The following is a 54,599-nucleotide window of genomic DNA, read 5'->3' as shown; positions in this document are numbered from 1 at the left end:
AATCGCCTTGCCCGTGGCGAAAAGGCAGACGTGGTGATCATGGTCGGCTACGCCCTCGATGATCTGATCAAGCAAGGCAAGGTCGACCCGGCGTCACGGGTAGAACTGGCAGATTCGCGAATCGGCCTGGTGGTGCGCGAAGGTGCGCCGAAACCGGACATCAGCAACGTCGATGCCCTGAAGAAAACCCTGCTCGATGCAAGATCGGTGGCCTATTCCGACAGCGCCAGCGGCGTGTACATCGAGCAGCAGTTGTTCAAGAAACTGGGCATCGAAGATCAGCTGAAACCGAAGGCGAAGATGATCCCGAAAATCCCGGTGGGCTCGGTGGTCGCCACGGGCGACTATCAATTGGGCTTCCAGCAGGTCAGCGAGTTGCTGCCGGTGCCGGGGGTGAGCTTTGTGGCGAAGATTCCGGAGTCGGTGCAGTCGGTAACGCGTTTTGCGGCGGGCATTCCGGTGGGTGCGCAGCATCCGCAGGAAGCCAGGGCGTTGCTCGCCTACCTCGCGGCACCTGCCGCCCAGGCCGACGTGCAGGCTACCGGGCTGGATTCGGTCAAGCGTTGACGTCAGGCGGCTGGATTTTCATCTCCACCACCAGCCGCTCCAGTTCCAGTGCCGCCGGGGTCAGGGTGCGACCCCGGCGCTTGATGATGCCGACGCTGCGCATCACTTGCGGATCGATCAACGGCACCCTTGTCAGGATCGGATGATCCGCCGCCGGCATCGCCATCAATGGCACCGCCGCTACCCCCAGTCCCGCCTCCACCAGACCGATCATCGTCGTCACGTGCAGGGTTTCGCAGATGCTCGGCCGTTGCGGCACCACTTTCGCCAGCGCCTGATCGAGCAAAAAGCGGTTGCCGGAAGTCTTGTCCAGCGAGATGTAATCCTGTCGGTAGAACTCGTCCCAGGTCACGCTGCTGCGCCCGGCCAGCGGATGATCACGGCGACAGGCGACCACATAGCTTTCCTGCACCAGCGGCTCGAAATCCACGCCCGCATCCTGGGTGCCCATGAAACTCAAGCCGAAATCCGCTTCGCCGTTGACCACCGCCGTCAGCACGTCGTGGGCGCTGGAGTCGAGGACTTTGACCTTGATGCGCGGAAACTGCCGGTGATAGCGCGCCACCACTCGCGGCATGAAGTAGTACGCCGCCGACGGTACACAGGCGACGGTGACGTGGCCCTGACGGTTCGAGGCGACTTCGCTGATGCCGAGCAACGCCACGTCAAGATCGTCCAGCAAACGCTCGACACTGGGCATGAAGCCGCGTCCGGCCTGGGTCAGGCTGACCTTGCGTGTGGTGCGCTCGAACAGCTTCACGCCCAGGGCGTCTTCGAGCTTTTCGATACGCCGGCTCAGGGCCGGTTGCGAGATGCGCACGGTATCGGCGGCCTTGCGGAAACTGCCCTGCTCGACCACGGCGCGAAAGGCTTGCAGGTCGTTGAGGTCGAAGTTGATGGCCATGGCACACTCGCGGGAAATTGATTCGCTGAGGCTATCAATGTAACCAATTGATGCAAATTGTTACAGGCCTCGCTTCTCCCTCGAACCCGACGGCTATCGGTCTTGCACCTGAAATTGCCTTTGAATCGTCGCCAGGGTCCGCCGCCGGATCCAGCCGCTGGCCAGACGGATCACCAGCCAATACGGTGTGAACAACCATCGGGTCCGAGTGTTGGGGCATGACACGAACGTTTCGGTGCGCAGCGTGCGCAAGCCGTCCGGCTGCTCGATGACTTCAAAGCGCAACACCAGTCTGGCGACGCGGGGATCGTCCAGCGCCATGAACGCCGCTGCATCGGCCACATGGCAGGGGTCCAGATCCGGGCGCCAGAAACGCCCCGCCAGCCCGAGGGACACTTCGTTGTCAGTGCGCCGCAGCAAGGTGAACGCGTCAAAACCGAACGGCGCAAGCGCCGGCGTTGGTCGATTGCTGATGATTCTGATGAGCTTCGCCGGCAGTTCGCGCAGGGTCAGCAAGGCATCGGCCACCCGGTCCGCTCGCATGTCCAGGGCGCACACGGCGGCGATGATGGCATCGGGCTGCGCCGCGATCATGCCCGACTGATGCATTTCGTAGAAGTTGAATCGCACAAGAAACGGCGACGGAGAGATCCCGTGTGCAACGCTCTTGTCACCCAGAATCCCGAGTGTTTTCCAGAATGTCCCTGACATACCGTGGCTTTCCTTGTCATTCGATGGCGAGAACCGAATGCCTTCGAGGATACCGGCAGGCATCCCCGAAAGCTTGGCAACGGTCGCCTGTCAGGCTTCCAGACGCTCGTCGGCTTGTGCCACTTGCGCAGCTTTTTCAGGTACGTAGCACGGCGGCACGGCCAGCGTACGCCGCAGGTCGAGCTTCAACGCGCCCCAGGACAGACCGGCGCCAAACCCGCACAGCACGACATGCTCTGCCTGCGCAGTACCGACGGCACTGTGGCGGGACAGGACAATCGGAATCGACGTGGAGCTGGTGTTGCCGACATCGTCGATGTCGACCGGCATCTTCTCCGGCGCCACGCCGATCATGCGGCGCAGGTAGTTGAGCATGAACCCGTTCGCCTGGTGCAGCACCAGCAGATCCAGCGACGCCGGAGTCAGCCCCGTGGCGTCGAGCAAGGCCTTGACGGTCTGCGGTACGCGGTTCAGTGCAAAGTTCATCACCGCCGTCCCGTCCATGTGCAGACGCTGGATCGAGGCACGGGTGTGACTGTCGCCTTCACCGCTGTAGGCAATGTCGGACTCCAGCGCTTCGCGACCGCTGCCGTCGGCGCCGCACAGGAATTCGAACGTGCCCTCGCCCGCCTCCAGCAACGTGGCGGAAGCCGCATCGCCGAACAGCATCTTCACATGCCGGTCGCGCCCGTCCAGCAGCTTGGTGGTCACATCGCCGGTGCACAGCAATACCTTTTTGCAGGCACCGGCCGAGATCAGCGCGCCGGCCTGAACCAGTGCGCTGACGTACCCCGAACACCCGGCGGAGACGTTCAGGATCAGGCAGTGCTGTGGCAGCCCGAGCGCCTGCTGAACCAGAAAACCGACGCCCGGCACCCACGAGTCGGGCGTCTGGGTCACGACGATCAGCCCGTCGATGTCCTGCGCCGCGCAGCCGTCCTGATCCAACAGGTGGCGGCATGCGGCGATCACCAGATCGGAGGTGTTCAGCGATCCGGCTTCCCTGATCGATTCGATGCCGGTGCTTTTGGCGATGCGGGCCACTTCCTTGGCGCCGAACAGCTCGGCGAAGTCATCCAGCACCACACGCCGCTCGGGCATCGCGGACGTGACCGCACGGACGGCCACTCCGGAAAGACTGTGCAGGGTCATGCCGATTCCTTCATTTTCAGGGTGACCAGATCGAAGATGTCCTGCACCGTCACGATTCGGTCCATCTCCTCGCCCGACACGGTCACGCCTGTGGATTCGAACACCAGAGCGACGATGCCGATCCTGGCCATCGAATCCCAGTAGTCGCTGTTCTCCAGCCGGAAATCGCCCTTCAGCTCGTCCAGCGGCAGGGTCAGGATTTCAGCGATGCTTGCGCGCATTGTTTCGAGTACGGCCATGTTGTCATTTCCTTATAACGTGATAAGCAGGTCTTACGACCCGCTGAGGACGCCGGGATGGCGCATTTTCTTGAAGCGGCTGGTGAACAGCGGCGTGTCGCTGACGGAAATCAGCCGAGGCAACTGCTCCGCTGCCAGCACGTCACGGATCGCGGCGTAGAGCCGGGGCTTGAACACCTCCAGTGACTCCGGTTCGACCAAGGTGAAACGCGCGGCCACGATCTGGCCCAGCAGCGGGTTGGGCTGACCGTACACAACCACGTCGGACACATTGTCGATGCCCATCAACACGCTTTCCACATGGGACGGGAAGACCTTTTTGCCACCGACGTTGATCACATCGACCGCCCGGCCGCTGACCCTGAAGTACCCGTCGCGTTCTTCCGCCAGATCCTGGGTGATCAGGTAGCCGTCGTCGGACAGCTCACCCGGGCCGGTCAGATAGCCGAGCATGTTGGTCGCCCCGCGCACCTGCAGAATGCCGTCGACCACTCGCAGGCTGTAGGCCGGATCGTCGACGGTCATCCAGGCGCTGTCGCCGTCCAGCCCGCGACAGGGCAACACACCGATTTCCGACATGCCGTACAACTGGTTCAGGCGCACCTGCGGCAATGTGCGGGCGATGCGTTGAATGGCTTCGGACGAGCTTGGTTCCGAGCCGTAATAGATGCGTTGCAGGCTGCCGGTATCCCAGGTCTGGAACACGCCGGTGATCGTCGCCAGGTTCAACAGCGTCGGCGACACGTGCAGCGTTTGTACCTTGAACGTTTCGATGCAGCGGCCGACCTCCTGAGGCGAGCGCTCGTTGGGCAGCACCAGTGTCCCGTGAGTGGCCAGCGCCTGCAGTACGGTGACCAGCCCGCCAATGTGATCGAACAGCAGGAACGCCAGAATCGCACCGCACTGTTCAGCCTTCAGGTAGCGCTCGAAGAACGGGGCGGCTTCGTGCACCACGCCCTTGGCCGGCCCGGTCGAGCCGGACGAGAACACAATGAAACCGGCCTGCCGGCGCGACACGAGGCCCTCGACGGTCGACGGCAGCCCGGCATTATCGTTCGCCAGCACCGAGAATCCCTGCGGCCCGTTGCCCGTCACGGTGAATCGCGCGCCAGCGGCGTTCGCCAGGTTGGCGAGCTGTTCGGCGCTTTTGGGCACCGACAATGCCACGACGTTGTTGCGCCGCCACAGCGCGAACAGCAGGCAAACGCTGTTGAAGCTGTAGTTGTCGACCAGCAGCACACAGCAATCGCTGACCGATTGCGCCGCGAGCGTCTGGGCATAGACGTCGATCTGCCGACACAGTTCGGCATAGGTAAAGCGACCTTCGTCGCTGACGATTGCCGGTCTGTCCGCGCCGGCCTTCAGATGATCCAGAAACGTTTCGACTTGCATGTCCACCTCTCGAAAAAGATGCCGCCCGACGGCGGCGGCCGTTGAGTCAGATCGCCTGTGCTTCGCCCCCTGCCACCGCAGACGCCAGACGGTCCATGACGTAGGCACACAGGGTGCCGAGTGTCGCGAACGGCGTGGCGGTCGCAGGCAAGTGTGAGGTGTCGGCCAGATGCACTTCAGCGCCGAATCGGTGACGGATCTTTTCTTCGGTGTCGACGATGATCGAGACCAGGGTCATGGAGTCGATGGTGCCTTCGACGCCATACAGCGGGCTGTCTTCGCCACGGGACAGGTCGATGGGTTCGCTCAGCAACAGATCCTGTTGCCGCACGGCGGATTCGACCAGGGTTTTGACTTCGTTGAGCATTCCAACATTCCTTTATTGGGGGTGCGTCCAGGGGTTCGTCAGGTTTGCGGCAGCACTTCGCTCGCTTTCGCCTGACGGGTCAGCACGGTTCTCATGTCCACGAACACGCCGCTTTTCACGCCGTAGTCGGCGGGTGAGCCGATCACCTCGCGGATGTCTTCGGCACGCTGGGCGGCGGAGATCATGTAACCGGGGGCCAGGGCTCGCTGTTGCAGGGCCTGCAGATCCGGAAAGTCAGCGATCCTCTGGCTGAAGCTCACTTGCCGCGACAGCCCGGTGTCGACATTGCACAGGCCCAGCACGGCAAAGAAGATGTCCGGGTTCTCTTCGGCATAAACACCGCCCAGTGCCGCCAGTGCCGCCTTCGACAGGCTGTAGGTCAGCGTGCCTGCCCGAAACCGCACGCCGGCCATCGATGCCGACAGCACGCAGGTCGCCGGACGATGAGTCGACGTCAGGATCAGATCCAGAATGGCCTTGTTCGCCAGCACGTTGACGTTGAGCACGTGCTGCACCTCCGCCAGCGAGAACTCCTCGCCCCGGGCCGGCACGTTGCCGCTGACCCCCGCATTGAGAAACAGCACATCGACGCCTCGGCTCGGAATCTCGGCGAACGGTCCCTTGAACAGCTCACCGATGTCCGCCGTTTTCGACAGATCGAACGGCCGGAACCGGAAGTTCGGGTGCGTCATGAAGCGGTAAGGTTCCCGTCTGGACGTGCCGAACACGGTGTAGCCATGCCGCAGATGCAGTTCGGCCAGCGCTTCGCCGATGCCGCTGCTCACACCGGTGATCAATACCCGTTTGCCCGCCGCAGGAGGCAGGTTGCGTTCTGTGCTGCCCATCAGAATTTCCCGGCCGAGAAGCCACCGTCCACCGGCATCACGGCGCCGGTGACGAACGACGAGGCGTCGCTGAGCAGCCACAGGATCGCCGCCGAGATTTCACTCGGGTCGGCGAACCGTTTCATCACCGTGACCGACAGCTTGTGCCTGGTGGACTCCGGGTTGGCGTCCAGACGCTCCTGCGAGTTCATGCCGCCCATGGTCGGGCCCGGGCACACCGCGTTGACGCGAATCGGATGGCGCTCCGGCAAAGCCGCCTCCGCGCATTCGATGGCGCATACCTGGGTCAGCATGTTCAGCGCTGCCTTGCTGGTGGAATAGGCGCTCTGGCGGGCAACGCCCAGCAGGCCGGCACAGGAGGACACGTTGACGATCGAGCCGCCCGGGTGCTTCGAGATCAGGTTCGTCTGGTGCTTGAGCAACAGCAGCGGCCCCAGCAGATTGATCTCCAGTACGCGTTTCCAGTCGGCGAAATCCATGTCACGGATCGGTGCGTGTTTCGAAGTGACGCCGGCATTGTTCACCGCCAGGTCGAGTCGCCCGTGACGTGCTTCGATGGTCCTGAACAGCTCGGCCACCGACGCTTCGTCCGTGACGTCGCTCTTGATGAACGTGCAGCGTTCGCCAAGTCGGCTTTGCGCGGTCAGACCGTCGTCCTCGTTGCGACCGGTGATGTAGCAGATGCAGCCGGCTTCGATCAGCTTCTGGCTGACGTTGAAACCGATGCCGCGCGTGCCCCCGACGACCAGGGCGATTTTTCCGGTGAAGTTCATTTCAGGCTTTCCTCATAGTGCTGTTGCAGTTTGTCCGGCCGGCGGTAGTCAGGGTTGACGCAGCAGTACACCCGCTCGGCCATGGGATCCTTCTTGTCACGGAAACAGAACGCATCGCCCCGGCAACGGTTGACCCGCTCGGCCCCGCCCGCGAGTTCCTTGGCGATGAAATGGTTGTCGGCCAGCATCGCCCGGCCGAAACCGACGAAATCGGCATCGCCGCAACCGATGATTTCATTGGCTTGCGCCACATCGCTAACCGAACCGGTGAAGCCCACCGGGATCCGTACGAACCCCTTGAGGTAGCGGCAGCCGGCACGGGACAGGGCCAGCGCCTGTTCCTTGTTGCTGAAAAAGAACGGGAAGGTTTCGCTGACGCCCGTGGAACAGGTGATGGCCGCGACCCCGGCGGCCTCCAGCGCGACCATGACTTCACCCAGCAGACTCGCACGCTGCCCCGCCTCGCCCAGCCCGTCGTCGATGCCCAGGCGCACCGTGACCGGCACCCGGTCGCCGGTGGCCTGGCGGATTCCTTCGACTATGGACAGCAGCAATCGCGCCCGTTTGAGCGGACTGCCGCCCCATTCATCCTCGCGGTGGTTGGTGCGCGGCGACAGGAAGCTGCTGACCAGATAACCGTTCGATGCCTGGATCTGGATCAGCGCGGCTCCGGCCTCTTCCGCGAGCCGGGCGGCGCTGGAGAACTGCTCGACGCAGCGCAGGATCTGCGTGTGCGACATCGCCACCGCCCGCGCCTGCGGATAGGCCTTGAGAACCGAGGCGGAGGCGATGCCGCTCGGGGTGAGGATGACGCCCTGCTCCGACGGCATCGACTGCGGGCCGTAGTGCTGCAGTTGCACGCCCAGCGGAAAGTCTCGCTGCCGGGCGGCCTCGAACAGCGGACGCAGCGCCTCGGCGTGAGCCGGCGACGTCAGTTTCAGACCGCGACTGTTGTAGCGTGCGTCGGCGTCCACACTGGCGTTGCCCAGAAAGCCGAAACCGGCGCCGCCCTCCATCAGCGAGCGGTAGACCGCAAAGAACGCCGGACGAGGGAAGCCCTGTTCGTCACACAAGTCCATGCCCAGCGACGAAAAGTACATCCGGTTTTTCGCCACGGCCTGCGGGCCCAGATGCAGCTTGCCGGTGGCCGGCATCGGCTTGTCGCCGCTCATGCCCGCAGCGCCGCCAGGGCCGCTTCATCCAGGTAGACGAAGCCACGCTTGATCATGTCGCTCAAGGTCTGCAGTTCGTCGAACCCCAACGTCTGAAATTCCCACGATGCGTGCCGGCCATGCCCGCTGCGGCGGATCGCACCCGAGAATTCGAATTTGCCCTCATGGCTAAGGTGCAACGTGGCCGAGTCGACAACCTCCAGGTCCGGCAGCGTCGTCACGCAACCGCTCTTGCCCAGGCCCAACAGCTCCACCTCGGCCTTGCGCCCCTGGCCATCACTGATGCTGCACGCCAGCTTCGATGCGTGGATCGGCGCGAACCAGTCGCTGGCCTGAATGAAGATGTTCCGGGTTTTCTCGAACAGTCGGATGTCGATGATCGTGGCCTTGGTGTCGATGGTGGCGAACAGGGTCTGGCGTTGATAGAACGCCACCCGGAAGAAGATTTTCCTGGGCGATGCGCTGTCGGTCGGGGTCATGTTGTCGACCACCAGTTCGATCGGGTACATCAGCTCCGCATAGGCGAAGAAGCTTGCATTCAGCTCATTGACGCTGACGGTCACGTCACCCCGCGCATGGCCGGTATGGTGATAGAGATGGTGATACACCGCCTGGCGCGCCGCTTCGATGAACATGGTGCCGGGCACATGCTCATGGGACTTGCGGTAGAAAAAGTAATTGTCGGCGTTGTTGATGAAGCGGAACGAACTGGCACGGCGGCTGGCCGCAAGCGACTCGCACGCGGCCGCCACGGTCTGCTCCGGGCTGGCCTCGGCGACCGGGTCCTGAAGCAGAACCGGGGTGACGATCTGATAGGGCAGCGCCCTCACCCGACCCCATTCGTCATCGGCTTCGATGCCACCGATGCGGCTCTTTTTCTGCACCTCGGGCGTCAGCTCAAAGGTTCGCCGGGAGCCGCTGCCGCCGCTGTACCGGCGCGCCAGCACATCCTGGTCGGCGGCCTGCAGAACCGCTTCGTCCATTTGCAGCGGCAGCGCGATGCGGGGGGCGCAGATCAGTACGTCGTCGGCCGAGCCTTTGTGCAAAAGATCCGGTGAAATGCTTTCGTTGGTCATGTGTCCACTCATTCTGGTCGTTGGTGTCTTGAAGGCGGATGAATTGGCGTTGGCTACGAGGCTTGCTCGACGTCATGGGCTGCGTCTTTGCGAGCCTGCGGGGCAACGTTCGAATGCGGTTGCCACGTCTCGACGACAGGCGCCGTCGACAGGCTGTGGGTGCCCGCCACGATCTGCACGATCAGGTCCTTTTCCCGTTGCCGGGCTACGGCGATCGACCGCTCTTTGACGTGACCGTAGCCGCGAATCGAGTCCGGCAGATTCGCCCACTCCACGAACAACGGCAGGTTTTCCCCGTTCAGGTTCGGCAGCAGGCGTTGCAGCGTCTGTTCGTAGTCGAGCAGCAGGCGCCGCTCCTCACGCCGTTCGGCGGACCAGCCCAGAGGGTCGAAGCGGGTGTGACGCAACACACGCCCCTTGGCCAGCACCTTCAACAACGGCAACACCCAGCCGGAGATCGCGACTTTCTTCGGCTCGCCGTTGCTGCCCTTGCGGTTGCGCATCAAGGGCAACGCAAAGTGGAACTTGAGCCGAACGCCACTTTCGAAGCGGGCCTTGAGCGATGCCATGAAGCGACTGTCGGTGAGCAGCCGCGCGACTTCGTATTCATCCTTGTAGGCCATCAGCTTGAACAGGTTGCGCGCCACGGCCTCGGTGAGCGGGCTGTGATCGCCGACCGTCGGCATCGACCGCAACTTGTCGATCACATTGCGGTAGCGGGCTGCGTAAGCCGCATTCTGATAGTGGGTCAGGAACTCACTGCGGGTTTCCACCAACCGTTCGATGCGTTCGCGCGGGCCGCTGAAATCGATGATCGACACCGGCGACACGTCATTGCTGGCCGGCTCGAGATACGGCATTACGAAGGCCGGCTCCTGCGCCCACAGCCGACCCCAGGCGAACGCCAGGTGGTTGGCCGCGGCGCTTCCGGCCTGATCGATGGCCTCTTTCAGCGCCTCAAGCGATACCGGCACGGTTCCGCGCTGCCAGGCGAAACCCAGCAACAGCATGTTGGCCTGCATCGGATCGACAAGGCTGTTCGCCAGTTGTGCCGCATCCAGCGCGTGGTAATGCTCGGCGCCTACCCGTTGCTTGAGGAATGCTTGAATGGCTGCGGTTTCGATGCGCAATTCGGGGTTGCGCAGCATGGCCCCGGTCTGGGTCTGGGCGGTGTTGGCAATGACCACCGTTTTGTCCGCGCGCAGCGTCGACAGTGCATCGTCTTCGCTGGCAACAACCAGATCGGCCGCCAGCAACAAGTCGGCACCGCCCAGATCGATGCGGTGCTGATGCAGCACGTCAGCTGAATTGGCCAGCCGCACATGGCTGAGCACCGATCCGCCCTTCTGGGCAAACCCGGTGAAATCGAGCACGCTGACCGCCCGGCCGTCCAGATGGGCAGCCAAAGCGACCGTGCGCGCCACCGTCACGATACCGGTGCCGCCGATACCCGCCAGCAGCATTTCATACGGGCTGTCGAGCGAACGCGAAGACGGCAGTGCGAGCGCCTCGGCACGCGCCAGCACCTGGCGGCTGTCGGCCTGCCGACGGCGTTGTGCGCGTAGCTTTCCGGTCACCGTGACGAAACTCGGGCAGAAGCCCTTGATGCAGGACAGATCGGTGTTGCAGCCGTGGGGGTCGATCCGGCGCTTGGTGCCGAACGGCGTCGCCACCGGCGTCACGGACAGACAATTGGACTTGACCTGGCAGTCCCCGCAGCCTTCACACACCGCTTCGTTGATTACCACTTCCGTTTTCACGGCAGGCACCGGCAACTGCTTCTTGCGCCGACGTCCCTCGATGGCGCAGACCTGATCGAACACCAGCACGCTGACACCACGGGTCTCGCGCAACTGCCGCTGAACCTCTTCCAGGCGCTCACGGTGGAACAGCTCGACGCCCTGCGGCAGGCTGCCGGGGGCTTCGAAACGTTGCGGATCATCCGCCACCACCACGACCCTCTGGGCACCTTCGGCTTTCATCAGTTCAACGGCTTTCTTCACCGTCAGCTTGCCGTCGATGGGCTGCCCGCCGGTCATGGCCACCGCATCGTTGTGCAGCAACTTGTAGGTGATGGTTGCGCCGGCCGCAATGGCCTGACGGATCGCCAGATAACCGGAATGGAAAAACGTCCCGTCGCCGATGTTCTGGAAAATGTGCGGCGTTTCGACGAAAGGTGCCTGGCCCAGCCAGTCGACCCCTTCTCCGCCCATCTGCACGCTGCCGCTGGTGGAGCGTTCAGGCATGCGCGCAGCCATCGCGTGGCAACCGATACCCAGCCGCGCCTCGCTGCCTTCCGGCACACGGGTGGAGGTGTTGTGCGGGCAGCCCGAACACAGGTAAGGCGTACGGCGGACCCAGTCATGAGCCCGAGCGACAGCGGGCAGATACCAGTACTCGGGCACGCTCAAGGTAATGCCCAGGCCTTGCAGTCGTGCCTGAAGCAATGGCGCCAGGCGCGACGGCCGCAGTTCTTCGTGATCCGAAATCAACGGCGCACCACGCTCGTCACGCTTGCCGAGGATGACCGCACGCTGCCCGGCCTCGGCGTTATAAAGCGCCTGCTTGAGCTGCTCTTCGACGATGGCCTGTTTCTCTTCGACGATCAGTACCTGATCGGTCCGTTTCGCCCAGGCTTCCAGTACCGGTGACAACGGGTAAACCAGATTGATCTTCAGCAACGCCACACCGGCGCTTTCCAGTTGTTCGAGCGAAACCCCGCCCTGCTGCAAGGCCTGGCGCACATCGCCATAAGCCTTGCCGACTGCACCGATCACCAGCCTCGGTTGCGCCGGTGCCGTCACGGCAACGTCGATCGGATTGGCCACTGCGAAGGCACGGGCAGCGTCGAACTTGTAGGGCACCCGCCGCTCGATCTGCATGCCCGGCAGGTCGGGCCAGCGCCAGTGCAGGCCGTCCGGCCCCGGATCGATCTCGGGGACGACGAACCGGGGTAACGCAAGCGACTCGACGGAAGTGGTGGCCTCGACCGTCTCGGTGATGGCCTTGAAACCGACCCACAGCCCGGACACCCGTGACAGCGCCCAGCCCCACAGGCCACAGCGCTCGTAGTCGGCGAGACCGGCGGGGTGAATCACCGGCAATCCCCAGGCCATCAGGGTGCGGTCGGACTGATGGGACATCGACGACGACACGCAACCATGGTCGTCGCCGGTGACCACCAGAACGCCCCCTGTGGGCGACGATCCGTAGAAGTTGCCGTGCTTGATCGCGTCCCCCGAACGGTCGACGCCCGGACCTTTGCCGTACCACAGGCCGAAGACACCGTCGTAGCGTTTATTCGGATCGGTCTCGACGCGCTGGGTCCCGATCAGTGCCGTGGCTGCGAGGTCTTCGTTGATGGCGGGCAGGAAGCGGATATCCGCGTTTTCCAGCACGTCCCTGACTTTCATCAACTCCCGGTCCACGCCCCCCAGCGGCGAACCGCGGTAGCCGCTGACGAATCCGGCGGTATGCAGGCCGTTGGCGCGATCCAGCGCGGACTGGGACAGGAGCAGTTTCACGAGCGCCTGCTGTCCGCTCAGGAAAACCCGACCGTTCGATGTCGTGGACGTGTCCTGTGAGTGTTTTTCGGTCTGAAGCCGCAGGCGTTCCGGATCAATGGCATTTGAGTACACAGTTTCAAATCCTTATGAAAACTTCACGTTAAATGTGCTTGCTTATCCACTACAGCGAATGCGAATTCAGAACTTCCAACGATCTTTCATCAGAATCCGAGAACTACACCTTCGCTACCAGCCCCCTCTTTCAGGGCCTGAAATGAGCGATTCCGAACGCTCAAATACTTATCCGTCGACTTCACAAACTTGTCGAAGATCCTTGACGTCATTATTCCGCCGCTCCAAAAAACACAGGCCCGATCTGTATCTGGCGCTCGGGTAAAAACCTTTTGGCCCGACATGAAAATCAATAATTCCCGACTAATGCCGTAGGTTTAAGGAGGTCAAAAAACCTCAACGCAAAGTCTGAAATGGCTGCGTACGCTTCAAATCAAATGCAGTACCGGTCCGCCACCAAGTGCGTGGTTTTAAAGAAGCAGGACCGAAGCTTGAATAGCGAAAGTGCCTGTCACCCCGGCCGCACAGGCGAGCCGAAAGTCAACGAGCCCCCGGCCATCTGCCGGAAAACAGGCACGGTGCGCGCGACCGGCACCGGGAAATCCCGGATGGACATCACGCTGTTGGAATGTTTGAAGACGGGCGACGGAAATGTTGCCGATTGACCGCGCAAGTGCTCGCCAGCCGCGCTGTGGGGCTTGCTGCAAGCGGACTGTATGGATATTGGGCGCAGGAAGAGCTGCCCCTCGAGATACAAGTACAAGGTTTCAAATCCTTATGAAAACTTAACTTCAAGCGGGCTTTCCTGCCCACCCTGTCTTATGAGACCCGACATTTGCAGCGGCACCTTGACAGGTTTTCAGCGCAATCGGGGTACGTGGTCGCAACCACCTCGCCGCAGACTTCTTGTTTGCGATCAAGGGGATTCAATAATCGTTATTTGCAACTTCCCTGCAACGATCATTAACGACCTGCTTTGGCGGCAAAAATAGTAAGTTCGGAAGAATTGCGTTGTCAATAATTGTTAAGAAAGTTTCACAAATAAAATTTCCCGCATGAACTACCTAGTCCACGCACTCACCTCGAACCGCTTTACGAACCGTGAAAAAGTTCACACTTTATCGAATCAGTCCGCGAGTTTATTGAGCGATAACCGTGACTTGAGTCAACTTCCTCACAACATGGCACCCGTCATACAAGTTACATATTCAGGTGAGGCGCTCTCGCAACTCTCTGAATTCGAGCAGTCACTCTATAAAAAAATTCGCAATCGTCTAAGACCAAAGTAGAACTTTACTTGACCGGAACATATCCGGGCGGTTCGAAGTGGAACGCAAGCGCGAACAACATCGCCAGAATGTCTGTAGACGACAGCAGCCTTCCCCGAAACGGATCGCCCGGCACCGGCAGGTGGTGTGCCATGGAACGAGCCTTTATCCTTGCCCTCCCGCCGTACCGTGTTCTGGAGTTGTGCCATGCCCCATGAAGGCAACCTGTTACAAGCCGCTGTCGTGTTTCTGTTCGCAGCCGTACTCACCGTGCCGTTGGCCAAACGCCTGCAATTGGGCGCGGTGCTCGGCTATCTGTTTGCCGGCGTGATCATCGGCCCGTCGGTGCTGGGCCTGATCGGCAATCCGCAAAGCGTCAGCCACATCTCGGAGCTGGGCGTGGTGCTGTTGCTGTTCATCATCGGCCTGGAGCTGTCGCCGCGACGCTTGTGGGTGATGCGCAAATCGGTGTTCGGCGTCGGTCTGGCGCAGGTGTTGTTGACCGGATCGGTGATTGGCGTTCTGGCGCTGTCGGTGTTCGGCCAGCCGCTGAACAGCGCGATTGTGCTCGGCCTCGGGCTCGCCCTGTCGTCCACCGCGTTCGGCCTGCAGAGCCTGGCGGAACGCAAGGAGCTGACCAGCCCCCACGGGCGCCTGGCCTTCGCCATTTTGCTGTTTCAGGACATCGCCGCGATCCCGTTGATTGCTCTGGTACCGATGCTGGCGGGTGTCGAGCACCACACCAGCACGGCCGACGACGTGCGCCACAGCTTGCAAGTCCTGGGCAGTATCGCCGTGGTGGTGATCGGCGGACGTTATCTGCTGCGTCCGGTGTTTCGCATCGTCGCGAAAACCGGTCTGCCGGAAGTCTCCACCGCCACCGCATTGCTGGTGGTGATCGGCACTGCGTGGATGATGGACATGGTCGGCGTGTCGATGGCACTGGGGGCGTTTCTCGCCGGGCTGCTGCTGGCGGACTCGGAATATCGTCATGAACTGGAAGCGCAGATCGAACCGTTCAAGGGTCTGCTGCTCGGACTGTTTTTCATCAGCGTCGGCATGGGCGCCAACCTCGGCCTGCTGCTCAGCGCGCCCGCCACGGTGCTGGCCCTGACGCTGCTGCTGATTGCCTTGAAGCTGCCGTTACTGTTTGTGGTCGGGCGTCTGGCCGGCGGGTTGAACAAGGTCAGCGCGATTCGCCTCGGCATTGTGCTGGCGGCGGGCGGTGAATTTGCCTTCGTGGTGTTCAAGATAGGTCGTGATCAAGGGCTTTTCGAACCACGCCTGTATGACTTGCTGGTGTTGACCATCACGCTGTCGATGGCGGTGACGCCGTTGCTGCTGTTGATCTGCGCACGACTGGTCAGCCCGAAGGTGCAGCCGGTGGAAGTGCCGGAGAAGTTCCGCCAGATCGACACCGAAACCCCACGCGTGGTGATCGCCGGCATGGGCCGGATGGGCCAGATCGTGGCGCGGATCCTGCGGGCGCAGAACATCAAGTTCGTGGCGCTGGACACTTCGGTGGAAACCATCGAACTGTCACGCAGCTTTGGCGGCGTGCCGGTGTTCTACGGCGACCCGATGCGCCCGGAAATCCTCAGCGCGGCCAAGGTCGGCGAAGCGGAATATTTCGTGATTGCCACGGACGATCCGGAGACCAACATCAAGACCGCCGAGATCGTGCGCAAGCTCTACCCGCACATGAAAATCATCGCCCGGGCGCGTAACCGGCAGCACGTTCATCGTCTGGTGGATGTCGGCGCCGATCCGATCCGGGAGACCTATTACTCCAGTCTGGAAATGAGTCGTCGCACCTTGATCGGCCTCGGCCTGACCCAGGCCCAGGCCGATGCGCGGATCAAGCGCTTCAAGCACCACGACGAACAGGTGCTCGAAGCTCAACACGCGGTGTACGACGACGCCGCCAAAGTCCTGCAGACCGCGCAGGAAGCGCGGGCGGAACTGGCCAGATTGTTCGAGTCGGATCAACTGGAAGAACAATCCGGCAAGTCCTGAGTCCACACACTGCGCGCACCCTGATCGTTCCCACGCTCTGCGTGGGAATGCCTCAAGGGACGCTCCGCGTTCCAGCTCGGGAAGGGACGCGGAGCGTCCCGGGCTGCATTCCCACGCGGACGGTTCGACGCCTCGACGTGGGAACGATCACAGCCAGCAGGCTCAGGCCATCTCCAGCGTCCGCTCCTCCTTCGCGGGCGCCACCACAAACCGGTCCGCCAGAAACGGCGTGATGTCCAGTGGCAGCGGTTCATCGTTGACCAGTTTGTCCAGCAACACCCCGGTGATCGCCGATGTCAGCACCCCGGTGCGGAAGTGCCCGCAGGCGTTGAGGTAACCCTCCACTCCGGCCATCGGTCCGAGAATCGGCAACTCATCCGGCGAACCCGGCCGCAGCCCGGCCCAGGTGCGCTTGAGGTTGATGTCCGCCAGCTCCGGCAGGCAACGCACCGCACCCTGCACCAGACCGGCGATTTCCGGCCAGGTGGTGGTGACGTCGAAACCTTTGTCCTCGGTGGTGCTGCCGATCAGGATCTCACCGTTGTCCTTTTGCGCCATGTAGCAATCGCTGGTGGTCAGGCAACCGTTGAGGATTTTCGGCAGGCGCTCGGTAAGCAGGATCTGGCCTTTCACCGGTTTCACCGGAATGCGCACGCCGGTGGCCCACTCACTCAAGTCCGCCGCCCATGCCCCGGCGGCGTTGATCAGGGTCTTGCAGTGGAACACTCCGGCCTCGGTGGTTTGTACACCGGTCACTCGCGAGCCGTGGTGCAGCACGCCGGTGATGTTGGTGTTGACGTACATGTCCACGCCATTTTGCCGGGCGCCTTCGGCGTAGGCGTCGGCGAGGCGGAACGGGCTGACCTGGTGATCGCAGAGGAACTCCAGTGCGCCGCGTGCCTCATGGCTGACGCTTGGCTCCGACTCGCGCAACGCCGCCTGATCGAGCCAGCGCACCTGATCGGCCAGGTGCGGAATGCAGCCGACGATGTGTTCGGCGTACAACCGGTCTTCGTCGTCATAAATGACGAATTTGAGCCCGGTCCTTTCGAACTTGAAGTCCATCCCGTGGTTGTCTTTCAGTTCACGGTGCAGCGCCGGGTAGAGCGCGTTGGACTGCAAGGCGAAATCGAAGAACGACGGCGGCAGGATGTGCGGCGTGCTGGAATCCACCGCCACCGCCGCGCCCTGGGTCTGACGCTTGCGGTTGGCCGACATCATGCGGAAGAAAATCACCCCGCAGCCCAGGCCGACGGACTCGCCGATCGCCCACAGGCCACCGGCCGAGGCACGGGTGGCGTTACCCGGGCGTTTGGCGTCGATCATCGCGACCTTGAGGTGTTTGCGCTTGGACAACTGATAGGCGATGGACGCGCCGATCACACCGCCGCCGGCGATGACCACGTCATAGAACTTACTCATGGGAAACGGCCTCCGTGCCGAGGGACTGGAACGCGGAAAAGGGAATCGGATCGATCGGGAAACGCGGCCGCAGCCAGCCCACATCCTTGCGCCCGGTGGCCTGACGCAAGCGGTCACTGCAATAGCCGACGCACATCCGCCCCTGACAGTCGCCCATGCTCACGCGGGTGCGCATTTTCAGGCTGGCGATGTCCTGCACGCCCTGCTCCAGTGCGCGATCAATGTCGGCGCGGGTCGCATGTTCGCAGCGACAGATCACCGTGTCGGCCGCCGGCAATGCAATCTGCCCCACGCCGCGTTCGGTGTAGCGATCCACCGCCGCACGGAAACGCGCGATGGCCTTGAGCTTGCTCAGGTAACGGTCGCGACGCACACGCGCCAGTTCTTCTTCAAGCACGCCACGTTGCAGCAGGATCGAGGTGGCGGCGATCTTGCCGGCAAGCATCGCGGCTTCACCGCCGCGAATCCCGCCCATGTCGCCGGCCAGATGCACATGAGGTTCGCTGCTCTGCTGCCAGATGTTGGCGTTGGCGCGCAGATAGCCGTCGTCGCTGAAGCCGTGATCCAGGCCCATTTGCTGGCTCAACTGGGTTCGCGGAATAAAGCCGTAGCCCACCGCCAGTGTCTTCGCTTCGAAGCGCTCGACGCGGCTCAGATCCGGCTCCCATGTCGCCGAGTACGGCGCCACGCTGACGCTTTTCAGTTCGTCTTCGCCGTGTGCCTCGACCACGCCCCAGCCGTAGTGCATCGGGATGCCATGCAACTTCAGGTAAGCCAGCATGCTCAAGCCGTCGAGGAACAGTTGCGGCTTGTTCAGCAACGCGAGGCTTTCCTTGGCAATCTTGCCGAATGCACAGGCCTCGTAGACACCGACCACGCTCACGCCCGATGCGTGCAGTTGGGTCGCCACCAGCGGCAGCAGCGGGCCGGTGCCGGCGATGACCACCGGCCCCTGCGGCTTGACCACCCCGCTTTTGATCTGCAATTGCAGGCCACCGAGCATGATCACGCCGGGCAACGTCCAGCCGGGAAACGGCACGCTGCGCTCGTGGCAACCGGCGGCCAGCACCAGTTGCGGATAACTGATTTCATGCAGGCGCTCATCGCCATCGAGCACCACCAGCGAACGGGTGCCTTCAGCGCCCACCACCCGGTGATGCAGACGCACGTCGATCAGCCCCGCCTGTTCCTGAAAGTCGCCGTGCAGTTTGCTCAGCGCTTCGGAGTAACGCGGCCCCAGATAATCCAGCTGCACGCCGTCACGCAGCGGCCCGCGATAAACCACGCCGCCAAGGCGCGACGCCTCTTCAAGCAATGTGCTGCGCACACCGTGGCGCGCCAGTTCAATGGCCGCCGCCATGGCCGCCGGCCCACCGCCGACGATGACCGGATGCTGACTCATGGTGCCTCCTGCCCGTGAATGCGGTTGACCCGGGTTTCGACCTGCATGCCTTCGCGCACGACGGTCTGGCAGGCGCGACGTTTGTGCCGGCCGTTGATTTTCACCAGGCAGCACTGGCACACGCCCATGCCGCAATAGGCACCGCTGACCTGGTTGTGATCGTTGCGTGCGACCTGGCGCACACCGAGAGATTGAATGACGCTGAGCACGGTTTCGCCGATGGCGGCGGTGACCGGCTGGCCGTTGATGTGGACAGTCATATCCGCCTGCGTCAAAGGCTGGATATCGAACGTTCTTTCTGGGCAGTGCATTGCGATGATCATCCGTGAAAAGGTTCAGGTGAAGTTGAAACAGCTCCTTGCTGCACTACGACCTCACCGGCACGTGGCGATTGTCTCTCTATCGGGCCGGCGGGTGGGTTCCGCTCGCGCAGCAAAGTGCGCGCAAGCAATGTAGTCGATCCAGCGGCAAGGGCCGGGAAATTTCACGGTAGGGGATATCGCACTGAAGAATATTGATCCAGGCCATGGAAATGACTGTACGGTTCTGTAACGGGTCGTCGAGCGCAAAGCAAAAAGCCGCTTGCACCCGAAGGTGAAAGCGGCCGAGGCACCAGCCTCAGAGGGATCAGTGCACGAACAGAGCGATCAGGATAATGATCGGGATGGGTACGCCGAGGAAAAACAGCAGTAATGAGCGCATGGTGATGCTCCTTGATTAACGGACTGGAGGGACAGTGGTCGTGGTGTAGGTCTCGACTTCGATGTACTCGACGGCATCCCGGCGGCGACCGCCAAAGGTGGCCGACAGGCTGGCGAAGAACGCGCCGGCCAGCAGCGCGATGAACATCCACAACGAGGTCCACGCAGCGACTTTGGCGGCGGTGTCGGCGGCTTGTTGCGCTTTCACTTTGGCGTCGGCAAGGGCCTTTTGCGTACGGGCGTAGATCTCATCGACGCGACGTTCGGCATCGGCCTGGGTCAGGTTTGTCCGTTGCGCCACCAGTTGCGCCAGGTAGCTGCGATCCTCAGGGCTGAGCTGACCGTTGGCCAGGCTCTGGGCAAAGATCCGGGTCACGGTGCCGCGAGCGGCATCATCGCTGACGGCGGCAGGCCGGTCATCACGGAACAGGCTGTCGACGAAGTAGCCGTACTGATCGCTGTCGGTATTGGCGGCAGCGGTGCCGGCGGCCTGGGTCATGGCGCCGGCGGCGCCCCCGGCGACACTCGCACCGGCCTGCACGCCACCGCTGACGAGGCTGCTGACCGAGCCGACCACCAGTGTTGCAGTCACCAGCGTGGCCACGCACCAGGCGAGGAAGCCATGGGCCGTGTCGCGGAAATACACCTCGTCACCGTGCATGTTCGCCCACTTCACCCGCAGGCGACCGGCAATGTAGCCACCGAGTCCGGAAGCGATGATCTGCGTGGCGGCCAGCCAGATGATCGTTGAAATGCCCAGGCCCTTGGCACTGACGCCCTCCCCGGCCCACGGTGAAACAGCGGAGAAACCCAGCCCGAAACCGAGCAGCACCAGAATCATCGACAGCGCCGCAGCGGCTGCGGCCCCGGCGAAGATCGCGCCCCAGGACACTCCCGAGACATTGCTCGACTCGCCTTCGAAGGCAGGATAAAACCCATCAGAGGATCTATTCATTGTTGTTCCGCTCCCGGCATGAAAAATGGTGTAACAACTCGTCATGAGACGAATTGCAGTGACCGTGCCAGTCGTCACTAATAAATAAACTCAATGATTTCAGTGAGTTAAAAAGAATGAACTTCCCTGGGCCGTGCAAATTGCAACTATGGCGCTTTTGCAGCGGGTTTTATGCATTGGCACAAAAAACCGGCCCGGAGCGTTTGTATCGGCTAAAACATGAAAGTTAATTTAAAGCGTTATTGCAAAATCTTGGCAAAATGCTGCCATTCCGTTTGAACCGATCAGCAGGCCCACCATGACTCGTATCCTGACCATCGAAGACGACGCCGTGACCGCGCGGGAAATCGTCGCCGAACTGAGCAGCCACGGCCTTGAAGTGGACTGGGTCGACAATGGCCGCGAAGGCCTCGACCGGGCCGTCAGCGGCCATTACGACCTGATTACCCTCGACCGCATGCTGCCCGAACTCGATGGCCTGGCCATCGTCACCACGTTGCGCACCATGGGGGTGTCCACGCCGATCCTGATGATCAGCGCCCTGTCCGACGTCGACGAACGCGTACGCGGCCTGCGCGCAGGTGGCGACGATTACCTGACCAAACCTTTCGCCACCGACGAGATGGCCGCCCGGGTAGAAGTCTTGCTGCGCCGGCAGAACAACGGCGGTACCCAGCCCACCACTCTGCGTGTGGCGGACCTTGAACTGGATCTGATCAGCCACGAAGCCAGTCGCGCCGACCAGGTGCTGACGCTGCTGCCCACCGAGTACAAACTGCTGGAATTCCTGATGCGCAACAGCGGCCAGATCCTGTCGCGGATGATGATTTTCGAGGAAGTCTGGGGTTATCACTTTGACCCGGGCACCAACCTGATCGACGTGCACATCGGTCGTCTGCGCAAGAAGATCGACCCGCCGGGCAATGTCCCGCTGATCCGCACGGTGCGAGGCTCGGGTTATGTCATTGCCGAACCCGTCTGACGGTTGGCGTTCATCCAGCAGCCGGTTGCTGGCGCTTTACAGTTCATTGTTCGTGGCCTGGAGCGGGATCCTCATGGGGGTCATGTATTTCGAGGTCTCCGGTTACCTCGACAACCTCGCCAAGCATTCGCTGATGCAGCGTCAGCATCTGTTCTCGCACTTTCGTGGTGAGCAACTGGAAGATGCGCTCGCCGCCAGCATGACGTTCGATATTCGCGGCATCGATGCCTACGGCCTGTTCGCCGCCGACCACACCTACCTTGGCGGGGCCTTGCAGCAGATGCCTGCGGGCCTGCCGCTGGACGGCAAGATCCACGAACTGCGCGACTGCTCCGAATCCGACGACCCGACCCTGCCCGCCGACAGTTGCGATGCGGTCGCCACTCCGACCCGCGACGGTCGCTGGCTGGTGCTGGTGCGCGACAACGGCTCGCTGTTCGCCGTGACCCGGATCATTCTGCGCGCACTGCTCTGGGGTGTTTCGCTGACGATCGTGCCCGGGGTCATCGGCTGGCATTTGTTGCGCCGGCGGCCGTTGCGGCGCATCCGCGCGATTCAGGCCAGTGCCCAGTCGATCGTCGCCGGTGACCTGACCCACCGCTTGCCGGTGTCCAATCGCCGCGACGAGCTGGACATGCTCGCCGCCATCGTCAACGCCATGCTCGATCGCATCGAGCGTCTGATGAACGAAGTCAAAGGCGTGTGCGACAACATTGCCCACGATCTGCGCACGCCGTTGACCCGCCTGCGGGCGCAGCTGTACCGCATGCAGCAGCAGGCCGGTGAAGGATCGCCTGAAGCTGCGCAGCTCGACCTGGTGCTGGCCGAAGCCGATACGCTGATGGCGCGGTTTCGGGGTTTGCTGAGGATTTCCGAACTGGAAGACCGCCAGCGGCGTTCGGGCTTCGTCGAACTGGACCCGGTGCGTCTGCTGCAGGAACTGCACGAGTTCTACCTGCCACTGGCCGAGGAAGACCAGCTGCGCTTCGAATTGCACATGCCGCAAACCTTGCCAATGCTCAATGGCGACCGGGCGCTGTTGTTTGAAGCCCTGGCCAACCTGCTGAGCAACTCGATCAAGTTCACCCCGCCCGGAGGTACGGTGATTTTGCGGGGTGTGAATGATGCGGGGCATACGCGGATCGAAGTGCATGATTCCGGGCCGGGCATTCCCGAATCGGAACGGGAAGCGGTGTTCCAGCGTTTCTATCGCGCAGAAGGCGGGCAACCGCAGAGCGGCTTCGGACTCGGGTTGTCGATTGTCGCGGCGATTGTCAGCCTGCACGGTTTCAATCTTGAGGTGGGTCGCAGCGATCTGGGCGGGGCGAAACTGGTACTCGATTGCCGGCAGAGCCTGATTTCACAGACCTGAAAACACCTGCCGAACTTGTGGGAGCGAGCTTGCTCGCGAAGGCGGAGTATCAGTTAACACATCTGTAAACCGATCAACTGCTTTCGCGAGCAAGCTCGCTCCCACAAGGGGTCGTGGTATGCCTGTCAGGTTGGGTAATTGGCGCGCAGCGCCTCGAGGCCACCCTGATAGATGCCGCTGAACAGTGCCACCACTTCCTCATCGCTGACACCTTTGGCCGTGAAGCGTCCCGACCATGTCACCTTCGCCCCCTGCCCTTGGGCTTCGACGCGAAGGGTCGACAGGTAATCGGTGGCCGGAAACGGTGCCTGCAGGATCGAATAGCTGTAGCTCTTGCCGGCGTTATCGAAGCTTTCCAGGCGTTCGATCACCACCCCGCCATCAGCGGTTTGCAGGCTGCGCACGCGCCCGCCTTCGCTCAGTTCACTCCTGGGAATGAACGGCAGCCAGTCCGGCAGGGAATTGAACCCGCCAATCAATTGCCAGACCTGATCGGCCGAAGCCGGGATGTCGATGGATACCGATGTTGTTGCCATAAATAAATGTCTCTCTCAAAAATTCAGATTGCCAGGCTGTCGACCACGCCGCCGTCGACGCGCAACGCAGCGCCGGTGGTGGCCGAAGACAGCGGTGAAGCGATGTAGGTGACCAGGTGCGCGACCTCTTCGACATCGGCCACGCGCTGGATGATCGAGCTCGGACGTGCCCGGCGCACAAACGCGTCGGCCTCGTCCCGCAGGCTGCGACCGGATTCGGCAGCGGCGTCCTTGAGCATCTCTTCGACGCCGTCGGTGAAGGTCGGCCCGGGCAGGATCGCATTGACCGTAACCCCGGTGCCGGCCAGCCGTTTGGCCAGGCCGTGGGACACTGCCAGGTTGGCGCTTTTGGTCACGCCGTAGTTGATCATGTCGGCCGGAGTCGCCACGCCGGATTCCGAAGACAGGAAAATCACCCGGCCCCAGCCCTGCTCGACCATCGCCGGCACGTAATGCCGCGACAGGCGCACGCCGGAGATCACGTTGATTTCATAGAAGCGCGTCCACTCATCGTCCGGCGCGTCGAAGAAATCCACGGCGTTGTAGATCCCGAGGTTGTTCACCAGAATGTCGGCTTTCGGTTCGGCGGCGAACAGTTTCTGCGCGCCTTCAGCCGTGCCCAGATCCGCCGTCAGACCACGCAGTTGCGCACCCGGCACTTTATCCCGGATGCTCGCCAGCGCCTGGTCGACCTTGGCCGAGTCTCGGCCGATCACCACTACCGTGGCGCCCGCCTCGGCCAGCGACTGGCTGATGCCCAAACCGATGCCCGCCGTGCTGCCGCTGACAATCGCCAGTTTCCCGCTCAGATCGATCTTCATGCTTTCACCTCGTCGATAGGTAATGGTGCACGTTCGGACACCAGTTTCGCGTCACGCATGGCCTGCCAGAAACCGGCAGGAATCACCGCCGACAACGCCGCCACATCCTCGGCAATTCGCCCCGGCTTGCTCGCACCGGGAATCACTGCGGCCACCGCCGGATTGGCCAGGGAGAATTGCAGCGCCGCCGCTTTCACATCCACACCATGGGCCGCCGCGATGCGCTTGATCTGCTCGACCTTCGCGATGATGTACGGGCTGGCTTTCTGGTATTCGAAGTGCGCGCCACCGGCGAGGATCCCCGAGCTGTAAGGGCCGCCGACGACAATCTCGACGTCTTGCGCCCGCGCCGAATCCATCAACCGTTGCAGGGCCCGTTCGTGGTCGAGAAGAGTGTAGCGGCCCGCCAGCAGAAAGCCGTCAGGCTGCGCCTCGGTCAGATCAAGGGTCAGTTCGCAGGGTTCGACTTTGTTCACCCCAAGACCCCAGCCCTTGATCACGCCTTCCTCGCGCAGGCGGGTCAAGACCTTGAAGGCACCGGTGCGGGCCTGATTGAAGTAGTCCAGCCACTGATCACCGTAGAAGTCCTGGGCGATGTCGTGGACCCAGACGATGTCCAGGCGATCGGTATTCAGGCGTTCGAGGCTGTCCTCGATCGAGCGCAGCGTGGCGTCGGCGCTGTAGTCGTTGACGATCTTGTTCGGGCGGCCATGCTCGAAGACTCCGCTCTTCTCGCCCAGATCCCGGGCCGCGGCGTCTTCGACTTCATCGAGAATTACCCGGCCGACCTTGGTGCTCAGTACATAGTCATCGCGCTTGTAGCGGGACAGTGCTTCGCCCAGGCGGATTTCCGAAAGGCCCGAGCCGTAGAACGGTGCGGTGTCGAAGTAACGAACACCGGCCTCCCAGGCGGCGTGTACGGTGGCCTGGGCTTCCTCTTCAGGAATGGCGCGGAACATGTTGCCCAGTGGCGCGGTGCCGAAGCCCAGTTGGCCAGGCAGTTTGTCTTTCAAGCTCATGGAGATTTCCTCGTAACGTCTGGGTCGTGATTGACCGTTGGGCAGATTCTGGATTGCGGCACTAAGACCGTCCAAGACATAATTCGCAAAACTTGAGTCCCTTAAGGTCTGAAATGATCGATTTCCGCCAATTGCGCTACTTCGTGGTCGTCGCCGAAGAAGAACACGTCGCCGCGCGGCCGAGCGCCTGCACATTTCCCAGTCACCTCTGAGCCGGCAGATCGCCCAGCTCGAAGAACGCCTTGGTTTGACCCTGTTCGAACGCAGCCAGCAACGTATCCGCCTGACCCGCGACGGTCAGACGTTCCTCGCCGAAACCCGCGCCCTGCTGACCCACGCCAATCGCCTGGAATCCCTCGGCAAACGTCTGGGCCGTGGCGAAGAAGGTGGGTTGTGCATCGGCTACATCGAAAACGCCATGCACGCCGGGGTGCTGCCCAACGCTCTGCGCGTGTTGCGGGTGGACCGGCCGAACGTGCATGTCGCGCTGTACAACCTGAACTCCGCCGAACAGCTCGAAGGCCTGCGTCAGCGCAGTCTCGATATCGCGCTGGTCAGTGAACCGCCGGCCGTGGATGATCCGGATCTGCTGGGTTTTCAGGTATTGGACGACCCGATGCTGCTGGCGCTGCCGGAACAGCATCCGCTGGCCGCACTGTCAGCGCTGACCCCGGAAGATCTGGCCTCACAGGAATGGATCGGCGTGCAACCGCGCCAGGATGCCTGCGACGACTTTCTGAGCGCCTGCCTGCGCGCCGGTTTCACACCGGATGTGCGGATGCAGGCGACCGAGCCGTTCACCGCGCTGGGGCTGGTCGCTTCGGGGCTGGGCATTGCGATGATCCAGAAAGGCCTGAGCCACAACGCCCCGCCGGGCGTGGTGCTGCGGGAAGTACCGTGGCTGGCGTTTACCACGCCGTTGTGGGCGGCGTGGCACCGGATCAATTTGCGACCGTTGGTGGAGACGTTCAGGACGATGCTGACGGGCTAGGACATCTCGGGCGCCAGATAATCCGCTGGCCCCTCATCGGAACGCCGCCCGCCTAACCCTCTCCCCCGAGGGAGAGGGGACTGATCGGGGGATATTGACGTGATACAGCGACCTGAAAAATCTGGTGTTAATCCATGATCAGGTTGATCCGGCGCTGACGGTTTGTCCGGTCTACAGTGAATTTTTCCATCCCACTTCACAAGGACGTGAAGCATGCAAAATCGCCCCACCCTCGACCAACGCCGATTCGCCCTCCGCTTACGCGCCGGCCAGACCGATTGCGAGCAGATGCTTTGGCAAAGGCTGCGTGCACGCCAGATAGCGGGGCTGAAATTTCGTCGGCAGGTACCAATTCCGCCGTTTGTGCTGGATTTTTATTGTGTGGAGTTGAGGTTGGCGGTGGAGCTGGATGGGGGGCAGCATTATGAGGAGGCGGGAGAGGTTCATGATCGGCGGCGGACGCTCTATCTTCAGCGGCTTGGGATTGAGGTGGTGCGGTTCAGTAATCTTGATGTGATTCAGCAGATGGGGGATGTGTTGGAGCAGATTGTCAGGATCGCGGAGGATCTGAGATCGCAGTCCTGATCCAGAAAGCGCCCTCACCCTAACCCTCTCCCAGAGGGAGAGGGAACTGATTGGGGGATATTGCCGTAATACATCGACCTGAAAGATCTGCAATGAATCCATAATCGACTCGTTTTTTCAGGTCGATACATCCCTCAAGACACCTCGGTCGGCTCCCTCTCCCACCGGGAGAGGGAACTGATTGGGGGGATATTGCCGTAATACATCGACCTGACAGATCTGCAGTGAAGCCATAATCGACTCGTTTTTTCAGGTCGATGCATCCCTCAAGACACCTCGGTCGGCTCCCTCTCCCACCGGGAGAGGGCTGGGGTGAGGGGCTTTTGAAGTTCAACGCCAGCACTGAATCAAGCCCCCAACCGCGCCCATCCCGCCACCAACTGCGCACTGACACTCACCCCGCCACACACCACAATCACCACATCCCGAGCCCCAGCCAACGCCGGATGATCCAGATAAGCCACCGCCAGCGAGACCCCACACGCCGGCTCCACCAGTTGCCGCAAGTCACTGGCATAACGCACTACCCCCGTGATCGCGTCGTCATCGGACAGCACCAGGCATTGGTGATCGAACTCGCCAATGTGTTGCACGGGCCATTGCGCCACTTGCGCAGCGCCCAGGGAGGTGGCAACCGTGTCGATCTTGCTCAGGCGCACCGGATGCCCGGCCTCGACGGCGGCGGCAAACGAGGCGGCGCCACGGGTTTCGCAGGCGATGATCCGGCAGTCGTGTCGATCATGACGGAGCAGCCCCGTGAGCAGTCCTGCGAGCAATCCCCCGCCCCCGACCGAGGTGACCACAGTGTCGACCTGTGGGCAGTCTTCGAGAATTTCATCGATCATCGTGCTGTGCCCTTGCCACAACACCGGGTGGTCGAAGGCCGGGACGTATTCGGTGTCAGCCGAACTGGCCAGTTCCCGCGCCCGCTGATTGGCTTCGTCCCAGACCTTGCCATGAACGATGACTTCGGCACCGGTGCGGCGGATGCGTGCGCGGGTCGCTTCCGGGGTGGTGTGCGGCACCACGATGCAGGCTTGCAGGCCCAGACTGGCCGCCGCCACTGCCGTGGCGAGACCGGCATTGCCGCCGGACGGACAGACCACTTTGCGTTTGCCCTGCGCCGCCGCCTGACTGCACAACAACCCCATGCCCCGCAGCTTGAAGGAGCCGCTGGGTTGCAGGTTTTCCAGTTTCAACCAGATACGCCGGGAGCTGGTCGACAGGGTCGGATGGAGGATCAACGGCGTGCGGATGTGCAGCATGGCGGGCTCCTGATGACGCCACGTCCGGGCGACCGCTGCGTCGGAGCGTGGACAGGTGAAAGCGAAACGTCCCTGTCTGAAGCTTAGTTCACCTCGCCCACCCAACGCTGAACGCCGGGGATCGTGCCCGGATCTACACTGAACGGAACAGCCGTGAGGTGCCTATGAAAATGTCAGCGCAAATGACTGTCGTCGCGGTGATCGCCACCCTCGCCTATCTGGGTCTGGCGATGTGGGGCATCGGCGGCGTGGCGGTATTCTTTTCCCACGGAGCACTGGTGGTCGTGGCGCTGGCGACGCTGGTGATGGTGGTGGCGTCATTGTTCAGCGAGGTGAACCTGAGTTCGGGAGAACGCGAAGACCGGGCCAATCGCTGGGTGATTCCGGCGTTCGGCGTGATCGGTCTGGTCAGTGCCTTTCTGCCGGCTTACTGCGATCGCATCGAATTCTGGACCCTCGGTCGCGAAGGCATTCGATGGCTGGGGGCCTTGCTGTTCATTGTCGGCGGCGCATTGCGGCTGTGGCCGGTGTTTGTACTGGGCCGCCGTTTCAGCGGTCTGGTGGCGATTCAACCGGGGCATCGCCTGGTGACTGACGGCATTTATACCCGTCTGCGCAACCCCAGCTATCTGGGGCTGATTGTCAACGCGCTGGGCTGGGCCCTGGCATTTCGTTCGGTGGTCGGAATCCTGCTGGCGGCGCTGACGCTGATCCCGCTGATTGCCCGGATTCACTCGGAAGAAGCGCTGCTGCGCACCCAGTTCGGCGCCGAATACGACGCCTATTGCGCACGCAGCTGGCGGTTGTTGCCGGGCGTTTACTGATCGCGAATTCAATGCAGGTCCCCTGTGGGAGCGAGCTTGCTCGCGATAGGGTCATGTCAGTCAATGAAGAAGGTGACTGATAAACCGCTATCGCGAGCAAGCTCGCTCCCACAGGTACAGAGGTGTCAGTTGGTTTTCTGCAGGCGCAACTGGCCGTTGTGGTCGATAGTCAACGTCACCTCGCGGTAACTGGCAATCGTCGCGTGCGGGGTGTTGATCGGATGCTGATGGGTCGCTGTAATGATCATCAACGGCGCACCCGCCGCTTCGGCCGCCTGGATGCCGACAGTCGCGTCTTCGAAAATCAGGCAATCGGCCGGTTTCAGTCCCAGACGTTTCGCAGCCAGTCTATAGCCAGCCGGGTCGGGTTTACCTGCCGTCACGTCTTCAGCCGTGATCATCACCGCCGGCTCCGGAATCCCCGCCGCCGCCATCCGCCGCAACGCCAGATCCCGTGGCGCCGAGGTCACCATGGCCCATTGATTTGCCGGCAACGACTTGAGAAACGCCGCCGCACCCGGAATCTCGACAATGCCTTCAACGTCTTCGATTTCCGCCTCGGTGATGAACGCCGCTTGCGCCTCGGCGTCCACGCCCGGCAGGTTCAGCCGGGTGATGGTGTCGATGGCGCGCACGCCGTGGATGGTCGGCAGAAATGTCTCGACATCCACGCCGTGACGCACGGCCCAGGCCGCCCAGATCCGCTCGGCGGCAGCGATGGAGTTGAGGACGGTGCCGTCCATGTCGAACAGGAACGCGCCGAACGCGCGGTTGTAAACAGCATCGTGAGCAGACAAGAGATCGCATCCTCAGGCAAAGCCGGGCAAATGTGCCCGGCAATGTAGCATCTGCCGCAGGCTTCAGTGCAGACGCGGCGCCTTGGATTTGAACGCGCCGTCCACGCAATCGAGCAACTGGCCGATGGCCCAGGGCTTTTTGATGAACGCCACCGGGTGACGGACACCGGAAGTCTCCGGGGTTTCATAACCGGACATGACCATGATCGGTTTGTCCGGCCAGCGCTCGCCGACCAGATTGGCCAGGTCCGCGCCATTCAAGGTGCCGGGCATGGTGATGTCGGTCAGCAGCAGCGCAACTTCCGGCGCGTGCTCTTCCAGGTATTGCGACGCCGCATCGGCACTGGTCTGCGGCTCCACCTTGAAACCTTCCTCCTGAAGAATTTCGCACAGAAACTCCAGAATCAACGGATCGTCTTCCACTACCAGAATCAACCCGTCAGGAAGGTGCGCGCTCGACGACGGAACTGGACACATGAACTGGCACTCCCTGAACAACATGAACGTTTTCAGCGGATTGAAGCCGCTGCTTATCTGGTATGAGCGACGCCTTGTACAGAAATTCATTTTTGATACAGGTCTTTTCGATAACGTCGGTCGGCGAGCCCTCGTAACAGCCTGTTTGTGGTTAAAATGCCCGCCCTTTTGCCGGCCGATTCCGATTGATGAACCCTCAAGCCCTCGCCATTCTCCACACCCATCTGCTCACCGCGCTGATGTCGGCACCGACCGAAACCCGGCGCCTGTTTCATGGCCGTGGGCGTTGCTGGCCGGGGCTGGAGCAAATCACCGTGGACTGGCTGCAGGGCGTGGTGCTGGTGTCGCTGTTCAAGGAACCCGAGGCCTCGCAGCTGGAAAACCTCAAGCGCCTGCTGCTGGAAATCACTCATTCAGATCAATGGCAGCAGTCCGGCGCTCACACCCTGCTGATCCAGCACCGTTACCTGCCGCAGAGCACCGCCGAATGGCTGTTGGGAGAAGAGATCGACGAGATGACCATCGTCGAGGGTGGGCTGAAATACCGTGTGGATCTTGGCCGCAAGCAGAACGCCGGGCTGTTCCTCGACATGCGCTACGGGCGCAACTGGGTTCGCGCACAGGCCGCCGGCAAACGGGTGCTGAACCTGTTCGCCTACACCTGCGGTTTTTCGGTGGCGGCCATCGAGGGCGGCGCCAGCCATGTGGTGAACCTCGACATGTCCCGCGCGGCGTTGAGCCGGGGCCGCGACAATCACCGTCTCAACGGCCATGACCTGAGCAAGGTGAGTTTCCTCGGCCACGATCTGTTCAAGTCCTGGGGCAAGGTGATCAACAGCGGCCCCTATGATCTGGTGATCATCGATCCGCCGTCATTCCAGAAAGGCAGCTTTCTGCTGACCAAGGATTACCAGCGCGTGCTGCGCCGCCTGCCGGAACTGCTGACGGCACAGGGCACGGTGCTGGCGTGCATGAACGATCCGTCGTTCGGTCCGGACTTCCTGATCGATGGCGTGACCCGGGAAGCATCGAGCCTGCGATTCGAACAGAGGCTGGAAAACCCGCCGGAGTTTCCGGATGTCGATGTGGAGAGCGGTCTGAAAGCGCTGGTTTTCAAACGCATCGACTGACAACAGGTTTCAGCGGAACAGTCCATGTCCGATTTCGCGCGCTGCCTGCAACTGGATCGCAGGATCGCTCGACTCGGATTCCAGCAACAACGCCGAGCCCGCCACCGTCGCCCCGCAGTAATCGAATATCCCGTGATCGATCTGCGTCTTCATCGCCGTACCGTAGCCGTGGCGTTCGTAGGTGCGTGCATCCGCCCCGCCGAGTGCGACCAGATGCACGCGCAGGCGTCCGAGCTTCTTCAGGGTCGAATCGCCGTCGAAGTCAAACGCCCAGCCATTGCTGAACACCCGGTCGATCCAGCCCTTGAGCAGCGCCGGCATCGACCACCAGAACACCGGATACACCAGCACCAGCGCATCGGCGCGGTCGAGGCGTGCCTGCTCGGCCAGAACGTCTTCCGGCGGTGCGGATTCACGGTGATGCACGGCCCAGTCGGCCACGCCGAAACGCGGGTCGAATTCCTCGGCGTGCAAGTCAGCAATTTCGAAGGTGTTGGACGGATCGTTCTCCGACAGGCCTTCGGCGATTTTCTGCGCCAGCGCATGAGTCAGCGAACGGGGATCGTCATGAGCCACAACAATCAGTGCGTGCATGGGAAATCTCCGGTTGGTGAATGTTCATCAGGGGCTATATGCTGTTCGCAAGCTACTCTTGGTAAGTTACCGTCAGTAAGTTACTTTTGGTATATAAACAATGTCAACCACTGAAATCTCCGATTCCCCACCACCCCGCCGGCGACTGTCCCGGGAAGACCGTCAGCGCCAGTTGCTCGACATGGCCTGGCAATTGGTTCGCGAAGAAGGCACTGATGCCCTGACCCTGGGTTATCTGGCGGAAAAGGCCGGTGTGACCAAACCGGTGGTCTATGACCACTTCATCACCCGCGCCGGTTTGCTGGCTGCGCTGTATCAGGACTTCGACAGGCGTCAGACCGCACTGATGGATGCCGCGCTGGACAACTGCGAGGCGACATTGAGCGGCACGGCCTCGGTGATTGCCACGTCGTATGTCGACTGTGTGTTGACTCAGGGCAACGAGATTCCCGGGGTGATCGCCGCCCTGGCCAGCTCGCCGGAACTGGAGAAGATCAAGCGCGAATACGAGGCGATTTTCCTGGAGAAATGCCGCCGTGTGCTGTCGCCGTTCGCTGACGGTGGTGACATTAGCCAAGCGGGACTGCGCGCCATGCTCGGTGCCGCCGAGGCGTTGTCTCAAGCAGCAGCTACCGACGAAATCACTGCAGCGCAGGCCCGCGACGAGCTGCTTGCAACCATCGCCGCGATGGTCGAAAGGGCAGCAAAGCAAGTGACTGACGGTACTTGAGACCGTCCGTGCACCTTCCTAGGATGGAGTTACGCAGCTGCTTGGCTTGCCAGACCGCTGCGCAGGTACGGGTGCTCTGAACCCCAATCAAGCCCGTACCTTGTTTCACGCGCATCTTGAGCCTCACGGGCTCTACTTCCTCCCCATCAAAGAGTCTTGAGGCTCTTTTTTTGTCCCTGAAAATCAGCGTTCCGGTTCGCGACGAATCGAACGCCATGCTGCCTGTGCCAGCAAAAGGCACGACGGTCATCGCAACAAGGGCTGTTTGCCGTTGGCCGGATCAGTGAACCGTCAGGCGCTGGCGGACGAATGCCTCTGTGTGGCGCGTGACTTGATCCAGGTGCCGATCACGCTGTTTTTCGGCATCGACCATCGCCCGTTTACCGTGTTTTTGCAGCAGATAAGTGTGGATCTGCTGCACCTCCAGCGAGCGGTAGATCGGCGTGGTGTCGATGAAACCACGCAAACCGTTGCTGCGGTAATGCCGGGTGCTCATCAGCACTTGCGTCTCCAACTGGCCCAGCACTTCAAAGCCCAGCGCCTCGAAATACGGAACTTTACCCACGCTGCACGTCAGTTCGGCATGGGGGTAGCGCGCAACCATTTCCGCGATCAACGCACGGGCCACACCCTGGCGGCGATGCTGTTGATCGACCGCCAGGTACGCGACGTTGCACGCCTCCCAATCCCCTTGCACCGGCAGGTACAGCAGGAAGCCGATCACCTGCTCCGGGTCATCCTCGTCGGTGGCCACCAGCAGCTCCACTTCGGTGCCCTTCTCGCCGTTCAGTGCCTCCAGATACAAATGCACCTCGTAGCCGACCGCGTACTGATAGACGTTGTACAGCAGGTTGCTCGGGCCCAGGCCGATCGCGCTGATGTCGGTCAGGTAGTCGACCACCATCTGCAGGATCTGGCTGTTGACGCCTTCGGGGCACGGGGATTTGTAGTGGGTGATGCGGGGCATGGCGGGTGAACTCCGGCGGTAAAACACAGGTTGCCGGGCGGGTTGATCGACCGGCGAACCGCGACATCATACCCTGTGCAAGCCTGACAAAAATTTCATCTGCCGGCGAACGGACTTTTTGCCCGTTTGGCGTCCAATTCTTCAGCTGCGTTCATTTCCCGACGCAGGCCTTGAGGAGTTGTCATGAACGTTCTGCGTTCCCTGTTGAAATGGCGAAAAGCCCTGCTGCTGGTGCCGGTGACACTGGCAGCACTGGCCAGTTCGCCGGTATTTGCCCAGCCCGAAATCATCATCCGCGAAGCGCCGCCACCGATGCGCATGGAACCGATGCCCGGTCCACGGCCCGGTTACGCCTGGGATCGTGGTCACTGGCGCTGGGAAGGTCGCGGTTATGTCTGGATGCCCGGTCACTGGCAACCGGTGCGTCACCACGGCGCACGCTGGGAACCGGGCCACTGGCAGGCGCGCGGGCCGAACTGGTACTGGATTGAAGGTCACTGGGTGCGTTGATCGCGCAACCGTCTGCCAACGTTACCCACCAGGAACACCACCATGTCAAAAATCATAAAAACCCTGCTCACCGCCACGCTCGTGGCGATTACGCTGTCGGGCTGCGTCGTCGAGCCGGTTCGCCCGCACCGACCACCGCCTGTGGTGGAGGTCGTTCCGGCGATGCCTGCGCCGGGCTACCACTGGGTCGCCGGCCATTACCGATGGGCCGGCAATCAATGGCGCTGGGTGCCGGGGCACTGGCGGGCGTATTGAGGCCGGTCACTGCGCCGGCGCAACGATCTTGAACTTGATCGCAATGTCATTGGAAACCACGGTGTCGGCCCACTCTCCGGCACCGAGGCCAAAAGCATCGCGCTTGAGTACCAGTTCACCGTCGAAGATGCCGATGCTGCTGTCGGGTTTCAGGTGCACCGGCACTTGCACTTCGCGAGTGATGCCTTTGAGGGTGAGCCGGCCGGCAACCCGATAATGGTTTTCATCGACCTGGCTGAATCCGGTCGATTCGAACACTGCCGTCGGAAACTTTTGCGTGTCGAACCACGCCGGTTTCACCAGTTCGGTATTGGCGTCTTCGCTGCCGGCGTCGATGCTCGTAAGGTCAATGTGCAACGTAGTGCGGGCGTTGCTCAGATTGGCAGTGTCGAAATCCAGCGTCGCGTCGAATTTGCCGAACGTGCCATACATCCGCGAACCCATCTGGTTGTAGGTGAAACTGATCTGGCTCGCAGTGGTGTTGACCCGGGTGTACTCCACGGCCTGCACCGCCGGTGTGACGATCAGGCAATACACGGCAGCCAACAACAATCGAATCGACATGGGATGCTCCGCTGCCCCGGTGGACCTCGAATGACTTAAGCAAAGTTCCGGCGGTTATGCCACTGCGTCGGTCATCCGCGCCTTCAGATAGCCGATCAACGCCTTCACCTTGGGCGATGGCAGATGCTCGCGGGCCGTGACCGCATTGAGATCCTGAGGCGGGCCGATCCACTGCGGCAACACCCGGATCAGGCGCCCGGCCTGCACGTCCGCTTGCATGCTCTGCTCCATCGCCAGGCTCAGTCCCTCGCCTGCCAGTAACGCTTCGTGCAACAGCGCCGGGTCATTGGCAAGAATGCAGGGTTCGACGCGATAGTCTCTCAGGCGGGCCCCTTCCCGGCGCAATGGCCAGACATAACCGACATCGCGCCGGGCCTGATGCAGCGTCAACGTCTGATGCTGCAACAGCTCTTCCGGGGATTGTGGCGTACCGTGGCGCTCGAGGTATTGCGGGGCCGCGTAAATGCCCGTGTCAAAACTGGCCAGTCGCCGGGCGATCAGGCTCGAGTCCGGCAATGCACCCAGCCGCAGGGCGACATCGATCTCCTCGCCCACCAGATCCATCGGCACATGGGAGGCCAGAATCTCCAGACGGATGTCCGGATACGCCTGACGAAACCCTGCCAGCAACGGAGCGAACCAACTGACCCCGAATGAAAAAGGCACCGTCACCCGCAACCAGCCACGGGGGCCGTCACGCAATTGATGCACCGCCCGTTCGGCGTGCTCGAGCGTATCGGCGATGGATTTGCACTGTTCGTAATACACCGCGCCGGCCTCGGTCAGGCTCAACTGGCGCGTGGTCCGGCGCAGCAACTGTACGCCGATGGCCTGTTCCAGTTCGCGCACCCGGCGGCTGACCGTGGTTTTCGGCATCTGCAACGCATGGGCAGCGGCGGTGAAGCTGCCCAGACGCACCACACGGACGAAAACCAGTGTGTCGTTCAAGTCACGGATCATTTCGGGCCTGCCTGAGAACGATAAACTGTGCCACCAATGGCACATTCCATGCCGCGATTATGGGCTAATCAGCTGATACCCTGCGACTTAATATCGGTGCTCCCTCTCGGAGTGCTATCCATGAACCTCAACGAATACGCCGAACATGACGGCATCGCTCTCGCGCAACGGGTTGCCACAGGCGAAGTCCACGCCAAAGAACTGGCCGCTCTGGCCATCGAAGCAATACAGCAGGTCAACCCTGCGATCAACGCCGTCATCGAGCACTGGACACCGACCGCGACTACGGGCAGCGGCCCCTTGGCCGGGGTGCCGTTTCTGATCAAGGACCTGGCGATCACCGCAGCCGGGCGACGCAATGAACTGGGCAGCCGACTCGCGCAAGGCCTGGTCGCGCAAAGCGACTCCAGCCTGATGCAGCGCTTCAACGCCGCCGGGCTCATCACCCTGGGCCGAACCACCACCCCGGAAATGGCCTTCAGCACCGAAACCGACTCCCTCCTGCAAGGCCCGACCCGCAATCCCTGGAACCCGCAACACTCCGCCGGGAGCTCAAGCGGTGGCGCCGGTACGGCTGTCGCAGCGGGCATCGTACCGATCGCCAATGCCACTGACGCAGCAGGATCGATCCGCGTTCCGGCAGCGTTCAACGGGCTGGTGGGCCTCAAGCCGACGCGTGGCCGCAGCTCTCACGGGCCATTGATGGACGAGGTGTTTGCCGGGCTCGGCGTGCAACTGGGCCTGTCGCGGACGGTGCGCGACAGCGCGGCGTTGATGGATGTGGTGCAGGGCTGTGCGCCGGGAGATCCTTATTACACGGCAGCACCTGCCGAGGGTTTTCTGGCTCAGGTCGGCCGCGATCCCGGACGCTTGCGTATCGGTCTGCTCGATACTCCGTGGAACGGCGCCAGCGTTGATCCCGAGATCAGTGCTGCCACCGCCCGTGTTGCCCGAGAGCTTGAATCCCTCGGCCATCAGGTTGAAGCCGTCCGGGCGCCGCTCGGCCTGTCGTGGGACGCGTTCGTCGAAGCCAACGCGCACATCTGGTGTGCCAGTCTGGCGCGCTGGATCGATCATCTCGCCATCGCTACCCGGCGACCAGTCGACCGCAGCACCCTGGAACCGGCCACTCTCGCCTGCTACGCCTTCGGTCAGCAATCGCGCGGCACGGACTTCGCCGCCGCGCTGGAAGTGCGCAACAGTGTCGCCCGGCAAGTGGCCGCGTGGTTCGGGTCCATCGACATTCTGCTGACCCCGACCCTGCCGCAATTGCCGCAAGCCCTCGGCCTCTACAATCGCGGCGCCGGCATGCTGGATGGTCTGAAATGGACGGCGCGAGTGTTCGAGCACTCGCCCTTCACCCCGGTGTTCAACGTTGCGGGAACGCCGGCCATTTCGCTGCCGTTGGGGATGTCCCGCGAAGGCTTGCCGATCGGTGTGCAACTGGCCGCACGCTTCGGCGCTGACGATGTTCTGCTGCGTCTGTCAGCACAACTGGAACAGGCGTTGCCGTGGCATCACCGGCGCCCGTTGATTCACCCGGGTCGCTGAGAACAAAAAGGGCCGCTTCCCAAGGAGCGGCCCTGCGTTTTCTGACGATCAGTCCTACACCAACCGCTCGATCTTCTGATGCTGCCAGACCCGTTTGTAATACAGCGTCTGCAGCGCCAGCATTCCCAGATAGGCTATCGGAAACGCCATCCAGACGCCCTGCAGACCAAACTGCCCGTCCAGCCAGTAGGCCGCCGGCAACTGCACACCGAGCACGCAGACGATCGCCACACCCACCGGCACCAGCACCGTGCCGCTGGCACGCATGATGCCGCCGATGATTGCCTGAAAGCCGAAGATCAACAGACTCCACAGCATGATGTGCAGCAAGTGTTCGGCCATCGCCCGGGTCGATTCCTCGGTCAGGAACAACCCCAGCAGCCAGTGCGACAGCAGGTAACCGAGCACGATCAGGCCACCGGTCAGGCACACGTTGATCCACAACCCGGTGCGCAGGATCGGCCCCATCCGCTCCAGCCGCCCGGCGCCAATCGCCTGGGCACCAAGGATCGATGCGGTGATCGCAATCGACAGCGCCGGAAACTGCACGTAGTTGACGATCTGCGTCACCGCACCATACGCCGCCGTCGCCTGCGAACCATGCTGGTTGACCAGCGCCAGAATCACCAGCTCCGACAGCGACAGCACGATCATCTGCACCCCGGTCGGCAGGCCGATGCGCAACACCTTGCCCAGGATGGCACCGTCGAGCCGCAGCGCTGCAAAGAACTCACGGTCCGGCGCCAGCGGATGGCCCTTGCGGATGAGGCTCCACGCCAGCCACGCCATCGCCGCCAGCGTACCGGCCAGTCCGGCGAACGCCGCACTCTGAATCCCCAGTTGCGGCAGGCCCAGCCATCCGCGAATGAAAGCCGGGGTCAGCGCCAGACCGACAACCGTCGACAGCAGCAGAGCGAGCATCGGCGACAGCGTATCGCTCACCCCACGCAACAACTGGGTGAACAGCACGTACACCAGCACAAACGGCAACGTCCACATCATCACCCGGGCGTAGGAAACCGCGTCGTCCAGCACATCCGCCGGCGTGCCCAAGCCCTGCAATGCCTGGCGCGCAAACACACTGCCAGATACCGCCGCGACCAGGCCGATCAACACGCCCAGCAATAAAGTGGCCCCGGCGATCGCCTTCACCCTGTGCGACTCCCGTGCGCCCCATGCCTGGCCTATCAACACCCCTGCCCCGGCGCCCAGACCAATGACCAGCGCGATGAAGAAAAAGATGATCGGAAACATCCCCGACACCGCCGCCAGCGCCTGGGTGCCGAGCATCTGGCCGATGTAGATGCTGTTGACCGTGCCCGACATCGACTGCAGGAAGTTCGACAGCACCATCGGGGCGAGGAACAGCAGGTAGGTTTTCCAGAGGGGATTTTGGGCGGGGGTCTGCATCGAGCGTCCGTCTCGGTGAAAGCAATGGGGGAGAGTCTAAGGTATGCACAGCCTTTCAGGTCGTACCCCTTTGCATTAAAACTTCGTAATCTCCATCCCCTGCCCAAAATGCAAGTGAACCGATCCCATGCCTCGTGTCTCGACCCTGCTGACCTCTGCCCTGTTTGCCGCTCTGGCAACGACTGCCCACGCGACCCCGACGCCAGCCCCCGAAGCGCTGCAAAGCCTGCTGGTGACCTTGAATGAACGCCTGAACATCGCCGACCTCGTCGCCCTGACCAAATGGGACAGCGGCAAGCCGATCCAGGACAGTCCCCGTGAAGCCCAGGTCATCGCCAATGCCCGAGCGATGGCCACCGAACGCAAACTCGACCCGCAAGACGTGGCGCAATTGATCGCCGCACAAATGGAAGCCAACAAACTGGTGCAATACGGTTTGCTCGCGAAGTGGCAGGCGGCGGGTGCTGCGCCGGACACACCGCGTCCGGACCTGAGCAAACAGATTCGTCCGCGTCTGGATGAACTGCAAACAAGGCTGTTGCAGCAATACACCGACTTCACGGCCTATCGCCACGATCCGGACTGCACGGCGTGGCTGGCCAAGGCGCGCAACGGTCTGGCGAAGGATGCGTTGCATGAACTGGCGCTGATCCGAGCCACCGGAGAACTGTGCGTCCGGGCAACCGCCCCGTGAATCGATGCCCGGGCATCCATCGTTGGCGTCGATAGTCACCATCACGCCAATGAAGTTCTCATAAAAAATCCCGGGCGTAACATCTGCTCCATACCAACCCGACAACACCCCGGAGCACACGATCATGAAACGCCAAATCCTTCTCGGTATCGCTTTCTCGGTTCTCGCAGTCAACGCTTTTGCAGCCAAACCCGCCCACACCATGATCGCCGAAGGCGGTTCGGATCGATTGATCGAACAGCGTGTAGCTGAAGGTGGTTCGGATCGTCTGCTGGAACGCCGCGTTGCCGAAGGTGGCGCTGATCGTCTGCTGGAACGCCGCGTAGCTGAAGGTGGCGCTGATCGACTGCAAGAACGCCGCGTGGCCGAAGGTGGCTCGGATCGTCTGCTGGAACGTCGTGTGGCAGAAGGCGGCGCGGATCGTCTGCAAGAACGCCGTGTGGCCGAAGGCGGCGCGGATCGTCTGCAAGAACGCCGCGTAGCTGAAGGTGGCTCGGATCGTCTGCAAGAACGCCGTGTTGCCGAAGGTGGCGCTGATCGTCTGCTGGAACGCCGTGTGGCCGAAGGTGGTTCGGATCGTCTGATCGAGCGCCGCGTCGCATGAGGCTGAAAGCGCTTTCGCAAGATAAAGAAAAGCCCGGCCTGATCAGCCGGGCTTTTTCACATCCAACCGTCGCTTATTGAGCGGTTTTCAGCTTGATCACATCACCGGAGACTTTGGTGGTGTAACCGCTCAGGACCCATGCCCAGAACCAGTTTTCCTGAACCTGAGTGTTGATCATCGCATCGCCGCCGCGGGCCTTGATCGCCGCATCCTGGGCGCGGACGAAACGGCTGTTCTGGCGAATCGGGATAACGCCGAACAGCATCAGGCCGGTGGCGGTCGCTTCGCTGTGGCCAATCACGGTGTACTGATTGCTGTCGTAGTTACGGGTGTTCATCGGGGTGCCGGTGCAACCTGCCAGAACCACACCGAACAGTGCGGCGGCGACTACTTTGCTGAGGTATTTCACTACAAGACTCCATGGGTAAACGCCCGGGATCCATCTCTCGGGCGGCGCACACTTTACCGGAGGCAGTGGCACATTAGTATCAACCACGACAGATTTCATGAAGTTCCAACAATGCCGGCGCCGCTTGGCTGTTACTCCGTGAATGACTGGAGATACGCCAGCAGATTATCGATCTTCTCTTCATCACTCAGCCCCCAGAAGATCATCCGCGTCCCCGGTACAACGCCCTTCGGGTCCTTCAGGTACGCCGTCAGCGTTTCCCGATTCCAGGTAATGCCTGAATTCTTCATCGCATCGGAGTACACGTAGTTCGCCGACGTCCCCGCCGGGCGACCGATGATGCCGTTGAGTTGCGGACCAAATCCGGGCCGGGCGGACTCGCCGACCTGATGGCAGCCGCCACACAGGCGCGGGAAGATTTTGCTTCCGGCCTCGGCGTCGCCAGCCGCCAGGGCGGGCATGCTGAACAGACCTGCGTTGAGGATCAGGGCGAGGGTCAGTAACGCGGTGTTTTTCATCGGGAGCATCCAGATCTTCGGCGGCGCCAAGGGTAATCCTGCGGGGAGCGTTGTGCTACAGGTAAGCCGCGATCACCTGCCGGACTTTGAGCAAGGCTTGACGCAGGACAAGCCTGTCCACCGAGCCCAGCGCCAGGCGGATCGCGTGGGGCACATGGGCCGATACGGTGAACGGCTCGGCATTGGTGACCGAGATCTGCGCCTTCATCAACTCGATCACCACCTGATCGGATCGGGCATCCTCCGGCAACGGCAGCCACAGGAAATAAGAAGAGGGATGGCCGACACACGGCAGGCCTTGCAGGATTTCAGCTGCCAGCGCCTGACGGGCCTGAGCGTCATCGCGCTTTTGTGCCTCCAGCAAAGTGACGGTGCCGTCGTCGAGCCAGCCGCAGGCTATCGCGGTCATCACACCCGGCGTGTTCCAGGTGGTGGCGCGGATGATGCGTTCCAGCGCCGGCACTTTCTTAATGGGCGCCGCGATGAAACCGACGCGCAGGCCCGTGGCGATGTTTTTCGAAAGCCCCGAGACGTACACCGTGCGCTCCAGCGCCAGATCCGCCAGCGGTGGCGGCGGGTGATCGACCAGAAAGGCGTAGGCAGCGTCTTCGATGATCGTCAGATCATGCTGTCGGGCAATCGCCACCAAATGTTCGCGCTGGTCCAGCGGCATCACCCAACCCAGTGGATTGTGCAGGGTCGGCATGCAGTACACGGCGCGCACCGGGCGACTGCGGCAGAGTCTGTCGAGCGCCGCCAGATCCGGACCGTTCTCTGTCACGGGGATCGCGACCACTTCAAGATGCAGCGCTTCGGCCAGCACCTTGAAACCCGAGTAGGTCAATGCGTCAGCCGCGATCACGTCGCCGGGATTGAGCTGTGCCATCAACGTCACCGCCAGACCTTGCTGGGCGCCGTTGACGATCAACACCTGTCCGGCGTCGACACGCAGGCCTCGGGCCTGCAAGTGCCGGGCAACCGATGCCCGTTCGTGCTGGCGGCCGGCGTGGGGTTGATAACGCAACAGCGCTTCAAGATCACCCGACAACGCCAGTTGCCGCAACGCCGTACGCAGCAGCTCGGCCTGCCCCGGCAATGAGGGGTAGTTGAAGTTGAGATCGATCATGCCGACGGCAATGTCTTTCTGGTCAATGCCCTGCCCCGGCATCAACGAGGTCTCCCGGACAAACGTACCGCGCCCGGTTTCGCCGCTGACCAGCCCCATCGCCTCAAGCTCCGCATACACCCGCGACGCCGTGACCAGCGCCAGCCCTTCGCTGGCCGCCAGTTGCCGGTGGGTCGGCAGACGCGTACCAGGCAGCAAGCGACCGGCGCGGATGTCGGCGGCATAGGTATCGACGAGGGTCTTGTAACGGGAGCGTGGCATGTCGAGATGTATCCATGACAATTCTTTGATTGTGCTGATTCTCGACCCTAGCATGAACCACAGGCAACCCCACTTTCGAGCGCGTGCACCATGGAACGAACTTCACACCTGAGCACTCCGGCCCTGGAAAAAACCAGCGGCTGGATCAACGGTTTCATCGGCGTCGTGATTTTCAGCGGTTCGCTGCCGGCCACGCGGCTGGCGGTGCTGGAATTGGACCCGGTATTTCTCACCGTCATCCGGGCGACCATTGCCGGTGTGTTGGCGCTTTGTCTGTTGTGGTTGTTTCGTGAACGACGTCCGGCCCGGCAGCAGTGGTTCTCTTTATTGATTGTGGCGTTGGGCGTGGTCGTCGGTTTCCCGTTATTGACCGCCCTCGCGCTGCAACACGTAACGTCGGCGCATTCCATTGTGTTTGTAGGATTGCTGCCGCTGGCGACGGCGATCTTCGGCGTACTGCGCGGGGGTGAACGGCCACGTCCGGTGTTCTGGATCTTTTCGGTGCTGGGCAGTTCGCTGGTGGTCGGTTTCGCGGTTTCCCAGGGACTGACCGCCTCACCCGCCGGAGATCTGTTGATGCTGGCGGCGATTCTCGCCTGCGGCCTCGGCTATGCCGAAGGCGCAAAACTGTCGCGCACCCTCGGCGGCTGGCAAGTGATCTGCTGGGCGCTGGTGTTGTCGTTGCCGGTGATGGCCGTGCTGAGCCTATGGCTGGCGCCTGTGTCATTCAGCGGCATCAGCGTCACGGCGTGGGCCTGCCTGGCCTACGTTTCGCTGTTCAGCATGTTGATCGGTTTTGTGTTCTGGTATCGCGGCCTGGCCCAGGGCGGGATTGCCGCAGTCGGGCAGTTGCAGTTGTTGCAGCCGTTCTTCGGTCTGGCGTTGGCGGCAACCTTGCTGCATGAGCACGTCAGCGTCGGCATGCTGGTGGTCACGCTGGGGGTGATTTTGTGCGTAGCGGGCGCGAAGAAATTCGCCCGATAGCTTTCAGTTTGCGCCGCCCTTCCACTCCCGCGGACTGAGCCCGGTCTTGCGCCGAAACGCCCGGGCCAGCGCCGAAGGGCTTTCATAACCCACCTCTTCGGCGATCAGGGTCATCGGCCGGCCCTCGCGCAGGCGTTTCTGCGCGAGGCTGATCCGCCAGCTCACCAGATAATCCACCGGTGTCTGCCCCACCACTTGCCGGAAATGCTCGGCGAAACCGGCGCGGGACAAATGTGCGCTCGCGGCCAGTTCGGCGACGGTCCAGGCCTTGGCCGGCTGCTCATGCATCAGGCTCAACGCACGGGAAATTTTCGGATCCGCCAACCCCGCCATCATGCCCGGCTGCTGGTTACGACTGCTGATCAGATGCCGCAGCAGCAGAATCACCAGCAACTCGAACAACCGATCCATCACCGCTTCACGCCCGCAATGGCCGTCGAACGCTTCCTTGAACAACCATTCCAGCGTGCTGGCCATCTCGGGAAGGTCGGCGAGTTTCAGCACCAGATAATCCGGCAACGCCGCCGCCAGCGCATTGCCCGCACCACCATCGAAAGTCAGCGAAGCGCATACCAGTTGCGTGTTCATCGCTTCGTCGGCAAACAATCGATGGGCAAATGGCCGGGGGAAAAAGATCAGTGTGGGTTCATTCAGAGTCAGTTCGGGGTCGTTGCCCGGTTTGAGCAGCACCTGCCCGGCCTGCAATAGATGCACATGGCCACATAGCTGATCGCCACCGTAAGCGCTGATGCCGCAAAAACTGCCACTGTGGAATGTTCCGGCATTCACGCCGAAGTGGCTGAGCAACGTGGACAGGCGATCCATGGGTGATTTCTCCGGAGACAGGTCTGGACGATCTGTCGCATATCCTCGACGATTTGCACCCAAAGCACCAGCCACGCTCAATAACATGACCTCCATCCCCGGCGCACTTCGCACCGGACTTTCGGAGAATCACCATGAGCCGCATTGCCCCGATCACCCTTGAAAACGCCACCGACGCCACCCGCCCGACCCTGGAAGGCGTGCAGAAAAAAATCGGTTTCCTGCCCAACCTGTTCAAGACCCTGGCGGTTGCCCCCGCTGCACTGGATGCCTACGTGCAAGCCTCCGCCACGCTGGGCAAAACATCCCTGAGCGCCAAGGAAAAAGAGGCGGTGTACCTCGCCACGTCGCAGGTCAACGGCTGTGATTACTGCCTCGCGGCGCACACCTTGTTTGCCAGCAAGGCCGGGCTGGCAGCGGAAGAAATCATCGAAGCGCGTCATGGCCGGCTGAATGCTTTTGCCACCCTCGCCCATCAGCTGACCGAAACCCGTGGTCACCTGAGCGATGACCAGCTCGCCGCCGCACGCGCCGCCGGTATCGATGACAAGAAGATCATCGAGGTAATCGCCATCGTCGCCGTGCAGACCCTGACCAACTACCTCAACAACACCGCGCTGACCGACATCGATTTCCCGGCAATCCAAAATCCGGCGTAATGCAAAAACTGTGGGAGCGAGCTCGCTCGCGATGGCGGTGGATCAGTCGGTATCTTTGTCGATTGATGCTCCGTCATCGCGAGCAAGCTCGCTCCCACATTGGATTTTGTACTGCGCCGGAAGCGTCAGTCGTGATCGACCCCGGCGCGTTTGAGCAGTTTCCTGCAGCGCTCGGACAGGTGAAACACCTGCAGCTGCTTGCCGGCCCTGGCGTAGCGTTCGCGCAGGGTTTTCAGCGCGGCGATGGCCGAGTAGTCGACAAAGCTCAGGTGCCGGCAGTCCAGCGTCACCCGCTGCGGATCGTTGGCCGGGTCGAATTGATTGAGGAACGGCGTGGTCGAGGCGAAGAACAGCGTGCCGTGCAGGCGATAGAGCTTGCTGCCGTCGGCCTCCAGATGTTCATCGGCGTACAACTCACGCGCTTGCTGCCAGGCGAAATTCAGTGCGGCGATGATGATCCCGCACAGCACCGCCGTGGCCAGATCGGTGAATACCGTGATGGTGGTCACCGCGATGATCACCAGCACATCGTTGAGCGGCACTTTGTTCAGCACCCGCAATGAGGCCCAGGCGAAGGTCTGCTGCGACACCACAAACATCACACCCACCAGCGCCGCCAATGGAATGCGCTCGATCATCGGCGACAGAAACAGAATGAACAGCAGGATCAGCACGCCTGCCACCGCCCCGGACAACCGTCCGCGCCCGCCGGAGCTGAGGTTGATCACGGTCTGGCCGATCATCGCGCAACCGCCCATGCCGCCGAATGCGCCGGACACCATGTTTGCCGCCCCCAGCGCCACGCATTCGCGATCCGGGTAGCCACGGGTTTCGGTGATTTCGTCGGTGAGGTTGAGGGTCAGCAGGGTTTCCAGCAGGCCGACCAGCGCCATCAGGATCGCGTAAGGCGCGATGATGCGAAGGGTTTCGAGGTTGTACGGGATGTCCGGCAACGCGAACGTCGGCAGACCGCCGGCAATGTGCGCCATGTCGCCAAGGGTACGGGTCGGCAGGCCGAGCAGATAGACCAGCGCACCAACGCCAAGGATCGCCACGAGTGCCGGCGGTACGGCGCGGGTCAGGCGTGGCAGGATATAAACGATGGCCATCGTCAGCAGCACCAACCCGGTCATCAGGTACAACGGCGTGCCGCTGAGCCACTGCTCACCGCTTTTGAAGTGTTCCAGTTGCGCCAGCGCAATGATGATCGCCAGTCCGTTGACGAACCCGAGCATCACCGGATGCGGCACCATGCGCACCAGCTTGCCCAGGCGCAACAGCCCGAACGCCATCATGATCAGGCCGCCGAGCAGCACCGTCGCCAGCAGGTACTGCACGCCGTGCTGCACCACCAGCGCGACGATCACCACCGCCATCGAACCGGCCGCCCCGGAAACCATGCCCGGCCGACCGCCGAACAGCGCGGTCAGCGTGCAAATGATGAAGGCGCCGTACAGGCCCATCAGCGGATTGAGATGAGCCACCAGCGCAAACGCAATGCATTCGGGCAACAGGGCAAATGAGGTGGTGAGTCCGGCCAGGACATCGGCGCGCAGACGAATCGGTTTCATGGTTTACCTGACAGAGCGGCCGACAATCGCGACCGCAGTATTCGCGCAAAAGAGCGCCGCGGAAAAAGAGGGTTGCGGATGTTACGCAAATGCCCGGGCACGGGCCAGCGATCGCTGACAGGGACGATCTGACGCTCTATGCTTGCGCGCTTCGATAGATCTTCGGGTTTGCGCATGTCCTCTCTTTCCGCCCGCGAAGTCTGCCAGCGCTTGCGTGATGCCGCGTTGGAGGTCAGCCCGCTGCGACGCACAGCGGACGTAGCCGACGCTGGTCAGTTATCCATCGAAATCGACGGCTGGCATCTGCTGCTCGATTTCGACGGACAACGTCTGCACCACTGCCTGCAGTGCCGCAGCCCGGAAGCCCGAGTGTGGACATTCGACACGAAACAACGCTTCGGCACGGATCCGGTCAGCCTGCTCAGCACCTGGGAACTGGCGCAGATCGAAGGGTTGTTGGCTCGGGCAGACTGAGCGGTTCACCCCTGCCGCAGGTCCAGCACATACGTGTAATACCCGGTGTCCCGCACCCAGCCAAGTGATTCGTACAAACCTTGAGCGGTGAAATTGTCGGTCGCGGTTTCCAGCACCAGCCCCTTGGCACCGGTTTCCACGGCGAAATCGCGCGCGGTGTTCATCAGCAATCGTCCGACGCCACGGCCTCGGGCGGCGGGCGTGGTGAACAGGTCGCTGAGCAGCCAGGTGCGGTGGGCATCAATCGAAGAAAACGTCGGGTACAGCTGCACGAATCCCAGCGCTTCGTCGCTTTCATCCTTGACCAGAAAAATCGCCGATTCGTTGCCCGCCATACGCTCGGCAATGAACGCTCGCGACTGGGCAAGGTTCGACGGCTGACCATAGAAGCCGCGATAGCCATCGAACAGCTTCGCCACTGCATCCAGATGTTCCGCACTGGCGCGTATTGCCTGAAGATTCATGTTTCCTCCCCCTGCCCCCATGAAATGATTGCACCAGCATAGCGCTGTCCATCGAGTGTGCTGGCTTAATCGCTATATAGTTTTGTATATTGCGAAACCGAAACCGCCAGACTTTCAACGCCTTCCATGAGCAGCATCCGCGAACGCAACCAGCAACTGATCCTCACGGCCGCCAGCGAGGAGTTCGCCGCCAGTGGCTTCGACGCGACCCAGACCCGCGACATCGCCGCCCGCGCAGGCGTCCCCAAGGCCAATCTTTATTACTACTTCCAGAGCAAGGAAAACCTCTACGGCAAAGTGTTGCTCGGTTTTGTCGAGCCGCTGCTGGAGGCTTCCGCCGTGCTGCGCGAAAGCGACGACCCGCTGACCGGCCTGCGGGCCTATGTCGCCGCCCGCATCCGCATTGCCCGCGAACATCCGGCGATTGCCAAGGTGTTCAGTGGCGAATTATTACTGGGTGGTCGCCAGTTACCGGACGAATGCCGCGACCTGCTGCACGCCGAAGCCCGGCGCAATGTCGAATGCCTGCGCAGCTGGATCGACCGCGGTTTGCTGGCCCCGGTGGATCCCGAACATTTGATGCTGTTTATCTGGTCGGCAACGCGCACCTACACCAATATCGGCTGGCAGATGGGGCGCATCACCGGGCGTGAGGTGCCGCAAGATGAGGATTACGAAAGCGCGGCGGATACCATTACGCGGCTGGTGCTGAGCGGTGTGGTATCCGAGCCGGTGAGTGATGTTCGCAGGTTGATGTTTGCGACTTGAAGCATCAAGGCATGGCGTCCTGGGGTAGCGTTGAATCCCGGCCAATCGAGATCGGTTGCTCGGTTGCCACATACCGACCACCGTAGTAAACGCCCACTCCACCACCACATGCCCCCGCACCGCCATCCGATTCGATGTCCAGCAAACCGTTGAACGCCCTGAACTTCAGGGTGCAGTTCCCTCCGTCGAAATGCGCCACGTCACCGTCGAGCGTGGCGACACCGTCCATGTCTCCGGAGTTGCCACCATTCGCCGCAGAAATATCAAAGGCAATATGAGTGGCGTCCAGACGCTTGGTCGTGACTTCTGCCGACGATGAAACACTCCACGGAATCATCTGCCAGGTGGCGTTCCAACTGAACGGTCTGGCCACATATTCGAGTGCTTTCAGGCGCATCAGGTATTCACGACGCAGGCAGGAGCCACTGGCGGCGCATCGATTGCGTTGCTTCAACCACAAACGCTGATCCGCCTTGAGCGCTTTCGGATCCGCAACCTTTGTCAGCGTTGTCGTCCAGAGCTCCCCGAGCTTCTCATCAAGACCCGAGATATTCGGATCCGCACAAACGGCTTTTTCAACCGGGCTGGAAGCGCCGGCGCAGTCGAAACTGGCGGCGTGAGAGTTAGCAGCAAAAACGAGGGACGTCAGCAGCAAGGCATGACGGAGATTGAAAGCGAGCATCGACAGATTCCATTCCTGAGGCAGCGGCAGTATGCCGGGCCCTGACTATCGATGCTCCGGATTTTTCACTGGTTGTGAACAGACAACTGTAATCCCCTGTGGGAGCGAGCCTGCTCGCGAAAAAGGCGTGTCAGCCAACGTATTTTCAGCTGGCACACCGCATTCGCGAGCAGGCTCGCTCCCACAGGGACGTTGATCAGAATGCTATTTCGGCCGCTGGCTTCACATCGATCCGCGCCACCGAACCGGTCAGGTGCGCCCAGTCCTTGTTGTGTTCGGCGATGATGTCTTCGGCGCTCATGTTGCCGTTGTCGACGGTGGAATGCGCGTCGGCCGCCAGCTCCACGTCGTAGCCCAACTGGTGGGCCTGGCGCACGGTGGCGTTGACGCAGTAATCGGTTTGCAGGCCGCAGATCACCAGGCGATCGAAGTCTTCCCGGGGGATCAGTTTCTGCAGGTTGGTCTGGTAGAACGAGTCGTTGGCGGTCTTGTCGACGCGCAGGTCACTCGGCGCGGTGTTCAGGCCATCGGCCAGTTGCCAGCCCTCGGCACCGCGGGCAAGCGGGCTGTCTTTTTCGTTATGCTGGATCACGACGACCGTCACGCCAGCCCTGCGCGCCCGGGCACTGAGGCCGTTGATGGTGTCGATCACACGGGAGATGTCATGGCATTCGTACTCGCCCGCACACAGGGCGCGCTGGACATCGATGATCAGCAATGCGGTGGTCATGGTGAGCCTTCCTTGATCGGTCCTTGAGACAGGGGCGGACGTGTGCCCGCCCCCTTTTTACCCTCCTCAGTAACCCAAAGACAACCCGGTGTTGCGCCGTGGATCGTTGGCACCGTAGAAGCGGTTCTTGCCCACCGGTTTACCGCCCAGCGATGGCGCGCCGACCAGAATCGCGGCGATGTGGTTCGGATCCTGCGGCCCCGTAAACTTGTGGCCCCAGCTCTCGAGAATCTTCTTCGTGTCGGGGCTGGCGGCGAAGTCTTCGAGGTTGGTCTGCTCGGGCATCCACTGCTGGTGGAAACGCGGCGCATCGACCGCCTCCTGCAGACCCATGCCGTAGTCGATGACGTTGAGCATGGTCAGCAAGGTTGCCGTGATGATGCGGCTGCCGCCCGGCGTGCCGACCACCATCACCACCTTGCCATCCTTGGTGACGATGGTCGGGCTCATCGATGACAGCGGCGCCTTGCCGGGGGCGATGGCGTTGGCTTCACCCTGCACCAGGCCGTACATGTTCGGCACACCGACCTTGGAGGTGAAGTCGTCCATTTCATCGTTGAGGATCACCCCGGTCTTGCTTGCCATCACGCCCGCGCCGAACCAGTCGTTGAGGGTGTAAGTGACGGACACCGCGTTGCCCCACTTGTCGACGATCGAATAGTGCGTGGTGTTGCTGCCTTCGTGAGGCGCAACGCCAGGTTTCAACTCAGCCGAGACACCCGCCTTCTGTGGCTGGATCGCGTTGCGCAGCTTGGTCGCGTAGTTCTTGTCCAGCAGGTGCTCGATCGGATTCTTCACGAAATCCGGGTCGCCCAGATAACTGTTTCGATCCACGTAGGCGTGGCGCATCGCTTCGATCTGATAGTGCATGCCCTGGGCCGAATGGAAGCCCAGATCCTTCATCGGATAGCCTTCGAGAATGTTCATGATCTGGCAGATCACCACCCCGCCGGAACTGGGTGGCGGCGCCGACACCACGTGGTAACCGCGATAGTCGCACTCCACCGGGGCCAGTTCACGTGTCTTGTATTTGTCGAGATCGGCCTGGGTGATGATGCCCTTGTTGGCCTGGCTGGACGTGACGATGGCATCGGCCACCCAGCCTTTATAGAAGCCGTCGGCGCCTTTTTCGGAAATGGTGCGCAAGGTCTTGCCCAGGTCTTTCTGCACCAGTTTCTGCCCGACCTGCATCGGCTCGCCGTTGTGAAGGAAAATCGAGCCGGAGTCTTTCATGTCCTTCTTGAACACGTCAGTGGCGTAATCCAGCAGATCGACGTCGCCCTGCTCCAGTTCGAAACCTTCTTCCGCCAGTTTGATCGCCGGGGCGATCATGTCCTTGCGCGGTTTGGTGCCGTACTTGCTCAGCGCCAGCTCCATGCCCGACACAGTGCCCGGAACACCGACTGCAAGGTGACCACGGGTGCTCAGGTCAGGAATGACGTTGCCATCCTTGTCGAGGTACATGTTGGCCGTCGCGGCCAGCGGAGCTTTTTCCCGGAAGTCGAGGAAGGTCTTGCGTCCGTCCGCCAGTTGAATGGTCATGAAACCACCACCACCGAGGTTGCCGGCCGCCGGATAAACCACCGCCAGCGCATAACCCACGGCGACCGCCGCATCCACCGCGTTGCCGCCACTTTTCAAGACGTCGACACCCACGTGGGTGGCCAGATGCTGGGCGGTGACCACCATGCCGTTTTCGGCGGCGACCGGAGCAACCGAAGCCGCATGGGCCATGAGGCAACTGAGCGTCAATGAGGTCGCAATCAGCGATTTGGCAAAAGGTTCGTACTTCATGAGTCGGTCTCTTCTTTTTATAAGTAGGGAAAGCGCTTCAAGAGCATCAGCCAGTATGGTCGCGATTGCGGTTTGCGCCTCCCCGATCCGGCAGTATGCTGGTCCCTGTTGCCGACCTGACCCGGAGTTTTTCCCATGGCCTACACGTTCATTACCGTGCCCTCGCCCGTCGGCGAGTTGAAGCTGGTCGCGAACGGTTCACGACTGGCCGCCATCCTCTGGGAAAATGACAAACCGAACCGGGTGCGCCTCGGACCGATGAACGAGGCCCCTGACCATCCGGTGTTGATGAAAACCGCGCGACAGCTGGAAGAATATTTTGCAGGAACGCGAAGTGCGTTCGATCTGGAGCTGGACTTTACCGGCACCGAATTCCAGAAAAAGGTCTGGGCCGCGTTGCTGACCATTCCGTTCGGCGAGACCCGCACCTACAGCCAGATTGCCCGACAGATCGGCCACCCAAGCGCAGTGCGTGCCGTCGGCGCGGCGAACGGGAAAAACCCGATTTCAATCATCGCGCCCTGTCACCGGGTGATCGGAGCCTCGGGAAAACTGACCGGATTTGCCGGAGGCCTGGAGGCCAAGGAGCGCCTGCTGACTCTGGAGGGAGGCCAGCGGTCAGACATCGACAAAACCGGTGAGCTTTTTTAAGCGTCGAAGAAATTGTTCATGGCGGCATACTGCAGCAGCATGATGGTCTTGGCATCGCAGATCTCGCCACGATGGAATGCCGCCAACGCTTCGTCAAAACGCCACTCCAGCACGTCCAGCTCTTCGGTTTCCTCTTCCAGGCCACCTCCGGCGCTGACCTTGGATGCCGCGTCGTATTCGGCAACGAAAAAATGCAGCTTCTCGGTCACCGAACCCGGGCTCATGTAAGCCTCGAACACCTTCTTCACGTCGTGAACGCGATAACCGGTCTCTTCCTCGGCCTCGTCGCGTATGCGCTGCTCCGGTGCCGCACCTTCCAGCAAACCGGCGGCGACCTCGATCAGCAGACCATCATGACCGTTGACGAATACCGGCAAACGGAACTGGCGAGTCAGCACCACCGTGCGCTTCTCACGGTTGAACAACAGGATCGCGGCACCGTTGCCGCGGTCATACACTTCACGGGTCTGACGTTGCCATTCACCGTTGTTGCGCAGGTAGTCGAAGGTGATTTTCTTCAGCAGGTACCAGTCGTGGGACAACACCTGAGTGTCGACGATGTTGACCCGCTCGGCTGTGTTGGACATGACGCTCGATCCTTTTTTGTCATCGATATCGTTAATGGCATGGTAGGCGAAAGGCTTGCTCGACGAACAGCACCTGGCTGATACCTGGCATCGCCAATCGCATTTGGCGAAATACCCTACAGACATCACCTACTCGCCTGACTTCTTTCCCGTTTGATCCCCCGCACAGTTGCTCGCCTCTTCATTGATGCGCGAGTGACTGCGAATGCTTCCACCCAACCGGCTCCTGCCCCTGAACAACAGCATCGGATTGCTGGTGGTCGCTGCGCTGAATCCCGACCGACCCGACGTCGAAACGCTGTTTCGGGAATTCCGCCTCTGCCTCAACGACTATGACCGCTGGGCCGAGCATTTCTGGACGGGAACCGCGCTGGATGTCGAGCAGGTGTTCAAGGTCGGCAACGATGTCCAGCTCAGTGCGCCGGTTGGCAGTCGAAAACCCGTCAGCCGTTCCGTAGTCATGTGCCCCGCTGCCGGGCCCCTCACGCTGGTGCACATGTTCGAAGCCGCACGCTTCGTGCCGATCGGCGATACGCCGGTGACCCTGGAACCGGTCATTTCCGATGTCGGCGGTGTGCTGAAATTCGGCGAACCGCAGCATTACACCATCGGCCCCAGCGGCATTCTCGAGGTCAGCGATTGCGACCGGGGTCAGCGTTATCGCATCACCTTCTTTCCCGATGTTTCCACCGCGCATATCCAGACGCTGTATGCCTCGTATCAGGGCCTCATTGATGGCCTGGAAAAATGGTTGCGTGAGGAATGGGTCGGGTTTCAACCGCAATGGGCCGAATTTTCCGGAGCGGGTTTTCTGGAGCGTTACGGTCAGTTGCAGCAGGCCGACTGGCGCGGTTTCGAAACGGCGCTCAGTGGCGTCTGGGACGACGTGAAACAGCTGTTCGCCCTGCTCGCCGACTTGCAGGCCAACAGCAAAAAGCTTCTGCAATACCTGTCCGCCGCCGAACTGGAGGCCTTGCTCGGGGCGTCCGCCGAGGCCATCGCCAATGGCCTGCTGATGCTCAGCGACGAGCCGTTGCTGTTCATCCATCTGGCGGCGTTCACCAGTTGGCTGAAGATGCTGCCGCCGCAGTACCTGGCCGAGGTGGTGGCTGAAGTCCGGGCGGAGTTGCTGGTCAGTTTCCTGCTGATGTGCGTATCGGGCGGCATGGGCGTGCCGCTGCGCTTGAGCGCCAAGGTGCTCGGCAAGGTCAAGTCGCCACGTGCCCGGGAATGGCTGGCGGCGTCGGCGTTGCGGTTGGCGGAACTGACTTCGGTGTCCGACCTGACCCGACATGCAAGCGCATTGAAACCGCTGATGGTCAATGCACGCCCGGCACCATTGCGACCGACTCCGGCAGTGCCGCTGGAGATTCGCACGGCGGATGCACAGGTGCTGACGGTAGCCAATCCAGCGGCCATTGCGCGTCACAAGTCCCACGGCACGACGCGAATTGAGCGGCATGAGCCTCGCGACGATGCGTCGGCTCAGGCAAAAAACCCCAACGGCGACAGCGCCGATTGCGTCCCCCGCACCTGCACCAACGGCTGCCCGGTGTCGATGGTCACCGGCGAAGAGCTGCTGACCCTGACCGATGGCGTGCTCGACGGGCTGCTGCCGTTCGAGTTCACCCGCCTGTACCGCACCAGCGCGGCGGAAATCGATGTCGGGCTGGGATTTGGCTGGAGTCATTCGCTGGCCCATCGGCTGGAGGTCGAGAGCGATGGTGTGGTCTGGATCGACCATGAAAACCGGCGCACGCGGTTTCCGCTGCCGAGTGTCGAGCGCCCGGCGATTCACAACAGCCTGTCGCGGGCGGCGATCTTTCTCGGGGATGAACCTGAGGAACTGATCGTTGCGCTGGCGGGGAATGCGGCGCGGTTCTATCACTTTCGGGCCGGGCGTCTGACGGCGATCAGC

General features: G+C 61.8%; 57 protein-coding genes and 1 pseudogene (1 of these 58 running past the window's edge). 21 read left to right on the top strand and 37 right to left on the bottom strand.

Features of this window, described 5'->3' with window-relative positions; genetic code table 11:
- Window positions 1-567, top strand: the 3' portion of a protein-coding gene (locus BBF94_RS07575; RefSeq protein ID WP_065258423.1) for a substrate-binding domain-containing protein. The gene continues 204 nt to the left of window position 1, outside the view; the window shows 567 of its 771 coding nt (coding positions 205-771); the start codon falls outside the window, past its left edge; it ends in the stop codon at window positions 565-567.
- On the opposite strand, the gene BBF94_RS07570 is transcribed toward BBF94_RS07575, so the two are convergent.
- From BBF94_RS07570 to BBF94_RS07520, 11 genes are all read right to left on the bottom strand, one after another.
- Complete coding sequence (locus tag BBF94_RS07570; RefSeq protein ID WP_065258422.1) at window positions 557-1,471, bottom strand: LysR family transcriptional regulator; 915 nt, start codon at window positions 1,469-1,471, stop codon at window positions 557-559. The genes BBF94_RS07575 and BBF94_RS07570 overlap by 11 nt on opposite strands.
- A 93-nt stretch (window positions 1,472-1,564) precedes the next feature.
- A complete protein-coding gene (locus BBF94_RS07565; RefSeq protein ID WP_065258440.1) occupies window positions 1,565-2,182 on the bottom strand; it encodes a hypothetical protein in 618 nt (205 codons plus the stop codon).
- Between the two features lie 90 nt (window positions 2,183-2,272).
- Window positions 2,273-3,334, bottom strand: coding sequence for a 3-oxoacyl-ACP synthase III family protein (locus BBF94_RS07560; RefSeq protein ID WP_065258421.1), 1,062 nt, complete (start codon window positions 3,332-3,334; stop codon window positions 2,273-2,275).
- The gene (locus BBF94_RS07555; RefSeq protein WP_065258420.1) at window positions 3,331-3,573 is read right to left on the bottom strand and encodes an acyl carrier protein; all 243 of its coding nucleotides are present in this window, start codon (window positions 3,571-3,573) and stop codon (window positions 3,331-3,333) included. The genes BBF94_RS07560 and BBF94_RS07555 overlap by 4 nt, the downstream gene beginning before the upstream one ends.
- Window positions 3,574-3,606: 33 nt before the next feature.
- Entirely contained in the window at window positions 3,607-4,965 is a 1,359-nt protein-coding gene (locus tag BBF94_RS07550) for an ANL family adenylate-forming protein (RefSeq protein ID WP_065258419.1), read from the bottom strand.
- Window positions 4,966-5,011: 46 nt separating this feature from the next.
- A complete protein-coding gene (locus BBF94_RS07545) occupies window positions 5,012-5,332 on the bottom strand; it encodes a hypothetical protein (RefSeq protein ID WP_065258418.1) in 321 nt (106 codons plus the stop codon).
- Window positions 5,333-5,370: 38 nt separating this feature from the next.
- Window positions 5,371-6,177, bottom strand: a complete 807-nt coding sequence (locus tag BBF94_RS07540; protein ID WP_065258417.1) for an SDR family oxidoreductase — start codon at window positions 6,175-6,177, stop codon at window positions 5,371-5,373.
- A complete protein-coding gene (locus BBF94_RS07535; protein WP_065258416.1) occupies window positions 6,177-6,950 on the bottom strand; it encodes an SDR family NAD(P)-dependent oxidoreductase in 774 nt (257 codons plus the stop codon). Before BBF94_RS07535 ends, BBF94_RS07540 begins: the two co-directional genes overlap by 1 nt.
- On the bottom strand, window positions 6,947-8,122 hold the full coding sequence (locus BBF94_RS07530; RefSeq protein ID WP_065258415.1) for an oxidoreductase: 1,176 nt from the start codon (window positions 8,120-8,122) through the stop codon (window positions 6,947-6,949). Before BBF94_RS07530 ends, BBF94_RS07535 begins: the two co-directional genes overlap by 4 nt.
- A complete protein-coding gene (locus BBF94_RS07525) occupies window positions 8,119-9,198 on the bottom strand; it encodes an AfsA-related hotdog domain-containing protein (protein WP_065258414.1) in 1,080 nt (359 codons plus the stop codon). The genes BBF94_RS07530 and BBF94_RS07525 overlap by 4 nt, the downstream gene beginning before the upstream one ends.
- Before the next feature lie 53 nt (window positions 9,199-9,251).
- Window positions 9,252-12,836, bottom strand: coding sequence for an indolepyruvate ferredoxin oxidoreductase family protein (locus BBF94_RS07520; protein ID WP_065258413.1), 3,585 nt, complete (start codon window positions 12,834-12,836; stop codon window positions 9,252-9,254).
- A gap of 431 nt (window positions 12,837-13,267) precedes the next feature.
- On the opposite strand from BBF94_RS07520, the gene BBF94_RS27935 reads away from it, so the two are divergent.
- Window positions 13,268-13,441, top strand: a complete 174-nt coding sequence (locus BBF94_RS27935) for a hypothetical protein (protein WP_176704429.1) — start codon at window positions 13,268-13,270, stop codon at window positions 13,439-13,441.
- Between the two features lie 628 nt (window positions 13,442-14,069).
- On the opposite strand, the gene BBF94_RS28230 is transcribed toward BBF94_RS27935, so the two are convergent.
- A complete protein-coding gene (locus BBF94_RS28230) occupies window positions 14,070-14,198 on the bottom strand; it encodes a hypothetical protein (protein ID WP_263970147.1) in 129 nt (42 codons plus the stop codon).
- Between the two features lie 53 nt (window positions 14,199-14,251).
- On the opposite strand from BBF94_RS28230, the gene BBF94_RS07510 reads away from it, so the two are divergent.
- The gene (locus BBF94_RS07510; RefSeq protein ID WP_065258411.1) at window positions 14,252-16,060 is read left to right on the top strand and encodes a monovalent cation:proton antiporter-2 (CPA2) family protein; all 1,809 of its coding nucleotides are present in this window, start codon (window positions 14,252-14,254) and stop codon (window positions 16,058-16,060) included.
- Between the two features lie 162 nt (window positions 16,061-16,222).
- On the opposite strand, the gene hcnC is transcribed toward BBF94_RS07510, so the two are convergent.
- From hcnC to BBF94_RS07490, 4 genes are all read right to left on the bottom strand, one after another.
- Window positions 16,223-17,482 (bottom strand): cyanide-forming glycine dehydrogenase subunit HcnC, encoded by a 1,260-nt coding sequence (gene hcnC / locus BBF94_RS07505; protein ID WP_065258410.1) that lies wholly within the window; start codon window positions 17,480-17,482, stop codon window positions 16,223-16,225.
- Window positions 17,475-18,884, bottom strand: coding sequence for a cyanide-forming glycine dehydrogenase subunit HcnB (hcnB, locus tag BBF94_RS07500; protein WP_065258409.1), 1,410 nt, complete (start codon window positions 18,882-18,884; stop codon window positions 17,475-17,477). The genes hcnC and hcnB overlap by 8 nt, the downstream gene beginning before the upstream one ends.
- A complete protein-coding gene (locus tag BBF94_RS07495) occupies window positions 18,881-19,195 on the bottom strand; it encodes a (2Fe-2S)-binding protein (RefSeq protein WP_065258439.1) in 315 nt (104 codons plus the stop codon). The genes hcnB and BBF94_RS07495 overlap by 4 nt, the downstream gene beginning before the upstream one ends.
- A 406-nt stretch (window positions 19,196-19,601) precedes the next feature.
- Window positions 19,602-20,540 (bottom strand): hypothetical protein, encoded by a 939-nt coding sequence (locus BBF94_RS07490; protein ID WP_065258408.1) that lies wholly within the window; start codon window positions 20,538-20,540, stop codon window positions 19,602-19,604.
- Between the two features lie 298 nt (window positions 20,541-20,838).
- Here BBF94_RS07490 and BBF94_RS07485 point away from each other — a divergent pair, with 298 nt between their 5' ends.
- Together BBF94_RS07485 and BBF94_RS07480 are read left to right on the top strand one after the other, a co-directional pair.
- On the top strand, window positions 20,839-21,522 hold the full coding sequence (locus tag BBF94_RS07485; protein ID WP_065258407.1) for a response regulator transcription factor: 684 nt from the start codon (window positions 20,839-20,841) through the stop codon (window positions 21,520-21,522).
- On the top strand, window positions 21,500-22,894 hold the full coding sequence (locus BBF94_RS07480) for a sensor histidine kinase (protein ID WP_065258406.1): 1,395 nt from the start codon (window positions 21,500-21,502) through the stop codon (window positions 22,892-22,894). The genes BBF94_RS07485 and BBF94_RS07480 overlap by 23 nt, the downstream gene beginning before the upstream one ends.
- 125 nt (window positions 22,895-23,019) lie before the next feature.
- Here BBF94_RS07480 and BBF94_RS07475 read toward each other — a convergent pair whose 3' ends face one another.
- Genes BBF94_RS07475 through BBF94_RS07465 form a run of 3 tightly spaced genes read right to left on the bottom strand, consistent with a single transcriptional unit; the run spans window position 23,020 to window position 25,270 of the window.
- Window positions 23,020-23,430, bottom strand: coding sequence for an SRPBCC family protein (locus BBF94_RS07475; protein ID WP_065258405.1), 411 nt, complete (start codon window positions 23,428-23,430; stop codon window positions 23,020-23,022).
- A gap of 23 nt (window positions 23,431-23,453) precedes the next feature.
- Window positions 23,454-24,251 carry an SDR family NAD(P)-dependent oxidoreductase gene (locus BBF94_RS07470; protein WP_065258404.1) on the bottom strand — a complete coding sequence of 266 codons (798 nt, stop codon included), beginning with the start codon at window positions 24,249-24,251 and terminating at the stop codon, window positions 23,454-23,456.
- Window positions 24,248-25,270, bottom strand: coding sequence for an aldo/keto reductase (locus BBF94_RS07465; protein ID WP_065258403.1), 1,023 nt, complete (start codon window positions 25,268-25,270; stop codon window positions 24,248-24,250). Before BBF94_RS07465 ends, BBF94_RS07470 begins: the two co-directional genes overlap by 4 nt.
- Window positions 25,271-25,383: 113 nt before the next feature.
- Between BBF94_RS07465 and BBF94_RS07460 the strand changes: the two are divergent.
- Together BBF94_RS07460 and BBF94_RS07455 are read left to right on the top strand one after the other, a co-directional pair.
- Window positions 25,384-26,261: pseudogene (locus tag BBF94_RS07460) on the top strand (LysR substrate-binding domain-containing protein).
- A gap of 213 nt (window positions 26,262-26,474) precedes the next feature.
- Window positions 26,475-26,846 (top strand): endonuclease domain-containing protein, encoded by a 372-nt coding sequence (locus BBF94_RS07455; protein WP_065258402.1) that lies wholly within the window; start codon window positions 26,475-26,477, stop codon window positions 26,844-26,846.
- 347 nt (window positions 26,847-27,193) lie between these two features.
- Here BBF94_RS07455 and BBF94_RS07450 read toward each other — a convergent pair whose 3' ends face one another.
- Window positions 27,194-28,111 carry a pyridoxal-phosphate dependent enzyme gene (locus BBF94_RS07450; RefSeq protein WP_065258401.1) on the bottom strand — a complete coding sequence of 306 codons (918 nt, stop codon included), beginning with the start codon at window positions 28,109-28,111 and terminating at the stop codon, window positions 27,194-27,196.
- A gap of 164 nt (window positions 28,112-28,275) precedes the next feature.
- Here BBF94_RS07450 and BBF94_RS07445 point away from each other — a divergent pair, with 164 nt between their 5' ends.
- Window positions 28,276-28,935, top strand: a complete 660-nt coding sequence (locus BBF94_RS07445; RefSeq protein ID WP_065258400.1) for a methyltransferase family protein — start codon at window positions 28,276-28,278, stop codon at window positions 28,933-28,935.
- A gap of 125 nt (window positions 28,936-29,060) precedes the next feature.
- Here BBF94_RS07445 and BBF94_RS07440 read toward each other — a convergent pair whose 3' ends face one another.
- Complete coding sequence (locus BBF94_RS07440) at window positions 29,061-29,732, bottom strand: HAD family hydrolase (protein ID WP_065258399.1); 672 nt, start codon at window positions 29,730-29,732, stop codon at window positions 29,061-29,063.
- A 63-nt stretch (window positions 29,733-29,795) separates the two neighbouring features.
- Window positions 29,796-30,209, bottom strand: a complete 414-nt coding sequence (locus BBF94_RS07435; protein WP_065258398.1) for a response regulator — start codon at window positions 30,207-30,209, stop codon at window positions 29,796-29,798.
- 188 nt (window positions 30,210-30,397) lie between these two features.
- Between BBF94_RS07435 and BBF94_RS07430 the strand changes: the two genes are divergently transcribed.
- Window positions 30,398-31,339: a class I SAM-dependent methyltransferase gene (locus BBF94_RS07430; protein ID WP_065258397.1), complete on the top strand. Its 942-nt coding sequence runs from the start codon at window positions 30,398-30,400 to the stop codon at window positions 31,337-31,339.
- Window positions 31,340-31,348: 9 nt separating this feature from the next.
- Here BBF94_RS07430 and BBF94_RS07425 read toward each other — a convergent pair whose 3' ends face one another.
- On the bottom strand, window positions 31,349-31,933 hold the full coding sequence (locus tag BBF94_RS07425; protein ID WP_065258396.1) for an NAD(P)H-dependent oxidoreductase: 585 nt from the start codon (window positions 31,931-31,933) through the stop codon (window positions 31,349-31,351).
- Window positions 31,934-32,033: 100 nt separating this feature from the next.
- Here BBF94_RS07425 and BBF94_RS07420 point away from each other — a divergent pair, with 100 nt between their 5' ends.
- A complete protein-coding gene (locus BBF94_RS07420) occupies window positions 32,034-32,663 on the top strand; it encodes a TetR/AcrR family transcriptional regulator (protein WP_065258395.1) in 630 nt (209 codons plus the stop codon).
- A 280-nt stretch (window positions 32,664-32,943) separates the two neighbouring features.
- Here BBF94_RS07420 and BBF94_RS07415 read toward each other — a convergent pair whose 3' ends face one another.
- The gene (locus BBF94_RS07415) at window positions 32,944-33,630 is read right to left on the bottom strand and encodes a GNAT family N-acetyltransferase (RefSeq protein WP_065258394.1); all 687 of its coding nucleotides are present in this window, start codon (window positions 33,628-33,630) and stop codon (window positions 32,944-32,946) included.
- Between the two features lie 183 nt (window positions 33,631-33,813).
- Between BBF94_RS07415 and BBF94_RS07410 the strand changes: the two genes are divergently transcribed.
- Both BBF94_RS07410 and BBF94_RS07405 read left to right on the top strand, forming a co-directional pair.
- Window positions 33,814-34,140: a YXWGXW repeat-containing protein gene (locus tag BBF94_RS07410; RefSeq protein WP_065258393.1), complete on the top strand. Its 327-nt coding sequence runs from the start codon at window positions 33,814-33,816 to the stop codon at window positions 34,138-34,140.
- Window positions 34,141-34,182: 42 nt separating this feature from the next.
- Window positions 34,183-34,395, top strand: a complete 213-nt coding sequence (locus BBF94_RS07405) for a YXWGXW repeat-containing protein (protein WP_065258392.1) — start codon at window positions 34,183-34,185, stop codon at window positions 34,393-34,395.
- Window positions 34,396-34,401: 6 nt separating this feature from the next.
- Here the strand turns inward: BBF94_RS07405 and BBF94_RS07400 are convergent, their stop codons facing one another.
- Together BBF94_RS07400 and BBF94_RS07395 are read right to left on the bottom strand one after the other, a co-directional pair.
- Complete coding sequence (locus BBF94_RS07400) at window positions 34,402-34,959, bottom strand: YceI family protein (protein WP_065258391.1); 558 nt, start codon at window positions 34,957-34,959, stop codon at window positions 34,402-34,404.
- Window positions 34,960-35,013: 54 nt separating this feature from the next.
- Window positions 35,014-35,919, bottom strand: a complete 906-nt coding sequence (locus BBF94_RS07395) for a LysR family transcriptional regulator (RefSeq protein WP_065258390.1) — start codon at window positions 35,917-35,919, stop codon at window positions 35,014-35,016.
- Window positions 35,920-36,039: 120 nt separating this feature from the next.
- Between BBF94_RS07395 and BBF94_RS07390 the strand changes: the two genes are divergently transcribed.
- Complete coding sequence (locus BBF94_RS07390) at window positions 36,040-37,470, top strand: amidase (protein WP_065258389.1); 1,431 nt, start codon at window positions 36,040-36,042, stop codon at window positions 37,468-37,470.
- A gap of 54 nt (window positions 37,471-37,524) precedes the next feature.
- Here the strand turns inward: BBF94_RS07390 and BBF94_RS07385 are convergent, their stop codons facing one another.
- Window positions 37,525-38,880 carry an MATE family efflux transporter gene (locus BBF94_RS07385; RefSeq protein ID WP_065258388.1) on the bottom strand — a complete coding sequence of 452 codons (1,356 nt, stop codon included), beginning with the start codon at window positions 38,878-38,880 and terminating at the stop codon, window positions 37,525-37,527.
- A gap of 127 nt (window positions 38,881-39,007) precedes the next feature.
- Between BBF94_RS07385 and BBF94_RS07380 the strand changes: the two genes are divergently transcribed.
- Together BBF94_RS07380 and BBF94_RS07375 are read left to right on the top strand one after the other, a co-directional pair.
- Window positions 39,008-39,574 carry a chorismate mutase gene (locus BBF94_RS07380; RefSeq protein WP_065258387.1) on the top strand — a complete coding sequence of 189 codons (567 nt, stop codon included), beginning with the start codon at window positions 39,008-39,010 and terminating at the stop codon, window positions 39,572-39,574.
- A 124-nt stretch (window positions 39,575-39,698) separates the two neighbouring features.
- The gene (locus tag BBF94_RS07375) at window positions 39,699-40,178 is read left to right on the top strand and encodes a phage infection protein (RefSeq protein ID WP_065258386.1); all 480 of its coding nucleotides are present in this window, start codon (window positions 39,699-39,701) and stop codon (window positions 40,176-40,178) included.
- Between the two features lie 73 nt (window positions 40,179-40,251).
- Here the strand turns inward: BBF94_RS07375 and BBF94_RS07370 are convergent, their stop codons facing one another.
- The 3 genes from BBF94_RS07370 to BBF94_RS07360 form a co-directional block, all read right to left on the bottom strand.
- Window positions 40,252-40,587, bottom strand: a complete 336-nt coding sequence (locus BBF94_RS07370) for a hypothetical protein (protein ID WP_065258385.1) — start codon at window positions 40,585-40,587, stop codon at window positions 40,252-40,254.
- A 131-nt stretch (window positions 40,588-40,718) separates the two neighbouring features.
- Window positions 40,719-41,105, bottom strand: a complete 387-nt coding sequence (locus BBF94_RS07365) for a c-type cytochrome (protein ID WP_065258438.1) — start codon at window positions 41,103-41,105, stop codon at window positions 40,719-40,721.
- A gap of 55 nt (window positions 41,106-41,160) precedes the next feature.
- Window positions 41,161-42,492: an aminotransferase-like domain-containing protein gene (locus BBF94_RS07360; RefSeq protein ID WP_065258384.1), complete on the bottom strand. Its 1,332-nt coding sequence runs from the start codon at window positions 42,490-42,492 to the stop codon at window positions 41,161-41,163.
- Between the two features lie 90 nt (window positions 42,493-42,582).
- On the opposite strand from BBF94_RS07360, the gene BBF94_RS07355 reads away from it, so the two are divergent.
- On the top strand, window positions 42,583-43,476 hold the full coding sequence (locus BBF94_RS07355) for a DMT family transporter (protein ID WP_065258383.1): 894 nt from the start codon (window positions 42,583-42,585) through the stop codon (window positions 43,474-43,476).
- 3 nt (window positions 43,477-43,479) lie between these two features.
- On the opposite strand, the gene BBF94_RS07350 is transcribed toward BBF94_RS07355, so the two are convergent.
- Window positions 43,480-44,301: an AraC family transcriptional regulator gene (locus tag BBF94_RS07350; protein WP_065258382.1), complete on the bottom strand. Its 822-nt coding sequence runs from the start codon at window positions 44,299-44,301 to the stop codon at window positions 43,480-43,482.
- A 134-nt stretch (window positions 44,302-44,435) separates the two neighbouring features.
- On the opposite strand from BBF94_RS07350, the gene BBF94_RS07345 reads away from it, so the two are divergent.
- Window positions 44,436-44,960 carry a carboxymuconolactone decarboxylase family protein gene (locus tag BBF94_RS07345; RefSeq protein WP_065258381.1) on the top strand — a complete coding sequence of 175 codons (525 nt, stop codon included), beginning with the start codon at window positions 44,436-44,438 and terminating at the stop codon, window positions 44,958-44,960.
- 125 nt (window positions 44,961-45,085) lie between these two features.
- Here the strand turns inward: BBF94_RS07345 and BBF94_RS07340 are convergent, their stop codons facing one another.
- Complete coding sequence (locus tag BBF94_RS07340) at window positions 45,086-46,531, bottom strand: SulP family inorganic anion transporter (RefSeq protein WP_065258380.1); 1,446 nt, start codon at window positions 46,529-46,531, stop codon at window positions 45,086-45,088.
- Between the two features lie 174 nt (window positions 46,532-46,705).
- Between BBF94_RS07340 and BBF94_RS07335 the strand changes: the two genes are divergently transcribed.
- The gene (locus BBF94_RS07335) at window positions 46,706-47,005 is read left to right on the top strand and encodes a DUF7693 family protein (RefSeq protein WP_065258379.1); all 300 of its coding nucleotides are present in this window, start codon (window positions 46,706-46,708) and stop codon (window positions 47,003-47,005) included.
- Between the two features lie 5 nt (window positions 47,006-47,010).
- Here BBF94_RS07335 and BBF94_RS07330 read toward each other — a convergent pair whose 3' ends face one another.
- The gene (locus BBF94_RS07330; protein WP_065258378.1) at window positions 47,011-47,469 is read right to left on the bottom strand and encodes a GNAT family N-acetyltransferase; all 459 of its coding nucleotides are present in this window, start codon (window positions 47,467-47,469) and stop codon (window positions 47,011-47,013) included.
- Window positions 47,470-47,595: 126 nt separating this feature from the next.
- On the opposite strand from BBF94_RS07330, the gene BBF94_RS07325 reads away from it, so the two are divergent.
- Window positions 47,596-48,237 carry a TetR/AcrR family transcriptional regulator gene (locus BBF94_RS07325; protein ID WP_065258377.1) on the top strand — a complete coding sequence of 214 codons (642 nt, stop codon included), beginning with the start codon at window positions 47,596-47,598 and terminating at the stop codon, window positions 48,235-48,237.
- A 4-nt stretch (window positions 48,238-48,241) separates the two neighbouring features.
- On the opposite strand, the gene BBF94_RS07320 is transcribed toward BBF94_RS07325, so the two are convergent.
- The 3 genes from BBF94_RS07320 to ggt all read right to left on the bottom strand — a co-directional run bounded on the left by BBF94_RS07320 (window position 48,242) and on the right by ggt (window position 51,443).
- Window positions 48,242-48,919: a lysozyme inhibitor LprI family protein gene (locus tag BBF94_RS07320; protein ID WP_225875041.1), complete on the bottom strand. Its 678-nt coding sequence runs from the start codon at window positions 48,917-48,919 to the stop codon at window positions 48,242-48,244.
- Window positions 48,920-49,115: 196 nt separating this feature from the next.
- Window positions 49,116-49,649 carry a cysteine hydrolase family protein gene (locus tag BBF94_RS07315; protein ID WP_065258376.1) on the bottom strand — a complete coding sequence of 178 codons (534 nt, stop codon included), beginning with the start codon at window positions 49,647-49,649 and terminating at the stop codon, window positions 49,116-49,118.
- A 66-nt stretch (window positions 49,650-49,715) separates the two neighbouring features.
- Window positions 49,716-51,443, bottom strand: a complete 1,728-nt coding sequence (ggt, locus tag BBF94_RS07310; RefSeq protein WP_065258375.1) for a gamma-glutamyltransferase — start codon at window positions 51,441-51,443, stop codon at window positions 49,716-49,718.
- Window positions 51,444-51,578: 135 nt separating this feature from the next.
- Here ggt and BBF94_RS07305 point away from each other — a divergent pair, with 135 nt between their 5' ends.
- Window positions 51,579-52,094 (top strand): methylated-DNA--[protein]-cysteine S-methyltransferase, encoded by a 516-nt coding sequence (locus BBF94_RS07305; protein ID WP_065258374.1) that lies wholly within the window; start codon window positions 51,579-51,581, stop codon window positions 52,092-52,094.
- On the opposite strand, the gene BBF94_RS07300 is transcribed toward BBF94_RS07305, so the two are convergent.
- Complete coding sequence (locus tag BBF94_RS07300) at window positions 52,091-52,681, bottom strand: NUDIX domain-containing protein (RefSeq protein ID WP_065258373.1); 591 nt, start codon at window positions 52,679-52,681, stop codon at window positions 52,091-52,093. The genes BBF94_RS07305 and BBF94_RS07300 overlap by 4 nt on opposite strands.
- 205 nt (window positions 52,682-52,886) lie before the next feature.
- Here BBF94_RS07300 and BBF94_RS07295 point away from each other — a divergent pair.
- On the top strand, window positions 52,887-54,599 hold a 1,713-nt coding region (locus BBF94_RS07295), incomplete at its 3' end, for a DUF6531 domain-containing protein (RefSeq protein ID WP_225875040.1).

The organism is Pseudomonas bananamidigenes (assembly GCF_001679645.1).
GTDB classification, from domain to species: Bacteria; Pseudomonadota; Gammaproteobacteria; order Pseudomonadales; family Pseudomonadaceae; genus Aquipseudomonas; species Aquipseudomonas bananamidigenes.
This window is presented reverse-complemented; position numbering and strand designations above follow the sequence as displayed.

Excerpts from the sequence above, each read along its gene's own strand:
- ggt (WP_065258375.1), bottom strand. The coding sequence starts at position 51,443 with ATGAAGTACGAACCTTTTGCCAAATCGCTGATTGCGACCTCATTGACG.
- BBF94_RS07340 (WP_065258380.1), bottom strand. The coding sequence starts at position 46,531 with ATGAAACCGATTCGTCTGCGCGCCGATGTCCTGGCCGGACTCACCACC.
- BBF94_RS07395 (WP_065258390.1), bottom strand. The coding sequence starts at position 35,919 with ATGATCCGTGACTTGAACGACACACTGGTTTTCGTCCGTGTGGTGCGT.
- BBF94_RS07385 (WP_065258388.1), bottom strand. The coding sequence starts at position 38,880 with ATGCAGACCCCCGCCCAAAATCCCCTCTGGAAAACCTACCTGCTGTTC.
- BBF94_RS07550 (WP_065258419.1), bottom strand. The coding sequence starts at position 4,965 with ATGCAAGTCGAAACGTTTCTGGATCATCTGAAGGCCGGCGCGGACAGA.
- BBF94_RS07455 (WP_065258402.1), top strand. The coding sequence starts at position 26,475 with ATGCAAAATCGCCCCACCCTCGACCAACGCCGATTCGCCCTCCGCTTA.
- BBF94_RS07475 (WP_065258405.1), bottom strand. The coding sequence starts at position 23,430 with ATGGCAACAACATCGGTATCCATCGACATCCCGGCTTCGGCCGATCAG.
- BBF94_RS07335 (WP_065258379.1), top strand. The coding sequence starts at position 46,706 with ATGTCCTCTCTTTCCGCCCGCGAAGTCTGCCAGCGCTTGCGTGATGCC.
- BBF94_RS07365 (WP_065258438.1), bottom strand. The coding sequence starts at position 41,105 with ATGAAAAACACCGCGTTACTGACCCTCGCCCTGATCCTCAACGCAGGT.
- BBF94_RS07510 (WP_065258411.1), top strand. The coding sequence starts at position 14,252 with ATGCCCCATGAAGGCAACCTGTTACAAGCCGCTGTCGTGTTTCTGTTC.
- BBF94_RS07545 (WP_065258418.1), bottom strand. The coding sequence starts at position 5,332 with ATGCTCAACGAAGTCAAAACCCTGGTCGAATCCGCCGTGCGGCAACAG.
- BBF94_RS07480 (WP_065258406.1), top strand. The coding sequence starts at position 21,500 with ATGTCATTGCCGAACCCGTCTGACGGTTGGCGTTCATCCAGCAGCCGG.
- BBF94_RS07300 (WP_065258373.1), bottom strand. The coding sequence starts at position 52,681 with ATGTCCAACACAGCCGAGCGGGTCAACATCGTCGACACTCAGGTGTTG.
- hcnB (WP_065258409.1), bottom strand. The coding sequence starts at position 18,884 with ATGAGTCAGCATCCGGTCATCGTCGGCGGTGGGCCGGCGGCCATGGCG.
- BBF94_RS07450 (WP_065258401.1), bottom strand. The coding sequence starts at position 28,111 with ATGCTGCACATCCGCACGCCGTTGATCCTCCATCCGACCCTGTCGACC.
- BBF94_RS07345 (WP_065258381.1), top strand. The coding sequence starts at position 44,436 with ATGAGCCGCATTGCCCCGATCACCCTTGAAAACGCCACCGACGCCACC.
- BBF94_RS07570 (WP_065258422.1), bottom strand. The coding sequence starts at position 1,471 with ATGGCCATCAACTTCGACCTCAACGACCTGCAAGCCTTTCGCGCCGTG.
- BBF94_RS07375 (WP_065258386.1), top strand. The coding sequence starts at position 39,699 with ATGAAACGCCAAATCCTTCTCGGTATCGCTTTCTCGGTTCTCGCAGTC.
- BBF94_RS07540 (WP_065258417.1), bottom strand. The coding sequence starts at position 6,177 with ATGGGCAGCACAGAACGCAACCTGCCTCCTGCGGCGGGCAAACGGGTA.
- BBF94_RS28230 (WP_263970147.1), bottom strand. The coding sequence starts at position 14,198 with ATGGCACACCACCTGCCGGTGCCGGGCGATCCGTTTCGGGGAAGGCTG.
- BBF94_RS07325 (WP_065258377.1), top strand. The coding sequence starts at position 47,596 with ATGAGCAGCATCCGCGAACGCAACCAGCAACTGATCCTCACGGCCGCC.
- hcnC (WP_065258410.1), bottom strand. The coding sequence starts at position 17,482 with ATGAGTAAGTTCTATGACGTGGTCATCGCCGGCGGCGGTGTGATCGGC.
- BBF94_RS07470 (WP_065258404.1), bottom strand. The coding sequence starts at position 24,251 with ATGAAGATCGATCTGAGCGGGAAACTGGCGATTGTCAGCGGCAGCACG.
- BBF94_RS07430 (WP_065258397.1), top strand. The coding sequence starts at position 30,398 with ATGAACCCTCAAGCCCTCGCCATTCTCCACACCCATCTGCTCACCGCG.
- BBF94_RS07555 (WP_065258420.1), bottom strand. The coding sequence starts at position 3,573 with ATGGCCGTACTCGAAACAATGCGCGCAAGCATCGCTGAAATCCTGACC.
- BBF94_RS07565 (WP_065258440.1), bottom strand. The coding sequence starts at position 2,182 with ATGTCAGGGACATTCTGGAAAACACTCGGGATTCTGGGTGACAAGAGC.
- BBF94_RS07425 (WP_065258396.1), bottom strand. The coding sequence starts at position 31,933 with ATGCACGCACTGATTGTTGTGGCTCATGACGATCCCCGTTCGCTGACT.
- BBF94_RS07415 (WP_065258394.1), bottom strand. The coding sequence starts at position 33,630 with ATGCCCCGCATCACCCACTACAAATCCCCGTGCCCCGAAGGCGTCAAC.
- BBF94_RS07445 (WP_065258400.1), top strand. The coding sequence starts at position 28,276 with ATGAAAATGTCAGCGCAAATGACTGTCGTCGCGGTGATCGCCACCCTC.
- BBF94_RS07380 (WP_065258387.1), top strand. The coding sequence starts at position 39,008 with ATGCCTCGTGTCTCGACCCTGCTGACCTCTGCCCTGTTTGCCGCTCTG.
- BBF94_RS07320 (WP_225875041.1), bottom strand. The coding sequence starts at position 48,919 with ATGCTCGCTTTCAATCTCCGTCATGCCTTGCTGCTGACGTCCCTCGTT.
- BBF94_RS07525 (WP_065258414.1), bottom strand. The coding sequence starts at position 9,198 with ATGACCAACGAAAGCATTTCACCGGATCTTTTGCACAAAGGCTCGGCC.
- BBF94_RS07535 (WP_065258416.1), bottom strand. The coding sequence starts at position 6,950 with ATGAACTTCACCGGAAAAATCGCCCTGGTCGTCGGGGGCACGCGCGGC.
- BBF94_RS07305 (WP_065258374.1), top strand. The coding sequence starts at position 51,579 with ATGGCCTACACGTTCATTACCGTGCCCTCGCCCGTCGGCGAGTTGAAG.
- BBF94_RS07330 (WP_065258378.1), bottom strand. The coding sequence starts at position 47,469 with ATGAATCTTCAGGCAATACGCGCCAGTGCGGAACATCTGGATGCAGTG.
- BBF94_RS07420 (WP_065258395.1), top strand. The coding sequence starts at position 32,034 with ATGTCAACCACTGAAATCTCCGATTCCCCACCACCCCGCCGGCGACTG.
- BBF94_RS07530 (WP_065258415.1), bottom strand. The coding sequence starts at position 8,122 with ATGAGCGGCGACAAGCCGATGCCGGCCACCGGCAAGCTGCATCTGGGC.
- BBF94_RS07360 (WP_065258384.1), bottom strand. The coding sequence starts at position 42,492 with ATGCCACGCTCCCGTTACAAGACCCTCGTCGATACCTATGCCGCCGAC.
- BBF94_RS07355 (WP_065258383.1), top strand. The coding sequence starts at position 42,583 with ATGGAACGAACTTCACACCTGAGCACTCCGGCCCTGGAAAAAACCAGC.
- BBF94_RS07490 (WP_065258408.1), bottom strand. The coding sequence starts at position 20,540 with ATGAATAGATCCTCTGATGGGTTTTATCCTGCCTTCGAAGGCGAGTCG.
- BBF94_RS07485 (WP_065258407.1), top strand. The coding sequence starts at position 20,839 with ATGACTCGTATCCTGACCATCGAAGACGACGCCGTGACCGCGCGGGAA.
- BBF94_RS07315 (WP_065258376.1), bottom strand. The coding sequence starts at position 49,649 with ATGACCACCGCATTGCTGATCATCGATGTCCAGCGCGCCCTGTGTGCG.
- BBF94_RS07410 (WP_065258393.1), top strand. The coding sequence starts at position 33,814 with ATGAACGTTCTGCGTTCCCTGTTGAAATGGCGAAAAGCCCTGCTGCTG.
- BBF94_RS07495 (WP_065258439.1), bottom strand. The coding sequence starts at position 19,195 with ATGCACTGCCCAGAAAGAACGTTCGATATCCAGCCTTTGACGCAGGCG.
- BBF94_RS07390 (WP_065258389.1), top strand. The coding sequence starts at position 36,040 with ATGAACCTCAACGAATACGCCGAACATGACGGCATCGCTCTCGCGCAA.
- BBF94_RS07465 (WP_065258403.1), bottom strand. The coding sequence starts at position 25,270 with ATGAGCTTGAAAGACAAACTGCCTGGCCAACTGGGCTTCGGCACCGCG.
- BBF94_RS07400 (WP_065258391.1), bottom strand. The coding sequence starts at position 34,959 with ATGTCGATTCGATTGTTGTTGGCTGCCGTGTATTGCCTGATCGTCACA.
- BBF94_RS07560 (WP_065258421.1), bottom strand. The coding sequence starts at position 3,334 with ATGACCCTGCACAGTCTTTCCGGAGTGGCCGTCCGTGCGGTCACGTCC.
- BBF94_RS07350 (WP_065258382.1), bottom strand. The coding sequence starts at position 44,301 with ATGGATCGCCTGTCCACGTTGCTCAGCCACTTCGGCGTGAATGCCGGA.
- BBF94_RS07435 (WP_065258398.1), bottom strand. The coding sequence starts at position 30,209 with ATGTGTCCAGTTCCGTCGTCGAGCGCGCACCTTCCTGACGGGTTGATT.
- BBF94_RS07405 (WP_065258392.1), top strand. The coding sequence starts at position 34,183 with ATGTCAAAAATCATAAAAACCCTGCTCACCGCCACGCTCGTGGCGATT.